Here is a 57,049-nt window from a genome sequence, read left to right on the forward strand (position 1 = left end):
TGGCGCTGGCCGCCGGAAAACTCATGCGGAAACCGCGAGGCGGCTTCCGGCGACAGGCCCACCTTGGCCATCAGTTCCAGCACCTGGGCGCGGCGGGTCTTGGCCGTGCCGATGCCGTGGACCTTTAGCGGCTCGTCGATGATCTGGCCCACCGTGCGGCGGGGATTGAGCGAGGAATAGGGATCCTGGAACACCATCTGCATGCGCTTGCGCAGCGGCCGCACCTTCGCATAGGGCAGGCCGGAAATCACCTGGCCATCCAGGCACACTTCGCCGTCGGTGAGCGGGGCAAGGCCCATGACGGCGCGGCCCAAAGTGGACTTGCCGCAGCCGGATTCGCCCACCAGGCCCACGGTCTCGCCGGCGCGGATCTGGAAGCTGACGCCATCCACGGCGCGCACGTCGCCGTGGTGCTTCACCAGGCCGCGCACTTCCAACAAGGGCGTGCCGCCGGCACTGCTGCTGGCACTGAGGGGGGCCGCGGCTGCTGGGCTTTCGGACCGGATCATGCCAGCGCCTCCTGGTCGGCCGTGGCGAGGAAGCAGGCCACCGTGCCGTTCCCCAGCGCCCGCAATGCGGGCCGGCTCTCGGTGCAGGCGGGCACCACCGCCGCGCAGCGCGGCGCGAAGGCGCAGCCCTTGGGCAGAGCGGACAGCGCCGGAACGATGCCGGGGATTTCCATCAAGGGCAGGCGCGGGCCGTCATCCTCCGCCTCCGGATTGGGCAGGGCGCGCAGCAGGCCGCGCGTATAGGGATGCCGGGGCGCCCGGAACAGCTCCGCCACCGGGGCTTCCTCCACTTTGCGGCCCGCATACATCACCAGCACCCGGTCGGCATTTTCCGCCACCACGCCCAGATTGTGGGTGATCAGCAGGATGGCGAGGCCAAGTTCCGCCTGCAAGGCCCGCAGCAGATCGAGGATCTGCGCCTGCACCGTGGCATCCAGCGCCGTGGTGGGCTCGTCGGCGATCAAAAGCTTGGGATCGCAGGCCAGCGCCATGGCGATCATCACCCTTTGGCGCATGCCGCCGGACAGGCGATGGGGCAGTTCGTCCAGCACCCGGTCGGGATCGGGAATGCGCACCAGCTTGAGCAGGTCGCGGGCCTTGTCCCGGCGCTCGGCGCGGGACAGCAGGGGGCGGTGTTCCTCGAACACTTCCTCCAGCTGGCGGCCGATGCGCATGACCGGATTGAGCGAGGTCATGGGCTCCTGGAAGATCATGGACATGTCGGCGCCCCGCAGGGTGCGCATGTCGCGCTCCGACAAGGCCAGCACGTCGCGGCCGTTGAAGCGCACGGTGCCGCCGGCATTGAAGGCCACCGCCTCGGGCAGGAGGCGCATGAGCGAGAGGGCGGTCATGGACTTGCCTGAGCCGCTCTCGCCCACCACCGCCAGGGTCTCCCCGGCAGTGACGGTGAAGTCGAGGCTGTCCACCACCGTCACCTCGCCGGCGCGGGTGCGCAGGCGGGTGGTGAGGCCGCTGACCGCCAGCACCGGGGCATCGGAAGGGAGGATCTGCGCGTGCTTGGCCATCAGCGCATCTTCAGCTTGGGGTTGAGGGCATCATTGAGCCCCTCGCCCACCAGGTTCAGCGACAGCACCACCAGGATGATGGCGAGACCCGGCTCGGCTACCAGGAACCAGGCGGAGCGCAGGCTCTCGCGGCCGGCGCCGATCATGGCGCCCCAGGTGACCACATTGGGATCGCCCAGGCCCAGGAAGGAGAGCCCCGCCTCGGTGAGGATGGCGGTGGCCACCATGATGGAGGCGGTGACGATGATGGGGGTGAGGCAATTGGGCAGGATCTGGCCGAAGATGATGGAGCGCTCGCTCATGCCGATCACATAGCAGGACTGCACGAACTCCCGCTCCCGCAGGCTCATCACCTCGGCCCGCACCAGGCGTGCCACCGGCGGCCACGATACCAGCGCCAGAGCGGTGATGATGGAGGACAGCGCCGGCCCGAAGATCGCCACCAGCACCACCGCCAGGATGAATTGCGGCATGGTCTGGAACATCTCGGTGATGCGCATCAGCAGGTCATTGACCCAGCCGCCGTAATAGCCGGACAGGGCGCCCACCGTGATGCCGATGGCCAGCGCCACCAAGGTGGAGATGCCGCCGATCATCAGCGCGCTGCGGGCGCCGTGGAAGATGCCGGCGGCGATGTCGCGGCCGAGCGGATCGGTGCCGAGCGGATAGGCCATGTCCTCGCCGGGCCACAGCAGGGGCGCGGCCACCATGTCGCCGGGATCCTCGGGATAGAGCACCGGCGCCAAGAGTGCCGCCGCCACGATCAGGGCGAACACCACCAGGCCGATCACCGCCGTGCGCTTGCGGCGGAACAGCCGCCAGAGATTGAGCGCGCCGCTCATCGGGCCACAATCCGCGGGTCGAGCCAGGAATAGGCGAGGTCTACCAGCATGTTGATGATGATCACCATGACCGAGCTCATGAGCAGGATGCCGATGAGCAGGGAATAGTCGCGCTGGAACACGGCGTCATAGGTGAGGCGCCCGAGGCCCGGCCAGTTGAACACCGTCTCCACCACCACGGCCCCGCCCAGCAGCGATGCGGTCTGCATGCCCAGCATGGTCACGATGGGCAGCAAGGCGTTGCGCACCACATGGCGCAGCGTGACCTTGGCGGCGCCCAGGCCCTTGGCGCGGGCGGTGCGGATATAGTCCAGGCCCATCACCTCCAGCATGGAGGCGCGCATCAGCCGGGTGTAGATGGCGAAATAGAACAGCGAGAGGGTCATCGCCGGCAGCACCAGATGCCAGAGCACGTCCATCACCCGTCCCAGCGGGCTGACATTCTGCCGCGCCACGTCGATGAAGCCGCCGGAGGGGAGGATGCCCAGAGTGACCGAGAACAGGATGATGAGCATCAGCCCGATCCAGAAGATCGGCATGGCATAGGCCAAGAGCGCCACCAGCGAGATCAAATCATCCAGCCAGCTGTTGCGCCGGATCGCCGCCAAGGCGCCGAACAGCACCCCCAGCGCCACCGAGACCACGATGCTCACACTCATCAGCATCATGGTGGGGCCCACGCGCTGGAGGATCAGATCGCGCACCGGCATGTTGTTGCGGATGGAATAGCCCAGATCCAGCTGGGCGATCTGCACGCCATAGCGCGCCAATTGGATATAGAGCGGCTGGTCGAGCCCGTATTTCTCGCGCAGCTGCGCCATATAAGCGGCGTCGCCCGTGCCCGCTTCCCCGGCCATCACGTCGATGGCATCGCCGGGAGCCATGTGCAGGATGACGAAGCTGAACAGCACGATGCCGATCAGCACCGGAATTGCTTGGACCAGTCGCCGGGCAAAGAAGGCGGCCAAGGAGCCGCCGGAACGCCCGGTCTTCGTTTTAGCCATGATGATCCGTCCGCTTCAGCAAGAGACGCAATCCAGACGAATTCCCTGAAACGGCACTTTTTCACGTCCGCGTCTATGCACGACTACGCGGCGTATATTGGCCGCGCCCAAGAACATGACTAAGGCGCGTGCATGCCCACGCTTTCAGCGCGGACGTATAAAAGGACAACACTTACCCAGCGATTGCAAGCAGGTTTTGCAAACAAGTGTTTGAATTTTTCGTCCGTGTGACACGGCGGCTGACGTCCGCCGCTTTCAGGGGGCGGTGCCGCCCCCCGCGGTGTCAGGCGTCGACGGTGAGGTCGAGCCCGGCCAGCAGGTCCTGGCGCAGGATCTTGCCATAATGAGAGCGGGGCAATTCCCCGCGCAGATGCACGCTCTTGGGGCGCTTGGCGCCGGACAGATTGGCGCGGCAGAACGCCAGGATGTCCTCGGCGCTCGCCTCGCCACCGTCTTTCAGCACCACGAAGGCCGTCACCGCCTCGCCCCACTCCAGGTCCGGCACGCCGATCACCGCCACGTCGCGGATGGCCGGATGGCGGGCGATGGCATCCTCCACCTCCTTGGTCACCACCGAGACGCTGCCGGTGCGGATCACGTCCTTGATCCGACCGACAATGGCCAGATCGCCCTTGTCGGTGAACTGGCCGATGTCGCCCGTATGCAGCCAGCCGTCCTTGAGGGCGGCGGCGGTGGCGGCGCGGTCGTTCCAATAGCCGGCCATGACGTTCGGCCCGCGGATCAGCACCTCGCCGGTGGCATCCCCCGGCGCGTCGACGTCGGTGCCGGCCAGGGCCACCTCATAGCCGAACAGCGGCTTGCCCACGCAGTCGCGGATCACGGCCCGCATGGCGCGACGGCAATCGAGCCGTTCGGGTTTCAAATAGCAGGTGACCGGGGCCTCGGTCAGTCCGTACAGGACACCGATGCGGGGCCCCATCACCTCCAGCGCCTGTTCAAACACCGGCGTGGGGATGCGCGAGCCGCCCACATGCACCGCTTCCAGGGCATTGAGGGCCACGTCATCGGGGGCCAGATGCTCCAGGGCGCGGCGCAACTGGGTCGGGACCAGGGAGGTCCGGGTGGCACCGCTGCGGGCCATCTGAAACGGGAAGCGCTCGGGATCGAACCCGCCGCCCAGCACGATGCGCGCCCCGCCCAGCAGATAGGCCAGCGACACCACCTGCGCCACCGGCCAGAGCGGGCGCACGTTCAGGAACACGCTCTCCGGCCGGATGTCGAAGCCGGCGATGAGGTGCTGGACCACGGCGAACAGATTGCTGTGCCGCAGCATGATGGCCTTGGGCCGCCCGGTGGTGCCGCCGCTGAAGTTCAGCGACGCCAGTTCGGTGTCGGCGCCCGCCGGCACAAAGCGGTCGGAGGCTTGGCTCAGCAGGGTTTCGTAGTCATGGGCGCCGGGCAGGGGGCCGCGGACCGCGACCACATGGTCGAGGGCCGCCACGTCCGCCCGCAGATCCTCTGCCACCGCGGCCAGACCGGCATCGGCCACCACCGCCCGCGCGCCCGCATGGCGCAACTGCGCCAGGAGATCGGCGCGGCTCGCCTTCGGGTCCATGGGCACCCGGACGAAGCCGGCGACCATGGCGCCATAGTCCGCCTCCAGATATTCGCGGATGTCCGGCATGAGCAGCGCGATGCGGTCGCCGCGGACGAGCCCGAGGCCCGCCATCGCCTGCCCAAACTGTGCGACCCGTGCCGAAAAGGCCTCGAAGGTCCACGGCCCTGCTTCATCAACCAGGGCAACACGATCACCGTGCCAGGCGCGAGCCCGGCGAAAAAGAAGGCCGAGGTGCATATCACCACCCCTTCAGAAGAATACGGCCGGTGGTGTGCCGGCTCTCCATCAGCCTGTGCCCTTCTGCGACGTCTGGAAAGGGCAAAACGCTGTGGACCACCGGTTGGATCGATCCAGTGGCCAAAAGATGTAAACCCATGCGAACATCCGCATAGGTTGCATTGCCCGAACCGCAGATGCGCAGGCGTCGGCCGATGATCAGGCCGGGGTCCAGTTGGATCGGACGGGCCTCCACATTGCCCAGCACCACCACCACCGCATGGGCGGCGCAGGCGCGCAGGCTCTCGCCGATGGTGCTGGAGACCACATTCTCCAGGACGATGTCCGCGCCGATCTTGCCGGTCAGCCGCCAGGCTTCCTTGCTGAAGGCGCCGTCCGGCGCCACGATCACCTCGTCGGCACCGGCGGCGCGGATGGCGGCTTCCTTGTCCGGCGAACTGGTCACCGCGATCACCCGCGTATGCAGGGTCTTGGCGATCTGGATCTGATGCAGCCCCAGGCCGCCGCCGGCGCCGGTGATCAGCACCGTGTCGCCGACCTTGGCCTCGGCGACCCCGACGAGCGCGCGGATGCTGGTGCCGATGGGGCACACCGCCAAAGCGGCGGCATCGAGGCTGACCGCATCGGGCACCGGGATCAGGTTGCGCACCGGCACGCAGCAATATTCCGCATAGCCGCCGCCGCCCTGTTCGCCCAGCACCCGGCTGTTGCGGCACAGGTCCTGCCGCCCGCCCAGGCAATGGGGGCAGATGCCGCAATAGAGCCGCTGGTAGATCACCACCCGCTCGCCCACGCGGCTGGCGGGAACGTTGGCGCCCACCTCGTCCACCACGCCGGAAATCTCATGGCCGAGGATCTGGCCCGGCTGGTCGCGCGGGATGCGACCGGCCCGGGAGAGGACGTCGTGATAGCAGATGCCCGCCGCATGGATGCGCACCAGCGCCTCGTCCGGCCCCGGATCCGGCCGGTCCACGCGCACCGCGCGGAACACGTCGGGAGGTCCGAAGGCGGGAAAGACGACGGCGTTCATCAGAGTCATGGGACAGTCCGGTGGTTCAACGCGACAGGGGAATGCGGCGGCGCGGGTCAGCGGCGGGTCTGGTGGGCGGCAGCGCCCTGGCGGAAGTCGTCCTTGGCTTCCACCGCGTCCCGCGCCGCGGCCGCTTCCACCCGCGCGGCCGCATAAGCGGCGCGGCGACTGAAGGTGGCGAGGCGCTTGGTGGTCTGCACGCCGATGGCTGGATAGCTTGCAATCCGCTCCGCCCATTGGGCGGCGGTCGCGTGCACGTCATCCACCACGGCATTGAGGAGGCCGAACCGGTAGGCTTCCATTGCGTCCACATTGCGGGCCATCAGCAACAATTCCATCGCATAGGCCTGGGGGATGACTTCGCCGAGCCGCATGGCGCTCATGGCCGAGATCATGCCGTGGCGCACCTCGGGATAGCCGATCACCGTGTTGTGCGCCGCCAACCGCAGGTCGCAATGCAGCGCCAGCGTCATGCCCATGCCGATGCAATAGCCGTGCAGGGCGCCGATCACCGGCTTGTCCAGGCGCACGCCGACACCGGGAATGGCGTCCAGCAGCACCTCGGTGGTGACCATCTGACCGGTGCGGTTGATTTCCTTGATGTCGGAGCCGGCACAGAAGGCGCGCTCCCCGGCGCCGGTGAGCACCACCACCCGCACCGCGTCATCGGCGGCGACCTCGCGCCAGATCTCGCCCAGCCGCTCCTTGGCGGGCACGTCCAGCGCATTCATCACCTCCGGCCGCCGGATGGTGACCGTGGCGATGCCAGCATGGGTTTCAAGCGTGATTGTCATTCCGACCCCTTCAGCTTGGCCTTCGCCAGCAGAAGGAATGCAGCACACCCGCTGACATAACCTCCAATGCTGATTTTTGGCCTGCTTATGCCGTGCATGCATAAGGGAAAGGATGGATTAGCGTTCGATGCGGGGATCCTGGGCCAGATGCCGGGCCAACAGCGCCACCAGCAGGGTGACAGGTTGGGAGGCGATGCGCCGCTCGGGAAGGGCGATGGCAAAGCGGAAATCGAGCCGGGGCAGGAACGGCCGGGCCGCCAATTGCCCGCCACCGAACTCCTCGGCGGTGAACGGGTCCACCACCGAGATGCCGGCCCCCGCCGCCACCAGGGCGCAGGCGGCAAGCGAGGTCAGGGCCTCGGCCCTGACGTTGAGGGCGAGGCCGGCGGCCTCCAGCCGGTGTCGCAGATCGCGGCCGACTTCGCTGTCCGGCGGCACGGCGATGAAGCCCTGCCCCGGCAGATCCTCCAGCCCCAATGCGGGGCGGCTCGCCAGCCTGTGGCCCGGGGGCAGCACCGCGCGGCAGGGCGCCTGGAAGCTGTGGGCGATGGTCAGGCCCGCGAAGCGCTCCGGTGCCTGCGTCACCCCCACGTCAAACAGGCCATTGGCCACGGCATCGCGGATGCGGGCGGAGGCATGGACCTCGAAGGTGACGTTGATATCCGGGTAGAGGCGCATGAATTCGGCCAGCGCCCGCGGCACCGGCCCGAAGCAAAGCGCGGGAATGGCCGCGAACCGCACATGGCCGCGCCGCACCTCGCGGATCTCCCCCGCCACCTTGGTCATGCGCTCCAGGCCCGCATAGCTGACCATCAGCTCGTCATGGAACGCGGCGCCCTCGGGGGTGATGATGAGGCGCTTGCCGTCCCGCAGGAACAGGGCGAAGCCCACCGACCGCTCCAGCTCCGCCAACCGCCGGCTCACCGCCGGCTGCGAGAGATTGAGGTGCCGGCTGGCGGCGGTCACGCTGCCGGTGGCGACCACGGCGCTGAAGACATCGAGCTGGCCGGGATGCAGTCGCGCGGATGCCGGTGCCCGGTCCTTCGCCGGACCGTCCGCCCTGGCGGCGACCGGCGGCTCAGGCGCTCCGTCCGGTTCGTCGCGCCGCCTGCCCATGCTGTCCCATCCCTGCGCTGCGGCGGCAGTATCGCAGGAAACCGGTGGCCGCGCATCGCCCCGAGGGTGCGGCGATGCGCGACGTCAGAGGCACTCAGTCAGGGGCACTCAGAACGTGCCGGGATACTGCCCGCCGTCCACCAGCAGGTTCTGGCCGGTGACGAACCCGGCCTTGGCCGAGCACAGGAAGGCGGCATAGGCGCCGATTTCCGCCGGCTCGCCATAGCGTCCCGCCGGGTTCTGCGCCGCGCGTTCCGCCCAGATCTCTTCGAACGACCGGCCGGTCATGGCCACCAGGCCCTGCACATGGTCGCGTTGGGCGTCGGAGGCGATGATGCCGGGCAGGATGTTGTTGATGGTCACGTTGCGAGACACGGTGGTGCGGGCCAGCCCGGCCACGAAGCCCACCAGGCCCGAGCGGGCGCCATTGGACAGGGCCAGCTCGATCTGCGGCGTCTTCACGCTGCGCGAGACGATGTTGACCACCCGGCCGAAGCCGCGGTCCATCATGCCGTCCACGGTCAGGCGCATCATCTCGATGGGCGCCAGCATCATGCGGTCCAGCGCCCGGATCCAGTCGGCGCGGGTATGGGTGCGATAGTCGCCGGGAGGCTCGCCGTCGCCGTTATTGATCAGGATGCCCGGATCGGGGCAGGCGGCGAGCGCCGCCAGGCGCCCGGCATCGGTGGTCATGTCGGCGGCGATGAAGCCCACCTTGATGCCCGCAGCGGCGGAAATCTCCGCCGCCGCCTGCTCAAGCGTGGCCTTGGTGCGGGCCGCGATGGTCACATGCACGCCCTCGCGGGCGAGCGCTTCGGCGCAGGCGCGCCCCATGCCCCGGCTGCCGCCGGTCACGAGGGCGCGGCGGCCGGCAATGCCGAGATCCATGGGGCTCAGGCCGCCACGGCGGAGAGCGGAGCCAGGGTCCAGCCGTACTTCTTGTCCAGCTCCAGCTCCTTCACGATGCGCAGGCCCTTGGCCAGCGCCTCGCCTTCCAGGCCACGCAGCGGCTTGCGCAGCTCGCCCACCGGCAGGCCGACCGCCTTCATCAGCGACTTCACCGCCACCGGATTGATGGCCGAATAGGTGTAGTGGAGCATGGGCAGCAGGCCGAGATAGGCATCCTTGAACGCCTCAGCACCGGCATTGGCGCTCCATGGACGGGAGATGGTGGCCAGTTCCGCCGGGGCGAGGTTGCCGGTCATGTTGGCGGTGCCGTGGCCGCCCAGGCTCATGGTGGGCACCACCAGGCCGAGATTGGGGCTGTCGCAGCACATCACCGAGACGTCGGGACGCGCCGCCAGCACCTGCGCCACCTGGCCGACGCGGGTGGTGGACTCCTTGTGGATCACATAGTTCGGGTGCTTGAAGATGCGCAGCAGATGGTCCCAGTGCAGGTCGCTCTTCACCCGCGGCGGGTTGTTATAGATGCCCAGCGGCAGATCGGTGGCGTCCGCCACTTCCAGGAAGAAGCCCTCGATGTCCGCTTCCGGGGCGCAGATATAGGCCGGGGCGGCGAGAATCGCGCCGTCGGCGCCATTGGCCTTGGCGAAGCGGACGTTCTCGATGGTGCTTTCGGTGTTGTTGCCGGTGCAGCCGTAGAAGATCGGCATGGCCGCGGTCTTCATCTTGGCGGTCTCGACGATGACCTGCTTCTTCTCCTCGGCGGAGAGCATGGAGGTCTCGCCCGTGGAGCCCATGATCAGGATGGCACTGGTGCCGTTGTCCGCCTGGAACTTCAGCAGGTCGCGGAAGGCGGCGAAATCCACCGAGCCGTCCTTGTTGAACGGCGTCACGATGGCGACGAAGGAACCGGTGATCTTTTCCATGGATGGCCTCTGCCTGATGCGGAGCGATACCCGCCCGCGGGTGGCTGCTGCTAAAGGATAAGGGCGCCGGAAAACCGGCCGGAAATCAAGGCTGCCGCGGCGCTCCCGGAGATGCGGCGCACTGCGCGGGAGGCTCCGTTTCAAATAATTGTTTGAAATCTGACGCGCACCCGTCACCCTGTCAATAGCGGGTTGCCGGCAACGCACCTGCGCAAGCCTTCCAGCCAGTGCCGCCGCGGCGGACCGAGAGACAGACCATGGCGATCCAGCGCATGCCCCATCTGGCCCATTGGGGCGCCTTCACCGCAGTGGTGGAGGATGGCCGGCTGATCGGCTGCGAGCCGTTCCCCGGCGATCCGGCGCCTTCGCCGATGCTGGAGAGCATCGTGCCGTCGGTCTATTCTCCCCACCGCATTGAGCGCCCCGCGGTGCGCGAGAGCTTCCTGGCCCATGGCTATCGGGCGGGCGGGGCCGGGCGCGGCAGCGAGCGCATGATCGAGGTGAGCTGGGATCTGGCGCTGGAGCTGGTGGCCGGCGAGATCACCCGCGTCGAGGCCGAGCACGGCCGCAGCGCCTTGTTCGGCGGCTCCTATGGCTGGTCGTCCGCCGGGCGCTTCCACCATGCCCGCTCGCTGGTGCGGCGGTTCTATTTCAGCGGCGGCGGCGCCGTGGATCAGGTGGGCAATTACAGCTGGGGCACGGCGCAATTCCTGCTGCCGCATGTGATCGGCACCTATCAGCCGCTCACCGGCCGGGTCACCGCCTGGCCGAGCATCCTCGCCCATGCGCAGATCTTCATTGCCTTCGGCGGGCTGGCGCTGAAGAACGGCCAGGTGGCGTCCGGGGGCGCGGCCCAGCACACCCAGGAAAAATGGCTGCGCCGGCTGGCGGCGTCCGGCATTCCGGTGGTCAATGTCTCGCCCACGCGGGGGGATTGCCCGGATTTCCTCAATGCCGAATGGCTGCCGATCCGGCCCAATACCGACACCGCCTTCATGCTGGCGCTGGCGTTCGAGATCCTGCGCCTGGATGGCGCGGACCATGCCTTTCTCGCCACCCATACGGTGGGGGCCGATGCGCTGCTGGCCTATGTGCGCGGCGAGAGCGACGGCATCCCCAAGACCCCGGACTGGGCGGCCGCCATCTGCGGCCTGCCGGCGGAACAGATCGCCGCGCTGGCGGCGCGCCTCGTGGGGGTGCGCAGCTTCCTCACCTGCTCCTATGCGGTGCAGCGGGCCGAGCATGGCGAGCAGCCTTATTGGATGGCCATCGCCTTGGCGGCGCTGCTGGGGCAGGTGGGCCTGCCGGGTGGCGGCTTCGGCTTCGGCCACGGCTCCATGAACGGGGTGGGCAATCCCCGCCGCCCGACGGCGGGGCCGGAGATGGCGGTGGGGGCCAACCCCATTCGCCGCGCCATTCCCGCCGCCCGCATCACCGAGATGCTGGAAGCGCCCGGCAGCACCTATGACTTCAACGGCCGCACCGAGACCTATCCCGATGTGCGGCTGATCCACTGGGCGGGCGGCAATCCGTTCCACCACCATCAGCAGCTCAACCGCTTCGCCCGCGCCTGGGAGAAGCCGGACACCATCATCGTCAACGAGATCTGGTGGACCCCCACCGCCAAGCGCGCCGACATCGTGCTGCCGGTGACCACCACCCTGGAGCGCAACGACATCGGCGGCTCGTCCCGCGACCGTTTCGTATTGGCCATGCACCAGGCCATCGCCCCGCTGCATGAGGCGCGTTCGGACTTCGCCATCTTCGCCGATCTGGCGGCGCGCCTGGGCCATGAGGCCGCCTTCACCGAAGGGCGCGACGAGATGGGCTGGATCCGCGCCATCTATGCCCAATGCGCCGCCGCCAATGGCGCGGCGGGCATCCCCTTCCCGGATTTCGAGACCTTCTGGGCGCAGGGCGCGGTGGAATTGCCGGAGCCGGACGAGGACTTCGTGCTGTTCGCCGATTTCCGCGCCGATCCCAAGGCCCATCCGCTGAAGACCCCCAGCGGGCGGATCGAACTCTACAGCGCCGCCATCGCCGGCTTCGGCCTGAAGGACTGCCCGCCCCATCCCACCTGGATGACGCCGCAGGAATGGGGCGGCGCGCCTTTGGCGACCCATTTCCCGCTGCATCTGCTCACCGTCCAGCCCGCCGACCGCCTGCACAGCCAGATGGATTTCGCCCCCCTGGCGCAGAGCGGCAAGGTGGCGGGCCGCGAGGCCATCACCTTGCATCCCGATGATGCCGCCGCCCGCGGCTGCGCGGCGGGGGATACGGTGCGGGTGTTCAACGGCCGCGGCGCTTTGCTGGCCGGCCTGCAACTGGACGCCGGGGTGCGCCCAGGGGTGGTGGTGATGGCCACCGGCGCCTGGTTCGATCCCGATCCGCTGGCCGGCGCCCCGGAGCGGGCCGGCACCGCCAATGTGCTCACACGCGACGTGGGCACCTCCGGCCTCTCCCAGGGGCCGAACGCCATGAGCTGCCTGGTGGAGGTGGCGCGCGCCTGAGGGCGCGCCACCCGCATCGTCGGGCCGGAAGCCGGCGCGGCTCAGAACATGGTGTTGGGATTGGCGGCCTTTTCCGGCACCGGCTGGATCACGTCCCAATGCTCGACGATCTTGCCGTTCGACACCCGGAAGATGTCGACGATGGCATTGCCGCGATCCTGCGGATTGAGGGTGGAGTGCACATGCACCGCCACCAGATCGCCGTCGGCGATCACCCGCACCATCTTGTTGGTGGCCTGCGGGTTGTTCTCGAACCGCCCGCTGAGGAATTTGATGGTGGCCTCCGGGCCGTCCGGCACGTTGGGATTGTGCTGGGTGTAGGGCAAAGCGACATAGGTATCGAAGCCCTCCTGCACCTTATGCTGCTCGAACACCATCCGGTAGAATTCGGTGACGATCTGCTTGGGCGTCTTGTCCGCCGCATGGGCGGCGGGCGCGATGGCGCCGAGGGACATGACGACGGCGCAGGCCGCCAGCGCCCGGTTCAAAGTCAGCACGCGCATGGGATCTCCTTGACCGTTCGGGCGTGTCCCCGGTGCGGATCACCTGACGCCCCAAGGGTCAGCCGATACGGGAACGCGCCGGAATTGCCAATGCGCAGCGATGGAAACGCGGTGGTGAGCGCGAACACGTTTGCGTTTCTGATCGGAGTGCGGGGGAGTGGGCGGGCACCGCCAGCGGGTAGGCCAATCCCTGGGCGTCTTCGAGCGGACTCAGGGCCGAACGCCGTGCGCCGCCTTGCGCCAGGAGCGGAAGTTCGCCGCGGTGGCGACCAACGTCTGCTTTGGGGTGGTTTCCAGACGGTTCGCTATCGGTCAAGATCCTGCGAAAGCGAACTCAGTGAATGTCCGACCTGGGTGAGTTACGTGGCTTCCATGCGAAGCTCATGGCAACCTTTAGCGGCTCGAACTGGTTAATCTCGAGCGGCCCAGGGAACTGAGGCCAATTCGGTCACGTAGATGATCTAATTTTGTTGATGAGCTCCCTCCCTCCTAAATCGTGAAACTCGCGGACTATCCCAGCTACGGCGGTCATGATCCGAGCAACAGTGTTACAAAATTCCCGATCAAACCCGAACCGGGCGGGTTGCATCAGATGTCTATTCGTAATTCTAGAAATCCTCTCAGAGGTCGGAGGATGGGTGCGCACTGCCTCCTTGGTTGGCGCGAGCGCATCCTCTGCGTCGATGGACCTAAGAATGTCGTTCGCTATAAGTACGAGCACAGCTCCGGCGCCTGTCGCGATGTAAGGATTGTCGATCTGAAGGGGTTCGGAACGTAGGTGCTCAGCCAAGCTCATCGCGAAGCGGTCGGCATCGTGCTCTTGTTTGATCGGGTCGTCGCCAATGTTCCGGTGGACGAGTGCATGATGTCCGTATTCATGCGCGAAGGCAAAGTATTCCATGGACCAGGCAACCTGCTCGAATAACATGAGCTCCATCTGGGTTGCGGGCTGGTAGGGGACTAGGGCATGCGTACCCGTCGAGGCGAACGAGACGAAGATGCGATTCCAATAAATGGTAAGTTCAACATTCCGCAGTAAGAGAAATCGATCTTCATCCGCTGAAAGTTTAGATGAACTCCAGTAACTCGGATTGAGCATAAGCGTTCGTGTGTAGGCTCTCGCGATCAAACCGCACCAGCGAAAAAAGAACGATGTGACCGTGAGGATCGCTTCGTCAGTCATGATAACGTTCGTTAGTCCGGCCTCTACCCCGGTCCGCGGATCAATACCAATTAGAACAGGTGTGTGTGCCAAGCCCTTAGCTGTAATTGCTGCCGAGACACGATCAGCGATGATCTGCGCATGGGCTTCTAGATTCGGCGCCACCCCTGGACTTGAAGGCTGCAAGGGCTGCTCAAGCTGCGCATATGCTTCATGCCCAGCGTTTATTTCCTCTTCACTCCATCCGGCAGCGCGTAATGCTTTGCGGAAGCATCGCGCCTGATAACCCTCATTCTCCGGTCTATAAATCGCGGCGTCTGGTAACTCCACGGCTCGACTGAAAATTTGACCCCAAAGGTCCCTTGCCGCGTCAATCATCTGATGCCCCAAGTCGTCATGAACGAACGGCTGCCTTCCAATTCGGGGGGCGTAACTGACCGTCAACTTTCGACTTATTGCAACAGAAAACCGATTGAAAGTGAATGACTGCTTTCGGAGGGATCCAAAGTCTCGTGGAACGGCGATGATGGGCTCGAGATTCGCCGTCGGCGCCCGGCCGGCTCTCCGATATTCAGGTTGCCACCGCCGGCAATGATCGGCCCCGGTCATGGTCGCGCGCAAGGGAAGAGCGCCCGGTCGCGGATGCGCCGCGCCGGGACGATCCACCAAGTCGCCAAGGGCGTTCAGGCTCTGCGAACAAGCGCTCCCCCACGCCCGCACAACCGTGCGAATACGCCATCCTGCGTGCGTCCGTCAGGGCATCCCGTTCGTGGCCCTGCTAAGGTTGCGGCAGATCAATTCATTTCAGTCTTTTCTGAAATAGCTGTTGTGGCCGAAAGCCATGATGAAACTCTCTCCCCAAATCCAATCCTTCGTGCTGCACTTCGGCGAGATGGGCAGCCGCTGGGGCATCAGCCGCACCGTGGGCCAGATCTATGCCCTGCTGTTCGTCTCTGCCCGGCCGCTCTGCGCCGAGGAGATGGCGGCTGCGCTCGGCATCTCGCGCTCCAACGTTTCCATGAGCCTGCGCGAACTGCAGGCCTGGAACCTGGTGCTGCTGAAGCATCTGCCGGATGACCGGCGTGATTTCTTCACCACCCCCGACGACGTCTGGCAGATCCTGCGCACCCTGGCGGAGGAGCGCAAGAAGCGCGAGGTGGACCCCACTTTGGCGGTGCTGACCGACATCCTCTCCCGCCCGCCCGGCGATGCGGACGAGCGCTTTGCCCAGGCCCGCATGACGCAGATGCATGGCCTGATCGGCCAGCTCTCCGGCTGGTATGACGATGTGAAAGGGCTGGATAACGCCCGCCTCACCGGCCTGCTGGCGCTGGGGGCCAAAGTCACACGGCTGCTGGATGCGGCGGAGAAAATTCTGCCCCGGCGCCGGGCCCGGCCCGCGGATGTGGTGGGGGAGAGCCAGTCATGACCCGTATCCCAATGCCCAGCGCCCCGCGGCGGTCCGGGATGAACGCCCGCGTCTTGGGCGACATGGCGGTGCCGGCCGACACGGTGCCGGAGCGGGCGTCCCCGCGCCCCGCTTCGCCTGTGTTGCGCGGCCCGCTCTCCCTGCCTGCGTCCGGCCCGCGCATCGGTGCCGCCAAGGCGGCGCGTCTTCCGGCAGCGGCGCCGGAGCTGGCGCCCCGCCGCGATACCGGCATGTGGACCGATCCCGGCGCGCTGCTGCAGGTGGCCGCAGCCCTGATCTATATCGCCCAGGCGGCGGTGATCGCCCGCGCCATCGATGCCATCGGCACCGGCGGCGGCCTCGCGCCCATGCTGGGGCCGGCGCTGCTGGTGCTGAGCCTGGGAGTGGTGCGCGCCGCCATGGACGCGCTGGGTTCGCGCATGTGCTATGCCAGCGCCCGCCTCGCTTTGTCCCATCTGCGCCAGACCGTGAGCCGGGCGCTGGCCGGACGCTCGCCGCTGGATGCGGGCCGGCTGTCGGCGGGACTGGCCGCCAGCGCCATGGCCGAGCAGGCCGAGGCGGTGGTGCCCTATCTGTGGCGCTTCCGCCCCGCCCGGCTGCGGGCCACCGTGGTGCCGCTGGTGATCTTCGCCGCGGTGCTGACCTTTTCCTGGGCGGCGGCCCTGGTGCTGATGGTGGCGCTGCCCCTGATCCCGGTGTTCATGGCCCTCATCGGCTGGCGCGCCCAGGCGGCCAGCGAAGCGCAATTGGTGGAAGTGGGCGGCATGAACGGCTTCCTGCTGGACCGGCTGCGGGGCCTCGCCACCATCCGCGCGCTGGGCGCGGTGGACGCGACCGCCACCCGGCTGCGGGCCAGCGCCGAAGCGCTGCGGGCGCGCACCATGGCGGTGCTGCGCATCGCTTTCCTGTCCTCCGCGGTGCTGGAACTGTTCTCCGCGCTCGGCGTCGCCCTGGTGGCGGTCTATGTGGGCTTCCACCTGCTGGGCACGCTGGATTTCGGCACCTGGGGCGGCCGCCTCACCCTCGGGGAGGGGCTGTTCATCCTGATGCTGGCGCCGGCCTTCTTCGAGCCCATGCGCGATCTCTCCGCGGTGTGGCATGACAAGGCCGCCGGCACCGCGGCGCTGGCCACCCTGGAGCGGCTGTGCGTCGCCGGCCTGCCGCTGCCCGGCGCCCGCGGCACCGTGTGCGAGCCCGCCTCCGCCGGGCCGGCCCCGGAGGTGCGGCTGGAGGGCGTCAGCTTCCGCCATCCCGGCGGCGGCGCGGTGCTGGCGGATCTCGACCTGACCGTGCATGCCGGCGAGCGGGTGGCCTTGCTGGGGCCGAGCGGCGTGGGCAAGTCGACGCTGCTGGCCCTGCTGGCGGGCCTCGCCCCGGCGAGCGCCGGGCGGGTGCGCATCGACGGCACGGTGATGAGCGAAGCCACCACCGCGGACCTGCGCGCCGGCATGGCGTGGATCGGGCAGCGGCCGCATTTCTTTGCCGCCTCGCTGCGCGCCAACATCGCTTTGGGCCGGCCCTGGATCGCCATGGAGGCGGCCGACGAGGCGCTGAATTTCGCGGTGCTGGAGCATGTCTCCGGCGCCCTGCGCGGTGCGGCCATCGGCGAGGGCGGCGCCGGCCTGTCGGGGGGCGAGGCGCTGCGGCTGGCGGTGGCGCGGGCGGCGGTGGATCCGCGCGCCACCCTGATCCTGGCGGACGAGCCCACCGCCCATCTCGATGCCACCACTGCCGCCGAGATCACCGAGGCGCTGCTGACCCTGGCCATTGGTCGCACGCTCATTGTCGCCACCCACGATCCGGTCCTGGCGAGCCGGATGGACCGGGTCATCCGCCTGGAGGGACTGCCCCATGCGTGATCTCAGGACCGTCCTGGCCGTGTTCTTCGCCGAACGGGGCGCCATGCTGATCGGCGGCGCCCTGCTGTCCGCCTTGACCGTGCTGGCGGGGATCGCCCTGCTGGGCGTCTCCGGCTGGTTCATCGCCGCCACCGCGCTGGTGGGCCTGTCCGCCGCGGCGGCGGTGTCGTTCGATGTGTTCACCCCGTCTGCTGTGATCCGCTTCCTGGCCCTGGCCCGCACCGGCGGGCGCTATGGCGAGCGCCTCGCCACCCATGAGGCGACCTTGGGCGTGCTGGCGGGCCTGCGCGAGCGGCTGTTCCGCGGCTGGGCGACGCCGGGGGCGGCCCGTGCCCTGCTGGCGCGCCCCGCCCGCCTCCTGTTCCGGCTGACCGAGGACATCGATGCCCTGGGCCAGCTCTATCTGCGGGTGCTGGTGCCGGTGGGCGCGGCCCTGGCCGCCACCCTCGCCGCCGGCATCGGCCTCGGCATCCTGGTGTCGCCGCTGGCGGGGCTCGCGCTGACCGCCGGCCTGCTGGGGCTGGGGCTGGGCCTGCCGCTGCTGGCGGCGCGCCGGGCCTATCCCGCCGTGCGCCGCCGCGCCCATGCCATGGAGGCGCTGCGGGCGCGCACCATCGACCTGGTGGCCGGGCAGACCGAATTGGCTATGGCCGGGCGCCTGGAGGCCCAGCGCAGCTCGATCCTGGCCGCCGACCACAAGATGGTGGCGGCGGACGACGTGCTGAACCGCATCGACACCACCTTGGGCATGGGCCTCAACATCAGCGGTGCACTGCTGCTGGCCGGGGCGCTGCTATTGGCGGGGGGGCTGAGCCAGGCGGGCCTGATCAGCGCGCCGACGGCCGCCGCTCTGGTGCTGGTGGCGCTGGCGGCCATGGAGCCGTTCGCGGCGCTGCGCCGGGGCGCGCTGGAACTGGGCCGTACGCGCCTGGCCGCCCGCCGGCTGGCGCCGCGCCTCGCCCCGCAGCCGGAGCCCGCGGTGCCGCCGGCCCCGCCTGCGCCTCTGGCGGTGTGTCTGGCGGGGGTGAATCTGCGCCATGCGGGCGCCAATCGCGACATTCTGCACGACATCTCCTTCAGCCTGGCGCAGGGCGATCGGGTGGCGCTGGTGGGGGCGAGCGGGGCGGGCAAGTCCAGCCTGCTGGCGCTGGTGGCCGGCGAGGCTTGGGCCGATGGCGGCCGGGTGGCGGCGGTGGCCGGCACCCTGCTGACCCAGCGCACCGAGCTGTTCCAGGACAGCGTGCGCGACAATCTGCGGCTCGCGGCGCCCGATGCGGACGATGCGGCTTTGTGGGCGGTGCTGGCGGCGGTGGGGCTGGAGGACGACATCCGGGCGCTGCCGGAGGCCCTGTCCGCGCGGCTGGGGGAGGGCGGCCTCGGCCTGTCCGGCGGGCAGGCCCGCCGGCTGGCGCTGGCCCGCCTGCTGCTGCGCGACACCCCCTTATGGCTGCTGGACGAGCCCACCGAAGGGCTCGATGGGCAAACGGCCGCAGGGGTGCTGGGCCACATCGTTGACTTGGCGCAAGGCCGCACCTTGCTGATCGCCACACACATCCGCCGTGAGGCGGAACTGGCGGACCATCTGCTGGTGATGGCGCGCGGCCGGATCATCGCGCGACCCCGCCGCGGCGAACCGGGCTTTGACGCCGCCCTGGCGGCATTACGCCCCGATTGAACCCCACGGGCGCGCCGGTGCCCGCATTGACCGCCGGCAGGCCGACTCGGGGCCGAGAACCTGACCATCACCCGACGGCGGGGCCGCCGGGCAGACATCACCGGGGCAGCCCGAGGAGAAGATCAGATGGAATTCGATATCGTCTCGCTGTCGCGCTTCCAGTTCGCGATGACGGCGCTCTACCACTTCCTGTTCGTGCCGCTGACGCTGGGCCTGTCCATCATCGTCGCCATCATGGAGACGGTCTATGTGATGACCGGCCGGCCGATCTGGCGACAGATGACCAAGTTCTGGGGCCTGCTGTTCGGCATCAATTTCGTGCTGGGGGTGGCCACCGGACTGGTGATGGAATTCCAGTTCGGCATGAACTGGAGCTATTACAGCCATTATGTGGGCGACATCTTCGGTGCGCCTTTGGCCATCGAAGGCATGATGGCCTTCTTCCTGGAAGCCACCTTCGTCGGCCTGTTCTTCTTCGGCTGGGACAAGCTGTCCAAGGTGGGCCATCTGGTCACCGCCTGGATGGTGGCCATCGGCTCCAATTTTTCCGCGCTGTGGATCCTGATCGCCAACGGCTGGATGCAGAATCCGGTGGGTTCGGCCTTCAATCCCCAGACCATGCGCATGGAGGTCACGGACTTCTATGCGGTGCTGTTCAATCCGGTGGCGCAGGCCAAGTTCGTGCACACCGTCTCCGCCGGCTATGTCACCGCCTCGGTGTTCGTGCTGGGCGTGTCCGCCTGGTATTTGCTGAAGGGCCGGCATGTGGAACTGGCCAAGCGCTCATTGACGGTGGCCGCGTCCTTCGGGCTGGCGGCTTCCCTCTCGGTGGTGGTGCTGGGCGATGAGAGCGGCTACCTCACCACCGAGCATCAGAAGATGAAGCTCGCCGCCATGGAGGCGGTGTGGCACACCGAGACCACGCCGGCACCGTTCACCGTGGTGGGCTTGCCCGACCAGAAGGCGCGGGAAACCCATTATGCGGTGGAGATCCCCTGGGTCGGCGGCCTCATCGACACCCGCTCGCTGACCACGCCGGTGGAAGGCATCGAGGAATTGGTGGAGCGGGCCAAGGGCAACATCGCCCGCGGCGTGATCGCCTTCGACGCCCTGCAGACCATTCGCGCCGCCGCCGGCAAGCCGGTGGCCCCGGAGGTACAGAAGGCGTTCGAGGATAACGGCAATCTGCTCGGCTACGGCCTGCTGCTGAAGCGCTATGTGGATGATCCGCGCACCGCGACCCCCGCGCAGATCGAGAAGGCGGCCTGGGACACGGTGCCGGAAGTGGCGCCGCTGTTCTGGACCTTCCGCATCATGGTCGGCATCGGCTTCTTCATGATCCTTTTGACCGGCACCTTCTTCGTGCTGTCGGCCCGCCGGGCGCTGGACCGCTATCCGATCCTGCTGCGCATCGCGGTGCTGTCCATTCCGCTGCCGTGGATCGCGGCGGAGAGCGGCTGGTTCGTGGCCGAGTTCGGCCGTCAGCCCTGGATCATCGAAGGCATCCTGCCCACCGCCGCCGGTGTTTCCAGCAATGGGGCCATGTCCGTGCTGCTGACCATCATCGGCTTCGCGGTCATCTACTCCACTTTGTTCGTGATCGAGATGGGGCTGATGCTCCATTCCATCCGCAAGGGGCCGGCCCCGGATAATGACCCGGAAGCCATCCTGATCCCCGCCAGCATCGTTCCCGCGGAGTAATCCCGATGATCCTGCATGATTTGATCGACTATCAGACCTTGCGCCTGATCTGGTGGCTGCTCCTGGGCGTCCTCCTCATCGGCTTCGCCGTCACCGACGGCTTCGACCTGGGGGTGGGCACCTTGCTGCCCTTCGTGGCCCGCACCGATCTGGAACGCCGGGTGGTGATCAACACCATCGGCCCGGTGTGGGAGGGCAACCAGGTGTGGTTGATCCTCGGCGGCGGCGCCATCTTCGCCGCCTGGCCGGCACTCTATGCGGTGTCCTTCTCCGGCTTCTATCTGGCCATGTTCGCCATTCTGGCGGCATTGATCCTGCGGCCGGTGGGCTTCAAGTATCGCTCCAAGCGCGAGAGCCCGGCCTGGCGCGCCGGCTGGGACTGGGCGCTGTTCGTGGGCGGCTTCGTGCCGGCGCTGATCTTCGGCGTGGCGGTGGGCAATACCCTTCAGGGGGTGCCGTTCCGCCTCGATATGGACCTGCGCATCTTCTATGAGGGCACCTTCTTCGGCCTGCTCAATCCGTTCGCGCTGCTGTGCGGGCTGGTGTCGGTGGCCATGCTGGTGATGCACGGCTCAACCTGGCTGGTGCTGAAGGCCGAGGGGCCGGTGGCGGAGCGGGCGCGGGCGATCGGCAGCATCGCCGCGCTGCTGACCATCGCTCTGTTCGCCCTCGGGGGGATCGCGCTGTATCTGTTCGTGGCCGGCTATCAGATCACCAGCCCGATCGTCACCGACGGCCCGTCCAATCCGCTGCTGAAGACCGCGATCACGGCGCGGGGGGCCTGGTTCAGCAACTATGCCACCTACAACTGGCTGCTGGCGGTGCCGGCGGTGGGGCTGCTCGGCACGGCTTTGGCGGGCCTGGCGCTGCGGGCGCGATGGGAAGTGGCGGCTTTGCTGTTCAGTGCGCTGGGCATCGCCGCCATCATCGCCACCGTGGGGGTGAGCATGTTCCCCTTCATCCTGCCCTCGTCGCTGGATCCGCGTTCCAGCCTGACGGTGTGGGACACCTCGTCCAGCCATCTGACCTTGTTCATCATGCTGGTGTGCGTGGTGATCTTCCTGCCGCTGATCCTGGCCTACACCTCCTGGGTCTACAAGGTGCTGTGGGGCAAGGTGGACGAAAAGGCCATCCGCGACGGCGAGGGCCATGCCTACTGAGGCCTGGCTCACTATCCCGCATCAATGGCCGGCCGGCGCCTTTGCCCGGCCGGCTCCGGCTCTCACGGACAAGGAACATCTCATGTGGTACTTCGCCTGGATGCTCGGCCTGCCGCTGGCGGCGGCCTTCGCCATCCTTAACGCCATGTGGTTCGAACTGATGGAAGACGAAGCGGAGAAGAAGAAGGCGCGCGGGTAGGGCCGGGCTGGCGCGGGCCGGGGGGGCTGCGCGACCCTGTGATGGGCGTGCTGCGGCATGGGCGGTCAGCCGGGGCTGTTCTCCCTTTGCCCCGCCGTTTCACCCCCCTCCCCAACCCTCCCCCGCACGGGGGGAGGGGGCGCGGATCGAGGGGTGAGGACGTTTCGCGCCGCGGCAGCGCCGGTCATGGGGGCTGGTCATGGGAGCCGGTCATTGTCGCCGCTTATTGTATTGGTACGCGCGTTCCACCGGCGCACCGGAACCCCCTCCCCCCTTGCGGGGGAGGGAGGGGAGGGGGGTGAAACGGCCGGGGCCGTGCGCACCGCTCCGAGCGGCGTGCCCGCGCCCAACACGATGCTCAGGCGTCCGTCGCCCCCTCATCCAGATCATCGACACGGACGTCCCGCACCTGGCCCCGGCGCGCCGCAGGAGCGAGAGGGGCGTGCTGACAGGCATAAGCGCGGGGCTCCGATCCACCAGGTGTGGAGACGTCAGGCGCAGGTGGGTGCGAAGTGCAAGCGGGTATGAGGGCGCTTGCCCGCGGCCATCACCTCGGTCGCGCGGCGCGCGGCTGCCGGGGCTGCGCGCGCGCGAGCCCCGCGGCGCCGGCGCTCAGGCCTTCTTGAGAAATTCGGTGCGCAGAACCAGGCCCTTGACCTGCTTGGTGTTGCACTCCACTTCGGCCGGATCGCCGGTGAGGCGGATGTTCTTGACCAAGGTGCCGCGCTTCAGGGTCTCCGAGGTGCCCTTGACCTTGAGGTCCTTGATGAGGGTGACGGAATCGCCATCCGCCAGCTTGGCCCCGTTGCTGTCCTTCACGATGATTTCGTCGCTCACGTCGGTCCCCTTGTTCCCCCGCCCCCATGGGCGGGTGGTGCTGTTATAGGGGCACGACGCCGCGACGCCACCGTACGCGGCGTCGCATTCGGGGAATTGTGGGGCATTCCATGGAAACTGACACGGAATGCGTGGGGAATTGCGGAGCGAAACGCCGTTATGCGGTGCGCCGGCTCACCGCCGCCCACACCATCAGCACGATGATGGCGCCCACCACCGCCCCGATCAGACCCGCCCCTTCGCCGGCCTGATACCAGCCGACGGCCTGGCCCAGATAGCTGGCCACGCAGGCGCCGACGATGCCTAAAACCGTTGTCAGAATAAAGCCTTGTGGCTCATTGGGTCCGGGGTGGATCCACTTGGCGATCAGCCCCGCGACGAACCCGATGATGATCATCCACAAAATGCCCATTGATCTCTCCAGCCACTGCCATCCCCTGTGGGAATGCGAGGACAACCTTGGCCGGATCATTCGGTTCCGTGGTGCGATAACACGTTGGAAAGTCTGAAGAAGATCTGTCGTACCTCAGCGCGGCGGCCGCGCCTGCGCCCGCTCGGCGGTCTCGAGCGCGGCGCTGGGATCGTGGCTGAGGTCGGCGGCGATGAAGGCGGCGGTCTCGGGGATGGCCATGCGGAAGTCATCGATCCGCTCCAGCGCCAGTTCGATATTTTCCCCAGCGCAATCAAGCACATGCCCACCGAAGCGCTGGTCGTCGCTCAAAAAGTGCAGGTGCCAGCCCGGCACGCCGATGCCCTTCACATAAGCGGGCGTCCAGAAGCCGATCATGGTGCCGGCCACGTCCGGCGTTTCGAATTCCGCTTGTTTCGCAGTCGCTTGCAGCAGTGTCTCGTGGGGATGGGCCTTGCAGGCGATGCGATTGTGCACCCGCGCGAACCGCCCCCGCAGCCGCACCGCGAAGAACAGATTGTCGGTTTCCCGTCGCGAATCCAATTGGTTACAGAGTTCACCGATATCTGCGAACGGCGCCAGGGTCGCGGTCTCCTGCGGGGCGAAATGGGTGACGATGGCAAACGGCACCTGCTCGTCCTCCCGCGCCGCCCGGATGCTGCCGTCGCTGCGCATATGGTGGAAGGCGCCGTCGAAGGCGATCATCTCCCCATCCAGATCCACGAAGGTGCCGAGGCCAAAATTCCCATGCTCGCGCAAGGTGTTGATGGACACCACGCCGTCGAACACCCCTTCCACCAGCGCCCCGGAGGTGGAGACCTGGAACAGGGTTCCATGGTCCACCTGAAGCGTGTCGGCCAGCGCGCGGGAGACCAAGTGCGCCACGCTCTCCCCGCTCTCGCGGGCGGCGGCATGGAGGGCGTCCCACAGGGACTGGGAGATGTCGCAGGACAGGCGGGGCATGGGATCCTTCAAGGGCAGGAGACGACTGGACGGCCATGGCCGCGTGCGTACCTCAGTCTATCCCAACGGAGGCCCCGTGCGCATAAGTCGGACGCATCCCGGGGGCCGGGATGCGTCCGAGGTCTCACTTCTTGATGTAGGGGCAGGTGCTCTGGCTCAGAGGACGAAAGGCTTCATCGCCGGGCAAGGTGGCGACCAGGTCGTACAGGTCCCACTCGCCCTTGGAGTCCGCAGGCTTCTTGACCTCGAACACATAGAAATCATGCACCATGCGTCCGTCTTCCCGCAGCTTTGCATTGCGGACCACATCATCCTTGATGGGCAGTTCCCGCATCTTGGCCACCACGGTCTTGGCATCGTCGGATTTCGACGCTGCCACTGCTTTGAGATAATGCAGGACCGAGGAGTAGACGCCCGCATGGATGGCGGACGGCATGGTGCCGTTTTCCTTCTTGAAACGCTCGGAGAAGGCGCGGGTACCGTCATCCAGGTTCCAGTAGAAGCCCTCGGTGAGCATGGTCCCCTGGGCGGTGGGCAGGCCCACGCTCTTCACGTCCATGGCGGTGAGGAAGAAGGCCACCAGCTTCTGCTTGCTGCCGGAAATGCCGAATTCCTTGGCGGTCTTGATGCCGGCGATGGTGTCGCCGCCGGCATTGGCCAGCGCGATGATATCGGCGCCGGAGCCCTGCGCGGCCAGGAGGGGCGACGACAGATCCACGGCGGGGAAGGGATGGCGGGTGGAGCCGAGGAACTTGCCGCCCTTGGCGGTGACGATGGTCTTGGCGTCCAATTCCAGTTGATGGCCAAGGGCATAGTCCGCCGTGACCAGATACCAGGAGGTGCCGGGCTTGGTGAGGCGATTGGCGATGCCGGCCACCTGCACATAGGTGTCCCACATCCATTGCACCACATGGTCCGGCTGGCAGGCATCGCCGGTGAGGCGGGCGGTGCCGCCGGGGAACAAGGCGACGCGGTTCTTTTCCTTCACCAGCGGGGCAATGGCCAGCTGGATCGAGGCGTTGGACATGTCGGCCAGGACATCCACGCCGTCCTGGTCGATCCATTTACGGGCGATGGACGAAGCCAGGTCCGCCTTGTTCTGGTGGTCGGCGGACACCGTCTCGATCTGCATGCCGGCGCATTCCGCCTTCAGGCAGTCATCAATGGCCATCTTTGCGGCCAGCAGCGAGCCCTTGCCGGTGATGTCGGAATAGACGCCCGACATGTCGGTGAGCACGCCGATCTTCACCTTGCCGTCGGACATGTCCGCCAGTGCCGGTGTCAGTCCGGCGACGATCGCAAGGGTTGCGACGGCCGCCATCAAGGTCTTCTTCATAGGATCCTCCCGTTTCAAGGTCCGTCTGCGTTCTTGGACGACGCAATCCGGGTGATTATGTCCAATGGGCCATGGGCAACCCCGCCACCGGGGCGCGGAAGGCGGGAATGCGGGTGCCGCGCAGGCTGCCGATATGGGCCGTGCGCAGATCCGGCCCGCCGAAGGTCAGGCTGGCGAACCAGGGGGCGATGGTGCCGCCGCAGGCCAGCATCAACTCCGGTGTGGCCTCTCCGCGGTCGAAGGCGGCCATGAGGGCGCGGCCGGCGGCGCTGTCGCGGTCGTCGTCCAGCAGGATGCGCAGGTCGCCCTCGGGCGTGATCGCGAAGATGCGGTCGGTCATCACATGGGTGCCCCACAGATTGCCGTACGCATCGAAGGCGATGCCGTCGATGAACGCGCCATGGTCGGCCGGGCCGAAGGTTTCGCGGTGGCTCAAGCTGCCGTCGTCGGCCACCCGCAGCCGGGTGATGCGGCGACCGCAGGTTTCCACCACATAGAGCCAGTCTTCCGCCGCATCAAGGCGGACCTCGTTGGTGAAGGCGAAGCCGTCCGCCACCACCCGCAGGCGCCCCTGATCATAAAGCGCCACATAGCCGTCGCGGACGTGCGGGCTCATGGCCGTCATCCAATTGGTGATGCGGGTGGAAATGGTCAGCCAGATGCGGTCGCGGCTGTCGCGCAGCACGAAATTGACCTTGCCGATGGGCGCGCCGTCGATGCTGTCCACCAGCGCCCGCAGGGCGCCGTCGCGGGTCATGATCTCCAGCCGGTCGGTTCCGAAATTGGAAATCAGGATATCGCCATTGCGGGCGAAGGCGAGGCCGTTGGGGAGCGTGCCGGTGACGAAGCGGCTTTCTTCGTCGCCGGCCTCGGCGAAGGTGCGGGCCACCTGCTGGGTGATGAGGCGCTGCGCCCCGTCCGGGGTGATGTGCACCACACCGCCGCGCGCATCGGCGGTCCAGAGCGAGCCGTCCGGCTCCGCCAGAATGCACTCGGGCCGCTGCAGCCCCTCGCCGATGAAGGTGAGGGTGGCCGGATCGACTTCGAAGCCGTCGATGGGGTTGGCCGCGGGCATGAAGGCCTCCGCCTAGAAGTTCACGCGATCGGCGCCCTTGAGGCCGAGGGTTGCCCGCGCCTCCGCCGGCGTCGCGATCTCATGGCCCAATTCCTCGATGATGCGGCGGATCTTGGTCACCTGCTCGGCATTGCTCAGCGCCAGCTTGCCCTTGCCGATGAACAGGCTGTCCTCCAGTCCGACGCGCACGTTGCCGCCCATCATGGCCGCCTGGGTGGCGAACGGCATCTGGTGGCGGCCGGCGGCGAGCACCGACCATTGATAGTCGGCGCCGAACAATTTGTCGGCGGTGCGCTTCATGAACATCAGGTTTTCCAGGTCGGGACCGATGCCGCCCAGAATGCCGAAGATGAGCTGGAGGAAGACCGGGGGGCGGAACCAGCCCTGATCCAGGCAATGGGCGAGGTTATAGAGATGGCCCACGTCGTAGCATTCGTGCTCGAACTTGGTGCCATGGCCCTCGCCCAGCAGTTTGTAGATGCGCTCGATGTCACCGAAGGTGTTGCGGAAGATGAAGTCCTTGGTGCCGGTGAGGTAGGGCTCCTCCCACGGGTGCTTCCAATTGCTGTAGCGCTTGGCCAAAGGATGCAGCGCGAAATTCATGGAGCCCATGTTGAGCGAGCACATTTCCGGCGCCGCTTGCAGGGGGGCGGCGAGGCGCTCCTCCACGCTCATGTTGAGGCCGCCGCCGGTGGTGATGTTGATCACCGCATCGCAGCTCTGCTTGATGCGCGGCAGGAATTCCATGAACACCGCCGGATCCGGCGTGGGACGTCCGTCCTTGGGGTCGCGGGCGTGCAGGTGCAGGATTGCCGCGCCGGCTTGCGCCGCCGCGATCGCCTGGTCGGCAATCTCGGTCGGGGTGATGGGCAGGGCGTCGGACATGGTGGGCGTATGGATGCCGCCGGTGACCGCGCAGGTGATGATGACCTTGCTCAACGTCTTGCACTCCCTTGAATTTTTATGGTTCAGCAGTTGGGCGGCGGAGATCAGTCCGGCAGGATGGCGACGGCGCGGGTCCAGCCGGCGGAGGCGGCGCGGATCTTCACCGGGAAGCAGGAAATGGTGAAGCCGGTGGCGGGAAGAACTTCCAGATTGTGCAGCTTCTCGATCTGGCAATAGCCGGCCTCGCGGCCCGCCTTGTGGCCCTCCCAGATGATCGAGGCATCGCCGGTTTCCGCGAACCGCCTAGCGGTGTAGCTGAAAGGCGCGTCCCAGCTCCAGCCGTCGGTTCCCACCACGCGGATGCCCAGTTTGACCAGATGCAGCGTGGCGTCGCGTCCGAAGCCGCAGCCGCTGTCCACATAGTCCGATTGGCCGTAGCGCAGACCGGCGCGGGTGTTGGCCACCACAATATCGAGCGGGGCGAGGCGATGGCCGATGCGGGCCAGTTCCGCATCGATTTCCGCCGGGGTCACCACATGGCCGTCGGGCAGATGGCGGAAGTCCAGCTTCACGCCGGGGCGAAAGCACCAGTCGAGCGGCACTTCATCGATGGTGATGGCGCGGGCGCCGCCATCCATGGTGGGGTGATAGTGCCAGGGGGCGTCCACATGGGTGCCGTTATGGGTGGAGATGGCCACGTTCTCCACCGCCCAGCCCTGGCCATCGGGCAATTGCTCCGGCGACAGGCCGGGAAAGCTGGCGGCGAGATCGCCCGCCGTTTCCCCATGGGCCTTGTAGTCGATCCGCACCTTCTGAAACGGTGGATCGGCGGGGACGTCATTCTCCAGGGGGATGGAGATGTCGATGAAGCGGGGCATGGCACTCCCTCCCAGGAGGCGCCTCCCTTTCCGGGAGATCGCAATTTATACAGTCGTACATAATATTGTATGATCGTTCAATGGCGTTCGTGCGGGTCCCGGCGTGCGTGGCGCGGCGGCCCAGCGCAGTGTATGAAACCATATGGATCAAAGTGAAGACCCATCCGGCGGCAGCCGTACCCTGGCCCGGCCCAAGGCCGCCCGGCGCTCGGCGGTGGATCCCCAGGAGCCGCAGCGTCCGGACCGCCGCAGCGCCATTCTCCTCAGTGCCGAGGCGCTGTTCGCCGAGCGCGGCTATGCGGCCGTGTCGGTGCGGGACATCGCCACCCGCGCCGGTGTCCCCATCGCGCTGGTGGGCTACTATTTCGGCCGCAAGCAAGAACTGTTCGGCACTATTTTCGCCCATCGGCAGGTCTATATCACCGAGCGCATCGCGCGCATCGAGGAGGTGGACTGCGGGCCTTCGAACCCCAACGCCGTAGCGGATCTGGTGCGCGCCTGGGCGGAGCCGGTGATCACCCTGCGGGGCAGCGAGGCGGGTGATGTGTTTTCGCTGCTGGTGGCGCGCACCGCCTGGGATCCGGGGCCGGAGGCCACCGCCATCATCGAGCGCTTTTATGATCCCCTGGCCCGCGCGTTCGTCGCCGCCATGGGGCGGGCGCTGCCGGACGTGGCCGGAGACCGCATCGTCTGGGCCTATGAATATGCGGTGGGCGCGCTGCTCATGTATGTGGGCGACAAGCGTATCGAGCGCCTGACCCACGGCCGGGCAATCTCGGCGGATCCCGCGCTGTGCGCGGATTTCATCCGCTTCATCAGCGCCGGATTTAACACTTTGCGTCAGGGCGATCCGCCGGCCTAGAGGGCATGGCCGGGACGTAAGACAGCGGTTGCCGCATTCATCCGGCTGCGGCCGTCGACCAATGCGGGCCGACACACTGGGCGGCCCGCAAAAGGGGCCGGAAAAGATGAAGCCGGCGCTGCCGCCGACTTCATGAGATCTGCCGTCAACGGCCTTGGTCTCTGCCCCTTGCCTCGGCCCGGCCTGCGTTCAGGCAGGACCAAGGCTCGCGCAGCGTGAGGGCCGGATCAGAGCGCGCCCAGCACCAACCCAAGGCCGGCGACGCTCACTGCGGCACCCGCCCGACGCACCCAAGCCTGACCATAGACATCGCCCAGGCGCCCGATGGCCGCGCCCAGGGCGAGGCCCGAGAGGTGCAGCGTGGCGGTCGCCAGCATGAAGCCCGCGCCATAGGCAAGGCCGCTCGCGGTCTCCGGCATTTCGGCGCCGTGGGCATGGCCGTGGAAGATGGCGAACACGCCCACCAGCCCCATGGCTGCCGCCAGCGGCAGTTGCACGCCAAAGGCGACCGCCGCTCCCAGCACCACAACCGACAGGGCAACCCCGATTTCCACGTATGGCAGGGTAAAGCCGCCCATTCCCAGGGCGCCACCCGCCGCCATCAGCAGCACGAAGGTCGTCGGCACCAACCACACCGCGCGCCCGCCCAACTGCCATGCGAAGATGCCGACCGTAACCATGGCCAAGACATGATCGAGGCCGGTTACAGGGTGCATGAAGCCGTGCACGAAGCCATGGGCATCGCCCACGCCCACATGGGCAAAGGCGAGCGAGGGGGCCAGCGCCAGGGCGCCGGCGATACCGAGGGTACGAAGCAGGGGGCGGGTCATGGGAAATACTCTCCTCAAGGCATCGGATCGATGGACATGGAACAAAGCTAACGCAAATTCCGACAGAAAACTGAGACAGACGTCAGCGCAGACGGGTCTTCAACAGGCAGGTGCGGTCAACAGATACGGGGCAGTTGATCCCCCACCATCATGTCGACGATGCGCTCGCCGCCAAAGCGGGTTTCCATGATGACGCGCCCTGGCCGGCCGGCCACCACCGTGCCGATGGCCACCGCCTGCCGGCCGAGGGGATGGGCGCGCCAAGCGGCCAGCGCGGCGTCTGCTTCCGCGGGTGGCACCACCACGACGAGCTTGCCCTCATTGGCCAGATAGAGCGGATCGAGCCCCAATATTTCGCAGAAGCCGTTGACCTCGGGGCGGATCGGCACATCCAGTTCGCGGATGCGAACGCCCACCGCGCTGGCTTCCGCCAGTTCGTTCAGCACCGCGGCGACGCCGCCGCGGGTGGCATCGCGCATCATCCGCACGCCGGGCGCGGCTGCGATCAGCGCCGCCACCAGATCGTGCAGCGGCGCGCAGTCGCTCTCGATTGTGGTCTCCAGCGCCAGGTCGCCGCGGGCGTTGAGGATGGCGGCGCCATGGTCGCCCAGCAGGCCGTTCACCAGCACCACGTCGCCGGGCCGGGCGCGATCGATGCCCACCTGGAGCCCGGCGCGCACCACGCCGATGCCGCTGGTGGTCACGAACAGCTTGTCGCAGGCCCCGCGCGCCACCACCTTGGTGTCGCCGGTGACGATGGACACGCCCGCCAGCGCCGCCGCGCGGGCCATGGACGCGGCCACCCGGCGGAGCGTCTCCACTGGCAGGCCCTCCTCGATGATCACCGCGCAGGACAGCGCCACCGGCCGCGCGCCGCCCACCGCCAGGTCGTTGACGGTGCCGCACACCGCCAGCGTACCGATGTCGCCGCCGGGGAAGAACAAAGGGTCTACCACGAACGAATCCGTGGTGAAGGCCAGCCGGTCGCCCTGCGCCAGCAGCGCCTGGAGATCGAAGCGGGCCTGATCCTCCGGCGGGGCGTGTCCGGCCCCGGCGAAAGTCTCCAGGAACACGTCCTCGATCAGGTCGCGCATGGCGGTGCCGCCGCCGCCATGGGCGAGGGTGATGGTGGGTTGAGTCACCTTGCGCGCTTGGCGCACAGGCCGATCAAAAGGAAGGGTCATGCCGCCCCCCGCATGCCGCCATATTGATAATAGGCCGCGCAGGCCCCTTCCGAAGACACCATCAGCGCCCCCAGCGGCATCTCCGGCGTGCATCCGGTGCCGAACACCGGGCAGGCCCACGGTTTCACCGCGCCGGTCAGCACCTCGCCGCAGCGGCAGGCGTCCGGGTCGGCCACCTTCACGTCCGGCACCGAAAACCGCTTCTCGGCGTCGAACGCCGCATAGGCCTCGCGCAGCCGCACGCCGGAGCCGGCGATGGAGCCGAGGCCACGCCATTCGAACGTCGCCCGCGGCTCATAGACCTGGGCCACCGCTGCTAGCGCCGCCGGATTGCCGGCCTCCGGCACCACGCGGGCATATTGATTCTCGATCCTGGCTTCGCCCAAAGCCATCTGGCGCAGCACCATCAGCAGCGATTGCAACAGGTCGATGGGCTCGAACCCGGCCACCACCAGCGGGCGGCCGAACTCCTCGGCGATGAAGCGATAGGGCGCGGTGCCGATCACCATGGAGACGTGGCCCGGCCCGATGAAGCCGTCGATGCCGAAGTCCGGCTGCTCCAGCAGCGCCCGCAAGGTGGGGATGATGGTGATGTGGTTGCAGAATAGAGAAAAGTTGGTCACCGCCTCCCGCGCCGCGCGCAGCACGGTCAGCGCGGTGGAGGGCATGGTGGTCTCGAACCCGAGGCCGAAGAACACCACGTGCCGGTCTGGGTTTCGCCGCGCCAGTTCCAGCGCATCCAGAGGCGAATAGACCATGCGCACGTCGGCGCCATCCGCCTTGGCCTGGAGCAGGCTCTTGCGCGAGCCGGGCACCCGCATGGCATCGCCGAAGGTGGCGAAGATCACTTCGGGGCGCTCGGCGATGGCGACGCAATCATCCACCCGCCCCATGGGCAGCACGCACACCGGGCAGCCGGGGCCGTGGACGAACTCGATGATATCCGGCAGCAGGCCTTCCAGCCCATAGCGGAAGATGGCGTGGGTATGCCCGCCGCACACTTCCATCACCGCCACCGGATGCTCGCGCCCGCGCTCCAGCCGGGCGGCGAGAACGCCGATCTCCCGCACCAGGCCGGCGGCGAGGGCGGGGTCGCGGAATTCATCGACGAAACGCATGGATGCCTCCCTCAATTGGCCTGGGACACAGGAAGCGAAGGCAGCGCTTCCACGCTGCCGGTGCGGATGGCATCCATTTCCCCATCCAGTTCGCCGATTTCCGCCAATACTTTCAATGTGGCGGCGGCTTCGGCCTCGTCGATGCGGCTCATGGCGAAGCCCACATGCACCAGCACCCAGACGCCGATCAGCGCCTCCAAGGGTTCGCCGGGCTCGGCCACGCACACCACGTCCACCGAGCGGCGGACGCCGGAGACGTCCACCATTGCCAGCATTTTGTCGGCATCAGTGATGGCGACGATCCGGCCGGGAATGCCGAGACACATGGGTGTTCTCCTCAGTGGCTGGCGAAGGTTCGGCCGCGGGCGATGCCGTAGCGGTCGAGTTTGGCCCGCAGGCCGACGCGGGAGAGGCCCAGTTCCTCGGCCGCGCGGCTCTTGTTCCAGCGGCAGCGCACCAGGGTTTCCATCAGGATGGACGCCTCCAGGCGCTCGATCCGATCCTTCAGCAACCCATTGTCCGGTATGGAGATTTCGCAGGACAGGTTGGCATCGGGATCGGGCGAGGCGGCGGCGCGGACCACGTGGGGGGAGAGCAGATCGGCGCCCAGGTTCCCGTCGGTGGCCAGCACCAGCATGCGCAGGATTTCGTTCTGCATTTCCCGCACATTGCCCGGCCAGTCATAGGCGGCGATGCAGGCCAGGGCCTCGTCGGTGAAGCCCTTCACCGCCTTGCCGTGCTGATGGCTCAGGCTGTCCAGAATGGCGCAGGCTAAGGCTTTCAGGTCGCCGCGGCGGGTGCGCAGCGGGGGCAAGGTGAGGGTCATGGCGGTAAGGCGGTAGTAGAGGTCTTCGCGGAAGGTGCCGGCGGTGATCTGGCGGGAGAGGTCGCGATGGGTGGCGGCCAGTACCCGCACGTTCACCCGCTTGGATTCGTTGGAGCCGACCGGGCGGATCTCGCCTTCCTGCAGGAATCGCAACAGCTTGACCTGGAAGGCGGGGGAAACGTCGCCGATTTCGTCCAGCAAGATGGTCCCGCCGTCCGCCTGGTCCAGCAGGCCGATGCGGGTGGTGTGGGCGCCGGTGAAGGCGCCCTTCTTGTGCCCGAACAGTTCGGATTCCAAGAGTTCGTCCGGTATCGCCCCACAATTCACTGCATGAAACGCCCTGTCCGATCGCAGGCTGGAATAATGGATGGCGCGGGCCAGCAATTCCTTCCCCGTGCCGGTTTCCCCTTGAATCAGCACGGGAATATCGAACACCGCCACTTGCGCGGCGCGGCGGCAGGTCTCGTTCAGCGGGCTGTCGGGGGCGCGGATGAGTGTATCGAAATGGAAGTTCCGCGCCACCCGTTCGCGTTGCATCACCACATGCGCCTGCGCGGCGGGCGCGGCCAGCTTCAGCTCCAGGGAGAGCCGGTGGTGGTCGCGCTGGAGGGCGAACAATTGGGCGGCGTTGCGCGCCACCAGCAGCAGCTGGTCCGGATGCCAGGGTTTGGTGATGTACTGATAGATGCCGGCGGCGTTGATGGCGCCGATCATGTCCTCCGGCTCGGTATAGCCGGTGACGATGACCCGGACGATCTCCGGCCAGCGCTCGCGCACTTCGGTGAGGAAGGCGACGCCGGAGACATCGGGCATGCGCTGGTCGCAGAAGATGGCCTGCACCCACTCGTTTTCCAGGATCGTCCGCGCCTGGGCGGCCCCCAAGGCGGTGAAGACCTCGAACTCCTCCCCGAGCACGCGCGCCATCACCTCCACCGAGCGGGGCTCGTCGTCCACCAGCAGCAGGGCCGGGCGGGTGCTCATGGCTATTCCGCCGCCAGAGTGAGGGCGCCGCGCAGGGCCTGGGCACGGGCATCCGCCGCCGCCGCCAGCGTCTCCAGCCGGGTGCGGCGGGCGGCCTCCAGCCAGCCGAGCCAGGCCGCCATGCCGGCGCCGGAGCGGGAGGAGACGGTGAGGATGGTGGCGGTGGGATTGATCCGCCGCACATTGGCGATGATGGCGTCCACATCCACGTCCAGATGCGGCAAGAGGTCGGCCTTGGTCAGCAGCACCACATGGGCGCCCTGGAAGATATCGGGATATTTCAGCGGCTTGTCCTCGCCCTCGGTGACCGAGAGCAAGGTGACGCGCTGGTCCTCGCCCAGATCGAAGGCGGCGGGGCAGACCAGATTGCCCACATTCTCGATAAACAGAATGCCCCCCGGCGGCAGCGGCAGCCGGTCCAAAGCGTGGCCGACCATATGGGCGTCCAGATGACAGCCCTTGCCGGTGTTGATCTGCACCGCCGGCACGCCGACAGCGCGGATGCGGTCGGCATCATTCGAGGTCTGCTGGTCGCCCTCGATGACGGCGGCGGGGATACGCCCATTCAGCGCCTTCAAGGTCTCCACCAGCAAGGTGGTCTTGCCGGCGCCGGGGCCGGCCAGGAGGTTCAGAGCGAACAGGCCGCCGCGCGCCAGATGGGCGCGGTTTTCCGTGGCGAGGCCGTCATTCTTGGCCAGGATGTTCTGCTCCAGCTCCACCATGCGCTTGGCATCGAGGCCGGGGGCATGGGAGCGCTCGGGCACAGGCGCGGCGGCGTGCTGATGACCATGGTCGTGATCGTGGCTGTGGGCGTGGTCATGCCCGTGCCCCGCCCCATGGGCGTGATCGTGGTCGTGCCCATGGTCATGGCCGTGCGGATGATCGTGGTCGTGGGGATGGGCGTGCCCATGCTCATGGGTGTGGCCATGATCGTGACCATGCGCGTGCCCGTGCTCAGGACCGCCGAGGGTCGTGCGCGCGTCGCCCGCGCCGGGGCCGGAGACTGTCACGGCATCGCTGCCGCAGCCGCAGGTGACACACATCACATGACCTCCAGGTCTTTGATCTTCATGTCCGTGCCGCTGTTGGGCAGCAGCCGTTCGCCGCCGCACACCGGGCAGGGATCGAGCCGCCGGGCCAAAGGCACCGTGTCGTTGCAGTCGAAGCACCAGGCGGTGCCGCTCTCTTCCAGCACCACCAGATCGGCGCCCTCGGCCAGGGAGCCGCGCATCACCACGTCGAAGCCGAACCGCAGCGCCTCCACCTCGACGCCGGCGAAGGCGCCGATGGCCAGGCGCACGCGGGTGACGCGGGAAAAATTCTGCGCCTTGGCGGCGTCTTCCATGGCATCGCGCAGGCTTTCGCAGATCGCCATCTCGTGCATGTCAGGCCCCCGCACCAAAGCTGAAGGTTACCGGGACGCAGGGATTGACGGCGCACGCGGCAAGCTGCGCCAGCATCGGCGTCTCGCGCCGCGACGGCAAGGCCGCCAGCATGCGGGCGAGCAATCCGTCCGGCGCCAGATTCCAGGCGCTGGGGGAGAGGACGCGATAAAAGCGGATGCGCTCTCCCTCCACCTGCGCCCCATGCACCAGCAGGCCGCGCGCCGCCTGGGCAAAACCGGCGCCCTGACGGGTGAGGCCGCTGAGCGGCAGGGCAGAGTGATCTGAGGCCGCCCACAGCAGATCCACCACCCGCGCCATCAGCCGGGTGAACAGGCTCGGCCCCTCATGGGCCAGCAAAGCGGTCATCAGCGGGGCGGTGCGCACCCGCTCCAGCGCGGTGGTCTCCCGCTGGGCGGGGGCGCCGGGCGCCGCCAAGGCCGCATCCAGATCCGTCAGTTGCAACGGCGGCAGAGCGGCCCGGCCCCAGGCGGGGTCGATCCGATCGCGGATCTGCCGCAGCACCCGGGCGGAGCCGGTGGTGCCCGCCTCCAGCCATAGGTCGAGATCGGCCAATGAAAAGGCCGGGAGGTCGTCCGTATCCAGGCGGGCGGCCAAGGCGGCGGCATCGGGCGCCGCCAGCAGCTTGAGGGCGCCGCGGTCCGGCTCCAGGCCCAGCAGGGTCGGCCAGGTGTGGAACAGCGCCACGCCCTGGTCGCGCACGGTCTCCAGCTGCATGGCCGCCTCGTCCGGCGCAGCGGGAAGGCCGAGGGCGCCGAGGCAGGCGGCGTGATGGGCGGCGGCGCACAGATTGAACACGCGGGGCAGCACCTGCGCCCCCTCCGTGGGCGTGCGCCCCACCATCCAGCGGCCCGCATCCTCGCCCGGCGCGGCGGCAAAGCCCAGGGGGCCGGCCACGGCGGGCGAGGGGAGCGCGGGCGCCGGGGCGAGGGTCATGACGCGGCCGGCTCGGAGCGGGCGGGCGCGGCACTGGTGCGGAAGATCAGTTCCCGGCGCGAGGGCACCGGCGACAGCGGCGGCAGGACGGGCGCGGTGTCCGCTGCGACCGGGGCCTCGGCGGGGACGGGCGCACCGGGCACGGCTTCCGCGCCCTCAGCCGCTGCCTCAGCCGCCTCGATCGCCGCCAGTTCCGCCTCGCGGCGGCGGCGGATCTCGCCGGTGGGGGCGCCGGGCTCGCGGTTCGCGGGATCGAACAACGCCACCAGGGCCGCCTGGGCGGTGTCGGTGGCTTGCAGCATGTTGGGGAAATCGAACATGGGCGAGAATAGCGAGCAGGCTTTGTACGGCCCCACATCCGCCCGGTTGGCGCCGAGGAATTCGTACACACCGGAGGGGAAGGCGATCAGCTCCTTGGCGCCGGTGACGAGGCGCGACCAATCCTCATCCGGCCCCGGCAGCAGCACCAGATTCATGAACCAGGGGGTGATAAGCATGCCCAGCACCCGGCCCTCATGCACCCGAAACCCCAGCGCCTTCACCGCCAAGACTTCGTTGAGAATGGGCACGCCGCGCATCTGGCCCACATGGATCTCGCGGAACGCGGCCTCCAGCCGGCCGGGGGCGGTCTTGACGATTTCCAGCAGGCGGGGGTCGAGCGCGGGGGCTTCCGGCTCCGGGCTCGGCGCCGTGCCGCCGTCCAGCACCATGAACTGATCGCGGGCGCCGTCGCACACCGGGCAGCGCCAATGGTCCGGCAGGTGGGTGAACGGGGTGCCGGCGGGCACCTGCCACACGTCGCAGCCCTCCGCCGGATCATAGACGTGCCAGCACACCTTGCATTCCAGCCGGGTGGCGGGAGGAAGCGTGCCCGCGCTGCCGCGGAACGAGCCTTCAAAGCGCAAAGCGGCGGTCACCGCATCGCCTCCAGCACTTCGGTGAGGCGCTCGGCGCTGTCGGCGATATCCTCGGGGGCGGCGCAGGCCACTTCCGGCAGGTCGGTGATTTCCAGCGTGTCGAGGATCAGCGCATCGGTGGAATTATAAAACCGCACCCGCCAGACATCGCGCCGCGCCGCCGCCTCGATGCGGCAATTGCCATAGCCGCGCGACAGGATGGTGAGCCCGCCCTGCCCGAGGGTCTCGTCGATCAGCGCCAGATCCTCGGGCGTGTGCGGCAGCAAGGAAAAATTGATCACATGGGCCGGGGTGCCCGGCAGCCGCGCCGTGGTGCGGTGGGCGATCTCGGCCAGGATCGGCGGGGCATTGACCACGCCGGGGCGGGGCAGGGAAATGTTCGTGCGATCAATATCCCAATGGGACGGAAACGCCCGCAGCAGCGCCCCGCGCGGGAAGGCCCCCACTTCGATACGATCCACCCCATCGGCGCCGCGCACCCGCCACACGCCGGCGAAGGTGGCCTCTTGAATCTCCAGCGGACTGCCGCCGCCGGTGACCCGCACCGCCACTTCGCCTTCGCCCAGGGCCTCATCCACCAGGGCCCGATTGGCGGCGTCGAAACCGCTGATGGACACGCTGTCGTGGCTGCCGGGCACCCAGCGGTTCAGGGCATCCAGCACCCGCTCCAGAGCGGTGAAGGCGGGGGCGAGGCGCTCCTTGTCCTCCACCTCCGGCAGATGCGGCTCATAGGTGCGCATGCCGGACGGCATGGGCAGATAGCTCAAGCCATCCTCACTGTCGGCGGGCTGGCTGCCGGGGCCGAAGCCGACCGGGGGAAAGGCGATGGAGAGCGGCGGCATGGCACGATCCTCAGTGGCTGGCGGCAGGAGCGGCGAGCAGCGCGCCGAGCCGGGCGAGATATTCATCCCAATCGCGCATGCGGGCGATGGAGCCCACGGCCACGCCGTCGCGCAGCACCACGATGGCGGGCAAAGCCAGTTGCAGCGATTGACGCAGGGCCGCTTCGGTGGCGGGGGCAGCGACGGCGCCGGACAGGGTGCCGCGCCCGGCATCGAGCGCCTTCACCAGTTCCGGCAGCACCACCGCGATGTCGGGGGTTTCCAGATGCGCCTTGCCATAAGCCGGGAGGAACAGCAGCAGGTCGCGGGGCGTGGCCGGAGCTGCGTTCAGCGCTTCCACATAGGCATAGCCATTGGCGTCGATGAGCCGTTGCACAAGAGGATGCAAGGCGGGTGCGGCGGGCGCGGACGCGGTGATTTCGGGGGCAAGTGTGTCTGGGGGCAAAGTCTGGGTCATCAGGCCTCCGTGCGGCCGGCCGCCAGGGCCGCTGCCAGATGAGGGGGGAGCTGGGGCGGGCGATCGAGATCGGCGAAGGCGGCGTCCAAAGCCCCGGCGTCCGCCGTGCCGGACATGACCGCGGACACGGCGGCCAGGGCCTTGGTAATGAGCGCGGCTTCTTCCGCCTCCAGCAGGCTGCGCGCGGCACCGAGGAAGACCAGCACATGGTCGCCGGCCTGGGCCTGCGGCACCAGGGCCAGATCCACGCGCACCACGCCATCCGCGCCCAGGCACTCAGCCCAGTCGCCGGAGCGGCTCTCGATGCGCATGGGGATGCCGACGCACATGGCTCAGATCCCCTCGGTGCCGCGCGCCAGCACCCGCGCATCACCGATGCGGCACGCCTCCGCCGCGCTGGGGCGCCCGGCCTCATAGGCCGCGCGGGTGACGGCGGGGGCGAGCGCCTGCGGCTCGCTGCCGGTGCGGGGGGCAAGGGTGGTGGCAAATTCCTCCCGCAGCAGCCGCACCACATGGGCGACCGCCGGCTCCACCTGGGCGGCCACCAGAGGGGTGAGGCCGCCGCCGTAATCATCCAGCGTATGCGGCTGCACCCCCACCAGGCGCAGGGCGCGGGGCATGTAGCCGCGCAATTGCATCAGGCCGAGCACTTCCTGGAAGCCGGTCTGGTGCAAAGAGAGCTTGCGGGTGGCGAGGATGGCCGGCACGTCGGCATCATTGACCAGATGCAGGGTGCCGGGGGGCAGGCCGTAATCCACCGCATCCAGCAGCACCACCACGTCGGCATCTTCCAGCAGCGGCAGCAGATAGAGCCCCTGGGTGCCGCCGTCGCGCAGCGTCACATGGTCGGGCATGAGATAGGCGCGGTCGAGGGCCTCGACCACGCGCACGCCGAACCCTTCATCCGCCCACAGGATGTTGCCGATGCCGAGCACGAGGATGCGATCGTCGGTCATGCGACGCCTGTCTCCTTGGAGGGCTCCCGAGGCGGTCTGGTGCCGCGCTTTTTCGAACCTCTCCAATTCAAAAGCCGTGCCAGCTTGGCCGTGCGGCGCCGATTGTGCGCTGGCAATGGATTTGTGCCGGCGCTGTCCAGGACGCGCCAGACAGAGCGGAAGGCAAGCTTACATCTTGTGGCAATTTTGGAAGGGTTCCTTCCAAAAGAAAAGGCGCGGCCGAAGCCGCGCCTGGATCGTCGGACCGCGAGGGCCGTTCACTCCGGATCGTCGTCCCGGAACGAGCGCGATCCGTTGGTCATGGCGGAGATCATGGACTGGCGGGACATGATGTCCTCGCGGATCACCGAATAGACATGGATGATCACGAACAGGATGAACACCCACATGCCGATGTGATGCAGCGTATGCACCTGCATGCTCCCGCCCAACAGCGGGATGATCCAGCCGAACAGTCTGTCCTGCCAGCTGCCCAGCCCCTCGCCCTCGGAATAGAGCGCAAAGCCGGTGGCGATCATGAACACCCCGCCCACCACCATCACCCAGAACATGAACAACTGGGCGAGCGGATTGTGGCCGATGAATTTCAGCGGCCGGGGTTTCAGGAACGCGTACCACTTCACCTCGATGATCAGCCCGCGCCAGAAGCTGGCGCGCCAGAACGGGAAGGTGAACAGTTCGCGGGAGTATTTATTCCCCATGAACGCCCACGCGATCCGCCCCAGGAAGCCCACGGCGAAGATATAGGCGGCCGAGAAGTGCAAGAACCGGATGATCCCCATCTGGTAATGGGCGCTGGCCTCCCCCGACAGGGTCGGGAGCGGCGAGGCGATGAGATAGCCGGTGATGCACAGCACCACGATGGACAGCGCATTGACCCAGTGCCACAGCCGCACCGGGGCTTCATAGACATAGACCGTGGTCAGCTTCTGCCAGCCGCGCACCGGCGGGGGATCGCCCGCCGGAGGGACGCGGGGCGCCGCGGTGGGGCCGAGGGAGGCATCCGAAGAGGTGTTAGCCATGGCGCCCCCCTATCGCACGGTGACGCGGGCGAGTTCCTCGCCGCCCGGCGCCATCACATGGGTGGAACAGGCCAGGCACGGGTCGAACGAGTGCAGGGTGCGCAGGATCTCCACCGGCTCGTCCGGGCGCTCCATGGGCGTGTTCATGAGGGACGCCTCGAACGCGCCGATATTGCCCTTGGGATCGCGCGGCCCGCCGTTCCAGGTGGTGGGCACCACGCACTGGTAATTCTCGATCCGCCCGTCCTTGATCTTGATCCAGTGACCAAGACCGCCGCGGGGCGCGGCCACCGTGCCCACGCCCTTGGCTTCCTTCGGCCAGGTGGAAGGGTCCCATTTGGCCACATTGGCGGTGGTGCTGTCGCCGGCCTTGATGTTGGCGATCAGATTGTCGAAATCGGTCAGCATCATCTCGGCGCAATAATGCGCCTCCAGCGCCCGGGCCAGCGTCCGTCCGATGGTGGTGGGCAGCGCCTGCTTGGGGGTGAAATTGGTGCCGGCCAGGGTGTTGAACCGCCCCAGCGCCTCGTCCACCTGCCCCTTCACATAAGGCACGCCCTTGGCATAGGCCAGCACATAGCGGGCGAGCGGGCCCACCTCCACCGCATTGCCGCGCCAGCGCGGGGCCTTGATCCAGCTGTATTTGGCGGCCTCGTCCACCGCCTCGATATTGGTCTTGGTGCCCTTGGCGGCCGGTCCGAGCTGATAGTTCGGCTCGGTGATGCCGTCCCAGGGATGCAGGCCCTTGTCATTGTTGCCGGCGCCGTAGCTGTACCAGGAGTGGGTGACGAACTCCTGCACCTGCTCGGGATCGCGCGGATCGATGGGCAGAACCTCGTCCCAATTGCCATTGAGGATCACCCCGCCCGGCAGCCGGTCGGTGGATTTCTGGCCCTGGATGGCTTCGTAATCGCCATAGTCCATCACATTGGTGGCGGACAGCCCGCCGCCATAGAGCCAGCCCTTGTAATAGCTGGCGATGGCGATCACGTCCGGCACATAGACATTCTTGGAGAATTCATAGGCCTCTTGCAGCTTCAGCTTGACGAAGTTGAGCCGCTCCATGTTCAGCGGCGCGCCCGCCGACATGTCGCCTTCCATATTGATGGCGCACGGCACCCCGCCCACCATATAATTGGGATGCGGGTTCTTGCCGCCGAAGATGGTGTGGACCTTGACGATCTCGCGCTGGAAATCCAGCGCTTCCAGATAATGGGTCACCGCCAGCAGATCCGCCTCAGGCGGCAATTTATAGGCGGGATTGTCCCAGTATCCGTTCTTGAAGATGCCCAGCTGGCCGCTTTCCACGAACTTCTTCAGCCGGTTCTGCACATCGCGAAAGTAGCCGGGCGACGACTTGGAATGGTCGGAAATGGCCTGCTGCAAGGCCGAGGTTGCCTTGGGATCGGCTTTCAGCGCATTGACCGGGTTGACCCAGTCCAGCGCGTGCAGATGGTAGAAATGGACCACATGGTCGTGCCACTGCAGCACCTTGGCCATGATCTCGCGGATCAGGAAGGCATTGTTGGGGATCTTGATATTGAGTGCATCCTCAACGGCCCGCACCGAGGTGAGCGCGTGGCAGCCGGTGCACACGCCGCAGATGCGCTCCACGAACGCCCAGGCGTCGCGCGGGTCGCGGCCCTTGAGGATCACCTCCAGCCCGCGCCACATGGTGCCGGTGGAGACGGCGTTGCGGATCACATTGTTGGCGTCCACATTCACTTCGCAGCGCATGTGGCCTTCGATGCGGGTGACCGGATCGACGACGATGCGGCGCCCGGCGGTGTCCAGCGAAAAGCCGTTGGGGGTCAGAATGGTCACTGGTCGCCTCCCGTGCCGGTGCCATTGGAGGCACCATTGTCACCCTTGTGCTGGGCGCGCTTGAGCGCGCTCACCGCCGCATGCACCGCCACGGCGCCGCCCACGGCGGCGGCAGCGGCGAGGCCGATCTGGTCCGCATTGGCCTCGATGCCGAAGCCCTGGCCCTTGATGTCCGAGAGGCGGGCATACCAGGAGCCCTTGTCCCAGAAGCCGTCCTCCGAGCAGCCGATGCAGCCGTGGCCGGCCTGGATCGGGAACGAGACGCCGTCGTTCCAGCGCACGGTGGAACAGGCGTTGTAAGTGGTGGGGCCTTTGCAGCCCATCTTGTAGAGGCAATAGCCCTTGCGGGCGCCCTCGTCGTCGAACGCTTCCACATATTGGCCGGCATCGAAATGCGGGCGGCGATAGCATTTGTCGTGGATGCGCTGGGAATAGAACATCTTCGGCCGGCCCTGGCGGTCCAGCTCGGGAATGCGGTCGAAGGTGAGCATGTAGGTGATGACGCCGGTCATCACCTCGGCGATGGGCGGGCAGCCCGGCACCTTGATGATCGGCTTGTCGAAGATCACCTCATGCACCGGCGTGGCGCGGGTGGGGTTCGGCCGCGCCGCCTGCACGCAGCCATAGGAGGCGCAGGAGCCCCAGGAGATGATGGCCTTGGCGTCCTTGGCCACCTTCTTCAACTGGTCCACGAACGGCTTGCCGCCGATGATGCAATACATGCCGTCTTCATTGAGCGGCGGATTGCCTTCCACGGCGAGAATGTAATTGCCCTTATATTTGGTCATCACCTCATCGAGGATGGCTTCCGCCTGATGCCCGGCCGAAGCCATGAGGGTGTCGTCATAATCCAGCGAGATCATGGACAGCACCACATCCTTCACCAAGGGATGGGCGGAGCGGATGAAGCTTTCCGAGCAGCAGGTGCATTCCAGCCCGTGCAGCCACAGCACCGGCAGGCGGGGCTTGGTCTCCATGGCATAAGCGATCTGCGGCGCCATCTCCGGGCCGAGGCCGAGCGCCGCGGCGGTGAGTGAGCAGTATTTCAGGAACGAGCGGCGGGTGATGCCCTGCCGGCGCATGACGTCATAAAATGTTTCCAGGCCGGCCATGCGGCATCCTCCCGGTGGTGTGCCCTCGCGCCCGCGTCGAGGCGATGCGCTCAAGCTTCCTCAGCAACGGGCGTGCCAGAGACTGGAACCGTTCCAGGGTCAGGGTTTGCGCGGGGAGGGGTGATGCTGGGAGCGGAAAGTGGGAGGCCGGTTTCCAGCGGGGGCGGAAAGCGTGTGACCGGGAGGCGGGGGAAGCGATGGCTCACCCCTGGGTTCATCGTCGCCGGGCTGACAAGGGGCGTGCAGCGCCGCAGGCTTGAGCGCCATCACATCCACGGATCGCCTTTGACCATGGGGAATCGCGGCGGACAGGGCGCGCAGAGGGACATGTGGGATGACCCTGCTTGTGGCTCGAAGGGGATTTTGCTAGTCTTTCCCTTAGGTTAATTGCATTTCAAGCCATCTAGTTTTTGCAGTCCCTCGGGCCGACATGAGGTTGGCCTCCCGTTTGGGCCTATGCGCACATGAGGTGCGGCGCGGCTCCTCCTCTCAGGAGGGACTTATGGTCGCGAGCGTTGGGCCGTCCTACACTGTGCTGTCGCTGTTCCAGAAGCCAAGCGGCAGCGCCGCCACGGCGGACACCACCGCCGTCGATGCCATCATCGACCAGATCCATCAGATGAAAGCCGACGCCAGTTCCGCGCGCCTCCAAGGGGCCAGTGCGGCGACGCAGGCGTGGATCGAGAGTTCGGAGGCCTCTGAGGTTGACGTGGCCGAATCGTCTAAGACGTCCGGTGATATTGCAAAGGTCGCGGAAGGTGCGTCCGCCAGCAGTGGAGCATCTGGCTCGATCATGACCGTTTCCAGTATAGCCGGAATGCCCTTGAGTCTTTCCGTATACAACCATTTTATTACGACAAAGGACGGAGTCGTCGAGCAAATGAATGAACGACGCGCTCTGATTGAAACGACGAAAGATCCTGTCGAGAAGGCGCGGCTGTCTAAAATTGTGAAGCAGACACAGGATTATCTGGACAGGCAAGGGGCATATCAGGCGATGGTTGGCCGAGATCTCGGTACGTTGCAGTCTAGAATGGAAGAAGATGGGTTTAATATTTCTGGAAATATACTATCTAAGCAGAATGATGGAACTTATCAGCTTGGTCAGTTTACGATTTCAAATAAGGAGGGGAAGGTGTATTGGGATCATGATGGAAGCGGAATCGCGAAAGTTTACAATAATGCTGGTCAGCTTGCCGAATTGGTTAGCTTTATATCTTCTGTTAAAACGGAATATTTGGCGGATATGTGATGGGCGATAGCGCGAGTCGTTTGGGTTCATAAGGTGAGCCATGCGGCGCCCTTGGCTCCGGCCGTTTCACCCCCCTCACCAACCCTCCCCCGCACGGGGGGAGGGGCGCCGACCGCGGGGTGGCACTGGTTCGCGTGATGACAGGCGTCAATATCAAGCGCATTGCCGCCGCGTGTGAGGTGGGCGCTGTCGGTGCCGCCCGCGCCCGATAACCCCCTCCCCCCTTGCGGGGGAGGGAGGGGAGGGGGGTGAAACGGCCAGAAGCCGGGAGCAACGCCCCGGTGCGGGCGCTGGCGCGATGCCGATCATCCTTGCGGCGGTGGAAGTGGCTCACATCCCATTTCAGCGGCGTGCAGCAGCCGTGCCGCCGCCACCGCCGCCTGACCGAAGGCGAGGCCGCCGTCATTGGCGGGGACCTGCGCGGGTGTCAGCACCGCGAGGCCGGCGGCCCGCAGGCGCTGGCTTACCCCGTCCAGCAAGCGGGCGTTCTGGAACACGCCGCCGGACAGGGCGACGGTGGAAAGCCCCGCCGCCTGCGCTATCTGCGCCGCCGCGTCCGTGAACGCCTGCGCTACCCCCGCATGGAAGCGGGCGGCGCAGAGCGGGGCGGCAACCCCCGCCGCCCGATCCGCCAGCGCCGCGCGCCAGAGCGGGGCGGGGTCCAAGTCCAGCAGGTCGCCGGCCTGGGACAAAGCGAAGGGATAGGCCTGCGCGCGGCCGTCCTTCGCGCCTGCATCGGCGCAGGCTTCCAGCGCCAGGGCCGCTTCGCCCTCGAAGCTGAGCACGTCCGGCGCCAGGCTCAGTAGCGCCGCCATGGCATCGAACAGCCGCCCGGCGGAACTGGCCAGAGGCGCGTTCAGCCCCTTGGCGATCATCGCCCGCACCGTGGCCAGCGGCTTGTCCGCGAACACGCCCGGGGGCAGGTCCGCGGGTGACCAGCCCTGCGGCCCCAGTGCCGCGTCCAGATGCGCCAGCAGCACCCGCCAGGGCTCCCGGCTGGCCGCATCGCCGCCGGCCAGGGGGATGGGCTTCAGCCGCGCCATGCGGCGGCTGGCGACATAGTCGCAGATGAGGATTTCGGCGCCCCACAGCGTGCCGTCATCGCCCAGGCCCAGGCCGTCCAGGGCGATGCCCACCACCGGCCCGGCCTCGCGTCGCCAGCCCGCTTCCGCCAGCGTGGCGGCGATATGGGCATGGTGGTGCTGCACCTCGATCAGCGTCAGGCCGTGCGCCTCCGCAAACGCGGTGCCAAAGGCGGTGGCGCGATAGCCGGGGTGCAGATCCACGGCCACGGCGGCGGGGGTGTGGGCGAACAAAGCGGCATAATCGGCCAGCGTGGCGGAAAACTCCTCCTCCACCGCCGGGGTGTCGAGATCGCCCAGATGGTGGGTGAGCAGCGCCTTGCTTCCATGGCTGAGGCAGAAGGCGCTCTTCAGATCACCGCCCAGCGCCAGCACCGGCGGGGCGGCGGCGAAATCCACCGGCCAATCCAGCGGGCGCGGCGCCTGCCCGCGTCCGCGCCGCAGCACGCGGGGACGGCCGTCGCTCACTTGCACCACCGCATCCTCCAGCCGGCGGGCGATGGGCCGATTGTGGCCGAGGAGCGCATCGACGATGCCCTCCAGGCCGGGGCGGGCGTCGGCATCGCGAAAGATCTGCGGGGCGCTCGCGCGGTTGGCGGAGGTCATCACCAGCGGGCCGGGGATCTGCGCCAGCAGCAGATGATGCAGCGGCGCATAGGCCAGCATGATGCCGATGCGGCTCTGGCCCGGCGCCACGGCGGGGGCCAGCGGGCCATCGGCGCGGCGGCGCAACAGCACGATGGGGGCGGACGGGTCGGTGAGCGCCTCCGCCTCATCGGGCGAGACCTGGCACAAAGCCTGCGCGGCGGAAAGGTCCGCCACCATCAGCGCCAAAGGCTTGGTGGGGCGGTGCTTGCGACGACGCAGTTCGGATACCGTCGGCTCGCTGGTGGCGTCGCAGGCGATGTGAAAGCCGCCGATGCCCTTGATCGCCACGATCCGGCCCCCCGTCAGCCACTCTGCGGCCAAGGCGATGCAGGCCGCATCATCGGCGGGTGTTACTGAGTCAGCGATCAGCGATGTCCAGGTCAGATGCGGGCCGCACGCCGGGCAGGCGATGGGCTGGGCGTGGAAGCGGCGGTCGGTGGGGTCGTCATAGTCGCGCTGGCAGGCCGGGCAGAGCGGGAAGGCGGCCATGGTGGTGCGGGGCCGGTCATAGGGCAGGCCGGTGACAATGGAAAAGCGTGGGCCGCAATCGGTGCAATTGGTGAAGGCATAGCCGAACCGCCGCGCGGCGGGATCGGCGATCTCGGCCCGGCAGGCGGGGCAGGTGGCCATGTCCGGCACGATGCCCACCGACACCGCCCCCGCCGCGCTGGCTGCGATGACGAACGGCCCCGCCGCGGGCAGGGGCGCCGGCTGGCGAACGATGTCCTCCACCCGCGCCAGCACCGGCGCCTCCGCGCGCAAGGCTGTAATGAAGGCGTCGAGCGCATCGGGCGGGCCGCCCGCATGGATGCGCACGGCGTCGCCCACATTGCCGACGCTGCCGCGCAAGGCGAAGCGCTGGGCGAGGCGCCAGACGAAGGGGCGGAAGCCCACCCCCTGGACGATGCCGCGCACCATGATCTCGACCCCGTCCATGGGCGTTCTCATGGCGCGCTCAATGCACCGTGCAGACCATGCAGGGATCGAACGAGCGCACGATATGCTGCACGCTGAGCGGCGTCGTTTCGCCGGGCCGGACCACCGCGCCCACCAGCGCAGCTTCCAGCGGGCCGGGCAGGCCCGCCGCATCGCGCGGGGAAAAATTCCAGGTGGTGGGGGCGATGATCTGGTAGCGGGCGATCTTGCCGCCTTCCACCTGCAGCCAATGGCCCAGTGCCCCGCGCGCCGCCTCGGTGAGGCCGGCGGCTTGGCCCTGCGCCGGCATCTGCCCTTGCGCGCACCAGGGGCCGTCCGGCTGCAGCGCCCGCACCCAGCCTTCCATGGCGATCAGGGTGCAAGCGGTCTCCACCAGCCGGGCGATGACGCGGGAGAAGACGTTGCCGCCGCCACGCGCCACCAGATCGCACAGCAAAGGCTGGCCGGAGATCACCTGCCGCGCCAGGGCGCCGGTCTCGAACGGCCGGCCCTCCAGGCGCGGCGCCTTGCACCAAGTGTAGCCGGTCTCGTCCAGGCCGTCGGGAATGGTGGTGCCGGCGAACGGATGGTGCGGGCGCGCCCGGTCTTCCATGCGGGCGAAGGTGTGGTCTTCGGTGATGAGCATGGGATCAACGGGGCGCAGGCTGCCCGCCTCGAACCGCCCGGCGGCATAGAGCGGGCCGTCGGGGGAGGGGTAGGCGCCATAGCTGAGAAAAGCGTCATAGGCCCGGCCCATGCGCTCGAGGCCGAGATCGGCGGCGATCTCCAGGAACAGGCGGAAATCGCCGTCCGGGCCGTGGGCGCGCCAGGCTTCCAGCTCGCTGCGCTCGGCCAAGGCGGCCACCCGCTCCAAAGGCGCGCCGAACAGGCGCTCCTCCAGCGCCGCGCGCACGGCGCCCAGCGTCGCCAGCAGGCGCATGGTGTCGCGCGCCTCCGCCCGCCGGGTCACGCCGCCGGGCTGGAGGGCCAGCGTGTGCGGCCAGCGCCCGGCTAAGAGGCCGAGGATGTGCATCAAGGTGGCGCGCGCCTCCATCATGCGGCGGGCGCTGGTGCCTTGGCCGGCCTTGAAGCGGGCCTCCGCCTGGGGGAACCAGGGCCGGTCCGCATAGGCGGCGCGAGCAAAGTCGGGCATGAAGAACAGATGGAAATGGGTGAGGTGGTCGGCCACATTCTCGGTGGCGACCATGAGGTTGGTGGCCCATTGGCCATTGGGCGTCGGCACCAGCCCTTGCACGCCCGCCAGCGCCAGCGCCGCCGCCTGGGATTGCGACACCGAGCAGATGCCGCAGATGCGCGGGGCGATCACCAGCGCATCGAACGGGTCGCGCCCCTCCAGGATGCGCTCGAAGCCGCGGAACAAGGGCGAGGAGACATAGGCCGCCGCCACCGCGCCATTGGCCACTTCCAGGCGCACTTCCAGGTCGCCTTCCACGCGGTTGAACGGGCCGACGATGAGGCGGGTGGTGGTCTCCGCGCCCGGGCTTTCAGGGCGGGTCATCGGCGCTTGATGTCCCGCACCGTGGGCGGCAGCACCACATGGTCGCTCACCGCATTGCGCCGCAGCCGCTCCGGGGTGGCGGCCTTGGCCAGCGACGACAGAGCGATGAACCAGGCCTTGGGCATGTCGGTGGGCAGGCCCACGGGAATGCCGGCCACCTTCGGGGTTTCCATGAACGGATGGCCCGGCTCCTCGAATTCGGGGGCGGTGCAATTGATGCAGGCATAGCCGCCGCGGGTGCAGGAGCCCTCGCCATTCCAGGCGCGGGTATTGCAGTCGGCGTGCGCCTGGGTGCCGAGGCAGCCCAGATGCTCCATCATGCAGCCGAGATCCGAGAGCTTCTCGGCGCTGGCCTTGTACTCATAATATTCGTTGCGCGAGCAGCCGTGGTGGACCAGATGGTCGGCATAGAAGCGCGGCCGGCGATAGACATCCAGATCCTTCTCGCCCAGCAGGCCGGCGCTGAGCAGCATCAGGGTCTCGGTGATCCAGTCCGGATGGGTAGGGCAGCCGGCGATATTGATCACTGGCATACCGGCCCGGCTGCGGAAGCCCGCGCCCAAGGCCCCGCCGGGGCGGCGGCCGTCATATTGCAGCCCGCAGGCATCGGCGGGGTTGCTGCCGGCGGCGGTGATGCCGCCGAATGCGGCGCAGGTGCCCACTGCCACCACATGCTCGGCCAGTTCCGCCAGTTCGCGCACCCACTCGATGGTGGGGCGGCCGGTGCCGGCCAGCACATGGAACCGCCCGGTGCCGTTCGGCCCGCGCAGCAGGGAGCCCTCCACGCACAAGGCATCGAGCCGCACCGCGCCGGAGCGCACCTGCGCGAAGATCGCCAGCGCCTCGGCGCCGCTCTCTTCCGAGAGGCTGGGGTGCCAGAGCATCTGAATGCCAGCGCTGGCGAAGGTGGTGATGAGGTCGGGGGCTTCAGCGCACAGGAGCGACATGGTGCAGCCGCCGCAGCCGCCCGATTGCAGCCAGAGGATGTTGAACGGGCGACTCATGATCTTATGCTCAGTAAGGCCGGCCGCGCGGAACGGCGGCACGCCTGTGCATCCGGAAGGCGGTGGGCGCTCATGGCCGTTCTCCCCAGGCGGCGGGCAGGCTCAAGGTGAGGATGGCGCCGCCATCGGGATGGTTGCTCGCCTCCAGCGTGCCGTCATGCTCCTGGACGATGCGGTAGCTGATGGAGAGCCCAAGCCCGGTGCCCTTGCCCACCGGCTTGGTGGTGAAGAAGGGGTCGAAGATGCGCGAGGCGATCTCGGGCGGAATGCCGGGGCCGGTGTCGCGCACCGCCACCACTACCCGCCCGGCGCGGATGTGGCCGGTGATCTCCAGCCGGCGCACGGGGCGCCCGTCCATGGCGTCCACCGCGTTCTGAATGAGGTTCATCATCACCTGGTGCAGATGGCCGGGATGGCCGATCACGTCCAGCTCATCGGCGAGGGTGAGGCTGGTCTCCACCTCCGGCGCACGGGCCTTGGCCACCCAATCCAGGGCGGAGCGCACCAGGGCGCCCAGGTCCACCGGCTCGCAGGCTTCCTTGCGGTCGGAGGAGAAGCGGCGCAGATCGGCGACGATGTCGCGCACCCGCTCGGCGCCTTCCAGCATGCCGGCGATGGTGGGGGCGAGATCCGCCACGGTGCGGTCGATCTTCAGCTCGGTGCGCAGCGCGGCCACAGCACCGGGCGCGGGGGCATCGTGCAAAGCGTCGAGATAAGTGATCAGCCGCTCGCCATAGCGCTGCATGGCATGGGCATTGCCATAGACGAAGGAGATGGGATTGTTCAGCTCATGGGCGACCCCGGCCACCAGCCGGCCGAGCGAGGCCATCTTCTCCGCCTGGATCAATTGCTGCTGGGTCTGCTTCAGGCGCTCATGGGCGGCGGCCAGATCGCTATAGGCCTTGCGCAATTCGCCCATGGGCCGGCCGGTGAGCACCAGCCCCACGGCGCGCCCGCGGGAATCGAACCGGATGGCGCCATTGACCGAGACCGGCAAGGCGCCCTCGGGGGTGAGGAAGGCAAAGTCGCGATCGACGATGCGCTGGCGCTTGGCGACGGTGGCCAGGATGTCGGCAAAGCCGGTGGGGCTGTCCGGGGCCAAAAGGTCCGCCAGCTTCAGGTCCAGCAGGGCGCTGGCGGCGCGGCCAAACAGGCGCTCGGCGGCCATGTTCACCTGCTCGATCTGCCCGGTGAGGTCGCAGGCGATCAGCACGTCGGTCATGGAGGCCATGACGCCGGCGATGAAGGCCTGGGCCTCCTCCAGCGCGTCATTCTTGGTTTCCAGCTCCACCTGCTGGGCCACCAGTTCCGCATAGGTCTCGTCCATCTTGCGGATGACGGCGATCCAGGCCTGTTCGGCTTCCGCGCCGGCCGGGCCGGCGCCGTCCAGCAGCAGCGCTGCCGCATGGGGCGGCGGTGCAAGGTCCTTCTGGCTGCGTGCGGACATGACGGCGCTGCACCGGGGCTGCGGATGGGGTGCCGATGTTAAGCCCTGCGGCGGCGCAACGCCAACTGCTCATCGGAGCGGGCGGCGGTGCGGTTGCGGCGGTGGGGATCAGTGCGGCGGTTGCGGCCCGCCTGTGGATTGCGGCGCCGGGTCGGCCCGGTAGGCATTGAGGAACACGGCGATGCCGCCTTCGATCAGCGCCTCCACCTCCTCTTGCGGGCGCGGCGCCACCAGCAGCATGGCATCGAGGGCCAGATCGCCGCGGATCAGGGACATGAACTGCTCCGCCGCCAGGGTCGGGTTGGGGATTTTCAGCCGACCGCGCTGGTGGGCCAGTCGCAGGAATTCAGCGAAATTCTCCCGGCCGGAGAGCGGACCTTCCGCATAGAACACCTCGCCCAGGCGCGGGAAGCGCGGCGCCACCGGCACCAGGATGCGGTAGACCGCCAGCCCATCGCCGCCCGCGAACAAGGCGGTGACGTTGCGGGCCATCTTGCGCAACTCCCCGGCCAGATCCTCGCTATTGGCGTCTGGCTGGTAGATGCCGTCGGCAATGCCCTGGCATTCCTGCCGGATCATGGCTTCGAACAGGTCTTCCTTGTTGGTGAAGTGGGCATAGACGGTGGCTTTGGAGACACCGGCCCGCTTGGCGATGACCTCCATGCTGGAGGCGTCATAGCCGAATTCCAGGAACACCGTCCGCGCGGCGTCGAAGATCTGCTGCACCTTCCGCAGCGTGGAGGGGCGGGCCGGCGCGGTCCCATCCCCCACGGCGCTGCCGGGCAGCACCTGTTGCGCGTGTTCAGTCATGTGTGGTCCCCACCATCCGTCCGAATTATACCGAACCGTTCAGTTTTGTCTTGACTCAATGTGGGGCGGTTTTTATCAGTCTGCAATCGAACTATACGGTTCGGTCTAAATTCTGGAGCGTCCCTTGTCCGGACATCGTTTTGCGCAGCCCCGTTCCCGCAACGTCATGGCGCGCCTGCGGTTGCTGTCGGTGACAGCCTCCATGCTGGTGCTGCACGGCTGCATGGTCGGGCCGGATTTTGCCGCGCCGCCCTCTCCGGCCGTGACCGGTTATCTGCCCGAAGGCGCGCCGGCGGCCACCACCGCCTCCGATGTCCATGCCGGAACGGCGCAGAAATTCTCCCCCGGCCGCGATCTGCCGGGCGAATGGTGGCGGGTGTTCCGCAACAAGCAGATCGATGCCTTCGTGCAGGAAGCGATCCGCAACCATCCCGACATCGCCTCCGCCCAGGCCGCGCTGCGCGCGGCGCGGGAGAATGTGCTGGCGGAGGAGGGGGCGCTGTTTCCCCAGGTCTCCGCCGGTGGCTCCTCCACCCGCCAACAGTCGGCGCCGGCCACCTCGGGCCTGCCCAGCAGCACCTCCGGCTATAACCCCTACACGCTGTATAATTCCCAGGTCAGCGTGTCCTACGCTTTGGACGTGTGGGGCGGCACCCGCCGGCAGGTGGAGTCGTTGCAGGCGCAGGCCGACTACCAGCAGTATCAGCTGGAGGCGACCTATCTCAGCCTCACCGCCAATGTGGTGACCGCGGCCATCACCGATGCCTCGCTGCGCGCCCAGATCGACGCCACCAACGACATCATCAAGTCCGAGCAGGAACAGCTCACCCTGATCCAGAAGCAGTTCGAGCTGGGCGCCGTGGCCCAGTCGGACGTGCTGTCGCAGCAATCGAACCTGGCCCAGACCCAGGCCACCTTGCCCCCGTTGCAGAAGCAGCTCGCCCAGCAGCGCAATCAGCTCATGGCCTATCTCGGCCGCCTGCCTAGCGAGGATCGCGGCGAGCATGTGACGCTCGCCAGCCTGACCTTGCCGAAGGACCTGCCGGTGAGCGTGCCCTCGGCCCTGGTGCGCCAGCGCCCGGACATCGGCGCCTCCGAGGCCAGCCTGCACAAGGCCACCGCCAATGTCGGCGTCAACGTCGCCAACATGCTGCCGCAGGTGTCGCTGAGCGGCAGCTACGCCCGCAACAGCCTGACGGCGGGCAGCCTGTTCTCGCCCGGCAATGCCGCCTGGAGCGCGGCCGCCAGCGTGAGCCAGACGGTGCTGGACGGCGGCACGCTGTTCCACACCAAGGAAGCCGCCATCGCCAGCCAGGAGCAGGCCTGGTCCAACTACAAGAGCACCGTGCTCACCGCCTTCAAGGACGTGGCCGATGCGCTGCGGGCGATCCAGGCGGATGCCCAGACCCTCAAGGCGCAGCTGGCCTATGAGCAGGCCGCCCAGAACAGCGTGAAGATCTCGCGCACCCAATATCTGGCGGGCGCGGTGACCTATCCCTCGGTGCTGACCTCCGAGCAGAATTATCAGCAGGCGGTGATCGCCCGCGTGAAGGCGCAGGCCTCCCGCTACACCTCCACCGCCTCGCTGTTCCAGGCGCTGGGCGGGGGCTGGTGGAACCGGGTGGACCAGACCGCCCAGGCCTTCCCGCGCACCGACGCCGGCTATTTCTCCGACCGCTGACCGGATGGCCGGCGCGCCGCGCGCCGGCCGGTTTCGTGGTCCCTATCCGCAGACATGACCGGCTCCCCGCGGGGCGCCAGGAGAGACGTGCATGAAAAAGCGCATGGTATTGATGCTGATCGCGGTCGGCGTCGTGTTCGGGGCCCTTTACGGCTTCCAGGTGTTCAAGGGCACCATGATCAAGCAGGCGCTCGCCTCGCTGAAGGATCCGCCGCAGACGGTGGCCACCATGGATGCGGTGACCCTGCCCTGGCAGACCGCCATCAAGGCGGTGGGCACGGTGCGCGCCGAGCGCGGCGCCGATCTGGCGCTGGAGGCTTCCGGCATCGTCTCGGACCTCAATTTCAAGTCCGGCGACGAGGCCAAGGAAGGCCAGGTGCTGCTGCAGCTGCGCGCGGATTCCGACATCGCCAATCTGGAGGCGCTGAAGGCGACGGCGGACATCAGTGCCATCACCCTGAAGCGCGACCAGGAGCAATTGAAGATCCACGCGGTCAGCCAGGCCACCGTGGACAGCGACACCGCCAACCTCAAGAAGGCGCTGGCCCAGGTGGCTGAGCAGCAGGCGGTGGTGGACAAGAAGACCCTGAAGGCCCCCTTCGCCGGGCGCCTGGGCATCCGCTCGGTGGATCTGGGCCAGTATCTCAGCGCCGGCACCACCATCGTGACGCTGCAGTCGCTCGACCCGATCTTCATCGACTTCTTCCTGCCGCAGCAGGCTCTGGCCGACATCAAGGTGGGCCAGAAGGTCACCGCCGGCGTCGATACCTTCCCCGGCGAGGCGCTGGAAGGCACCATCTCCGCCATCAACCCCAAGGTGGACACCGCCTCCCGCAATGTGCAGGTGCGGGCCGCCTTCGATAATTCCAAGCGCCGGCTGACGCCGGGCATGTTCGCCACCGTGAACGTGGCGGTGGGCGCGCCCGCCGATCTGGTGACGCTGCCGCAGACCGCCATCACCGCCAATCCCTATGGCGACATCGTCTTCCTGGTGGAGAAGAAAGAGGGCGGCGCCACCGGGCTCGCGGTCAAGCAGGTGTTCGTGAAGACCGGCGAGACCCGCGGCGACCAGATCGCCGTGACCTCCGGCATCAAGGCCGGCGACACCGTGGTGGTGGCCGGCCAGATGAAGCTGCACAACGGCTCCGCCGTCACCGTGAACAACAAGACGCTGCCGACCAACGATGCCGCTCCCGTCATTGTCGATCGCTGAGCGGAGGCTCTCATGTCGTTCACCGATATCTTCATCCGCCGGCCGGTCCTGGCCATCGTCGTCAGCCTGATGATCCTGGTGCTGGGCCTGCGGGCAATGAGCTCCCTGCCGATCCTGCAATATCCGCGCACCCAGAACGCCATCGTCACCGTGACCACCACCTATCCCGGCGCCGATCCGGACGTGGTGGCGGGCTTCATCACCACGCCGCTGGAAAATGCCATCGCCCAGGCGAACGGCATCGACTACATGACCTCCACCAGCGCCACCAGCTCCAGCACCATCACCATCAACCTTCGCCTGAACTATGATTCCGGCAAGGCGCTCACCGAGATCAACACCAAGGTCAATTCGGTGCTCAACCAGCTGCCCTCCGGCGCGCAGCAGCCGGTGCTGACGGTGAAGATCGGCCAGACCATCGATGCCATGTACATCGGCTTTCTCAGCGAGGTGCTGGATGGCAACCAGATCACCGATTATCTGATCCGCGTGGTGCAGCCCAAGCTGCAGGCGGTGGAAGGGGTGCAGACGGCTGAGCTGCTGGGCAGCAAGACGTTCGCCATGCGCGCCTGGCTCGATCCCATCCGCCTCGCCGCCTATGGGGTGACCGCCTCGGAGGTCTCCACCGCGCTGGCCAATAACGATTATATCGCCAGCCTCGGCAACACCAAGGGGCAGATGGTGCAGGTCAATCTGACCGCCTCCACCAGCCTGCACAATGTGAAGGAGTTCGAGGACCTGGTGGTCAAGCAGTCGGGCGATGCCATCGTGCGGCTCAAAGACGTGGCCAATGTCACGCTCGGCTCGGACGACTACGACAGCGCCACCAGCTTCAACGGCAAGCAGTCGGTCTATATCGGCATCCAGATCGCCCCGTCCGCCAATCTGCTGGACGTGATCAAGGGCGTGCGGGCGGCGCTGCCGGGCATCGAGAAGCAATTGCCCAATGGCCTGACCATGGGCATCATCTACGACAGCTCCGACTTCGTGAACAGCTCCATCGAGGAGGTGGAACACACCCTGGTGGAAGCCCTGCTGATCGTCACCGTGGTGGTGTTCGCCTTCCTGGGCTCGTGGCGCTCGGTGCTGATCCCGGTGATCGCCATTCCTTTGTCGCTCATCGGCACCTTCCTGATGATGCTGGCGTTCGGCTTCTCCATCAATCTTCTGACCCTGCTGGCGCTGGTGCTGGCCATCGGCCTGGTGGTGGACGACGCCATCATCGTGGTGGAGAGCGTCAATCGCCACATGGAGGAGGGCAAGACCCCGCTGGAGGCGGCCTATCTCTCCGCCCGGCAACTGGCCGGGCCGATCATCGCCATGACCATCGTGCTGATCGCGGTCTATGTGCCCATCGGCTTCCAGGGCGGGCTCACCGGCGCGCTGTTCACCGAGTTCGCCTTCACCCTGGTGGGCGCGGTGACCATCTCGGCGGTGATCGCGCTGACCCTCACCCCGATGATGAGCGCCCATATGCTCAAGCCATTGGACCATGCGGGCGGCAATCTGGAATCGCGCATGGTGCTGGCGGTGGACGGGGTGATGAACCGCATCACCAAGGCCTATGCCCGCTCGCTTTCGGGGGCGCTCGATACCCTGCCGGTGGTGACGGTGTTCGCGCTGCTGGTCCTGTGCTCAATCGGTTGGCTCTATACCTCCGCC

General features: G+C 67.5%; 52 protein-coding genes (1 of these 52 cut by a window edge). 12 read left to right on the forward strand and 40 right to left on the reverse strand.

All coding sequences use genetic code 11. The features are described 5' to 3' along the window. The 10 genes from AAG816_RS19775 to AAG816_RS19820 all read right to left on the reverse strand — a co-directional run. On the reverse strand, positions 1-509 hold a 509-nt coding region (locus AAG816_RS19775), incomplete at its 3' end, for a dipeptide/oligopeptide/nickel ABC transporter ATP-binding protein (protein ID WP_341991395.1). Continuing rightward, entirely contained in the window at positions 506-1,534 is a 1,029-nt protein-coding gene (locus tag AAG816_RS19780; RefSeq protein ID WP_341991396.1) for an ABC transporter ATP-binding protein, read from the reverse strand. The genes AAG816_RS19775 and AAG816_RS19780, both read right to left, overlap by 4 nt. Next, complete coding sequence (locus tag AAG816_RS19785) at positions 1,534-2,376, reverse strand: ABC transporter permease (protein ID WP_341991397.1); 843 nt, start codon at positions 2,374-2,376, stop codon at positions 1,534-1,536. The genes AAG816_RS19780 and AAG816_RS19785 overlap by 1 nt, the downstream gene beginning before the upstream one ends. Further along, positions 2,373-3,380: an ABC transporter permease gene (locus AAG816_RS19790; RefSeq protein WP_341991398.1), complete on the reverse strand. Its 1,008-nt coding sequence runs from the start codon at positions 3,378-3,380 to the stop codon at positions 2,373-2,375. The genes AAG816_RS19785 and AAG816_RS19790 overlap by 4 nt, the downstream gene beginning before the upstream one ends. Before the next feature lie 283 nt (positions 3,381-3,663). After that, on the reverse strand, positions 3,664-5,196 hold the full coding sequence (locus AAG816_RS19795) for an AMP-binding protein (RefSeq protein ID WP_341991399.1): 1,533 nt from the start codon (positions 5,194-5,196) through the stop codon (positions 3,664-3,666). Position 5,197: 1 nt separating this feature from the next. Continuing rightward, positions 5,198-6,235, reverse strand: a complete 1,038-nt coding sequence (locus AAG816_RS19800; protein WP_341991400.1) for an alcohol dehydrogenase catalytic domain-containing protein — start codon at positions 6,233-6,235, stop codon at positions 5,198-5,200. Between the two features lie 47 nt (positions 6,236-6,282). Continuing rightward, complete coding sequence (locus AAG816_RS19805; protein ID WP_341991401.1) at positions 6,283-7,020, reverse strand: enoyl-CoA hydratase/isomerase family protein; 738 nt, start codon at positions 7,018-7,020, stop codon at positions 6,283-6,285. A gap of 117 nt (positions 7,021-7,137) precedes the next feature. Further along, complete coding sequence (locus AAG816_RS19810; protein ID WP_341991402.1) at positions 7,138-8,136, reverse strand: LysR family transcriptional regulator; 999 nt, start codon at positions 8,134-8,136, stop codon at positions 7,138-7,140. Between the two features lie 108 nt (positions 8,137-8,244). Then, positions 8,245-9,024, reverse strand: coding sequence for an SDR family oxidoreductase (locus tag AAG816_RS19815; RefSeq protein ID WP_341991403.1), 780 nt, complete (start codon positions 9,022-9,024; stop codon positions 8,245-8,247). 5 nt (positions 9,025-9,029) lie between these two features. After that, a complete protein-coding gene (locus tag AAG816_RS19820; protein WP_341991404.1) occupies positions 9,030-9,965 on the reverse strand; it encodes a 4-hydroxy-tetrahydrodipicolinate synthase in 936 nt (311 codons plus the stop codon). Between the two features lie 257 nt (positions 9,966-10,222). Here AAG816_RS19820 and AAG816_RS19825 point away from each other — a divergent pair, with 257 nt between their 5' ends. Continuing rightward, entirely contained in the window at positions 10,223-12,475 is a 2,253-nt protein-coding gene (locus AAG816_RS19825; protein ID WP_341991405.1) for a molybdopterin-dependent oxidoreductase, read from the forward strand. A 41-nt stretch (positions 12,476-12,516) separates the two neighbouring features. On the opposite strand, the gene AAG816_RS19830 is transcribed toward AAG816_RS19825, so the two are convergent. Together AAG816_RS19830 and AAG816_RS19835 are read right to left on the reverse strand one after the other, a co-directional pair. Beyond that, a complete protein-coding gene (locus tag AAG816_RS19830) occupies positions 12,517-12,978 on the reverse strand; it encodes a nuclear transport factor 2 family protein (RefSeq protein ID WP_341991407.1) in 462 nt (153 codons plus the stop codon). Positions 12,979-13,426: 448 nt separating this feature from the next. Then, positions 13,427-14,518 carry a hypothetical protein gene (locus tag AAG816_RS19835; RefSeq protein WP_341991408.1) on the reverse strand — a complete coding sequence of 364 codons (1,092 nt, stop codon included), beginning with the start codon at positions 14,516-14,518 and terminating at the stop codon, positions 13,427-13,429. 466 nt (positions 14,519-14,984) lie between these two features. Here AAG816_RS19835 and AAG816_RS19840 point away from each other — a divergent pair, with 466 nt between their 5' ends. From AAG816_RS19840 to cydX, 6 genes are all read left to right on the forward strand, one after another. Next, positions 14,985-15,569: a GbsR/MarR family transcriptional regulator gene (locus tag AAG816_RS19840; RefSeq protein ID WP_341991444.1), complete on the forward strand. Its 585-nt coding sequence runs from the start codon at positions 14,985-14,987 to the stop codon at positions 15,567-15,569. Continuing rightward, positions 15,566-17,428 carry a thiol reductant ABC exporter subunit CydD gene (cydD, locus tag AAG816_RS19845; protein ID WP_341991409.1) on the forward strand — a complete coding sequence of 621 codons (1,863 nt, stop codon included), beginning with the start codon at positions 15,566-15,568 and terminating at the stop codon, positions 17,426-17,428. The genes AAG816_RS19840 and cydD overlap by 4 nt, the downstream gene beginning before the upstream one ends. Then, positions 17,421-19,103, forward strand: a complete 1,683-nt coding sequence (locus AAG816_RS19850) for an ATP-binding cassette domain-containing protein (RefSeq protein ID WP_341991410.1) — start codon at positions 17,421-17,423, stop codon at positions 19,101-19,103. Before cydD ends, AAG816_RS19850 begins: the two co-directional genes overlap by 8 nt. Before the next feature lie 126 nt (positions 19,104-19,229). Continuing rightward, positions 19,230-20,804 (forward strand): cytochrome ubiquinol oxidase subunit I, encoded by a 1,575-nt coding sequence (locus AAG816_RS19855; protein WP_341991411.1) that lies wholly within the window; start codon positions 19,230-19,232, stop codon positions 20,802-20,804. Between the two features lie 5 nt (positions 20,805-20,809). Next, on the forward strand, positions 20,810-21,964 hold the full coding sequence (cydB, locus tag AAG816_RS19860) for a cytochrome d ubiquinol oxidase subunit II (RefSeq protein ID WP_341991412.1): 1,155 nt from the start codon (positions 20,810-20,812) through the stop codon (positions 21,962-21,964). A gap of 82 nt (positions 21,965-22,046) precedes the next feature. Next, complete coding sequence (gene cydX / locus AAG816_RS19865) at positions 22,047-22,163, forward strand: cytochrome bd-I oxidase subunit CydX (protein ID WP_341991445.1); 117 nt, start codon at positions 22,047-22,049, stop codon at positions 22,161-22,163. Between the two features lie 612 nt (positions 22,164-22,775). On the opposite strand, the gene AAG816_RS19870 is transcribed toward cydX, so the two are convergent. The 7 genes from AAG816_RS19870 to AAG816_RS19900 all read right to left on the reverse strand — a co-directional run bounded on the left by AAG816_RS19870 (position 22,776) and on the right by AAG816_RS19900 (position 28,546). Beyond that, positions 22,776-23,129: a zinc ribbon domain-containing protein YjdM gene (locus tag AAG816_RS19870; protein WP_341991446.1), complete on the reverse strand. Its 354-nt coding sequence runs from the start codon at positions 23,127-23,129 to the stop codon at positions 22,776-22,778. Between the two features lie 28 nt (positions 23,130-23,157). Further along, positions 23,158-23,412, reverse strand: a complete 255-nt coding sequence (locus AAG816_RS19875; RefSeq protein WP_341991413.1) for a GlsB/YeaQ/YmgE family stress response membrane protein — start codon at positions 23,410-23,412, stop codon at positions 23,158-23,160. A gap of 114 nt (positions 23,413-23,526) precedes the next feature. Continuing rightward, positions 23,527-24,372, reverse strand: coding sequence for an acetolactate decarboxylase (gene budA, locus AAG816_RS19880; RefSeq protein ID WP_341991414.1), 846 nt, complete (start codon positions 24,370-24,372; stop codon positions 23,527-23,529). Between the two features lie 124 nt (positions 24,373-24,496). Further along, positions 24,497-25,708: an ABC transporter substrate-binding protein gene (locus AAG816_RS19885; protein ID WP_341991415.1), complete on the reverse strand. Its 1,212-nt coding sequence runs from the start codon at positions 25,706-25,708 to the stop codon at positions 24,497-24,499. A 55-nt stretch (positions 25,709-25,763) separates the two neighbouring features. Continuing rightward, positions 25,764-26,783 (reverse strand): SMP-30/gluconolactonase/LRE family protein, encoded by a 1,020-nt coding sequence (locus AAG816_RS19890; protein WP_341991416.1) that lies wholly within the window; start codon positions 26,781-26,783, stop codon positions 25,764-25,766. Between the two features lie 12 nt (positions 26,784-26,795). Beyond that, positions 26,796-27,722, reverse strand: coding sequence for a 3-keto-5-aminohexanoate cleavage protein (locus AAG816_RS19895; protein WP_341991417.1), 927 nt, complete (start codon positions 27,720-27,722; stop codon positions 26,796-26,798). 50 nt (positions 27,723-27,772) lie between these two features. Further along, positions 27,773-28,546, reverse strand: coding sequence for a cyclase family protein (locus AAG816_RS19900; RefSeq protein WP_341991418.1), 774 nt, complete (start codon positions 28,544-28,546; stop codon positions 27,773-27,775). A gap of 142 nt (positions 28,547-28,688) precedes the next feature. On the opposite strand from AAG816_RS19900, the gene AAG816_RS19905 reads away from it, so the two are divergent. Next, positions 28,689-29,408 carry a TetR/AcrR family transcriptional regulator gene (locus tag AAG816_RS19905; protein ID WP_341991419.1) on the forward strand — a complete coding sequence of 240 codons (720 nt, stop codon included), beginning with the start codon at positions 28,689-28,691 and terminating at the stop codon, positions 29,406-29,408. Positions 29,409-29,635: 227 nt separating this feature from the next. Here the strand turns inward: AAG816_RS19905 and AAG816_RS19910 are convergent, their stop codons facing one another. From AAG816_RS19910 to AAG816_RS19985, 16 genes are all read right to left on the reverse strand, one after another. Continuing rightward, positions 29,636-30,238 carry a HupE/UreJ family protein gene (locus AAG816_RS19910; RefSeq protein ID WP_341991420.1) on the reverse strand — a complete coding sequence of 201 codons (603 nt, stop codon included), beginning with the start codon at positions 30,236-30,238 and terminating at the stop codon, positions 29,636-29,638. A gap of 116 nt (positions 30,239-30,354) precedes the next feature. Then, positions 30,355-31,422 carry a hydrogenase expression/formation protein HypE gene (gene hypE, locus AAG816_RS19915; RefSeq protein WP_341991421.1) on the reverse strand — a complete coding sequence of 356 codons (1,068 nt, stop codon included), beginning with the start codon at positions 31,420-31,422 and terminating at the stop codon, positions 30,355-30,357. Next, entirely contained in the window at positions 31,419-32,540 is a 1,122-nt protein-coding gene (gene hypD, locus AAG816_RS19920; protein WP_341991422.1) for a hydrogenase formation protein HypD, read from the reverse strand. The genes hypE and hypD overlap by 4 nt, the downstream gene beginning before the upstream one ends. A gap of 11 nt (positions 32,541-32,551) precedes the next feature. Further along, the gene (hypC, locus tag AAG816_RS19925) at positions 32,552-32,866 is read right to left on the reverse strand and encodes a HypC/HybG/HupF family hydrogenase formation chaperone (RefSeq protein ID WP_341991423.1); all 315 of its coding nucleotides are present in this window, start codon (positions 32,864-32,866) and stop codon (positions 32,552-32,554) included. 11 nt (positions 32,867-32,877) lie between these two features. Next, entirely contained in the window at positions 32,878-34,347 is a 1,470-nt protein-coding gene (locus AAG816_RS19930; protein WP_341991424.1) for a sigma-54 dependent transcriptional regulator, read from the reverse strand. Positions 34,348-34,349: 2 nt separating this feature from the next. After that, entirely contained in the window at positions 34,350-35,390 is a 1,041-nt protein-coding gene (gene hypB / locus AAG816_RS19935; protein ID WP_341991425.1) for a hydrogenase nickel incorporation protein HypB, read from the reverse strand. Then, positions 35,390-35,731 (reverse strand): hydrogenase maturation nickel metallochaperone HypA, encoded by a 342-nt coding sequence (gene hypA / locus AAG816_RS19940; RefSeq protein ID WP_341991426.1) that lies wholly within the window; start codon positions 35,729-35,731, stop codon positions 35,390-35,392. The genes hypB and hypA overlap by 1 nt, the downstream gene beginning before the upstream one ends. A gap of 1 nt (position 35,732) precedes the next feature. Continuing rightward, a complete protein-coding gene (locus AAG816_RS19945) occupies positions 35,733-36,686 on the reverse strand; it encodes a nickel-dependent hydrogenase large subunit (RefSeq protein ID WP_341991427.1) in 954 nt (317 codons plus the stop codon). Then, positions 36,683-37,603, reverse strand: coding sequence for a [NiFe]-hydrogenase assembly chaperone HybE (hybE, locus tag AAG816_RS19950; protein ID WP_341991428.1), 921 nt, complete (start codon positions 37,601-37,603; stop codon positions 36,683-36,685). The genes AAG816_RS19945 and hybE overlap by 4 nt, the downstream gene beginning before the upstream one ends. Next, positions 37,600-38,445 (reverse strand): hydrogenase expression/formation protein, encoded by an 846-nt coding sequence (locus AAG816_RS19955; protein WP_341991429.1) that lies wholly within the window; start codon positions 38,443-38,445, stop codon positions 37,600-37,602. Before AAG816_RS19955 ends, hybE begins: the two co-directional genes overlap by 4 nt. 10 nt (positions 38,446-38,455) lie before the next feature. Then, on the reverse strand, positions 38,456-38,902 hold the full coding sequence (locus AAG816_RS19960; RefSeq protein ID WP_341991430.1) for a hydrogenase: 447 nt from the start codon (positions 38,900-38,902) through the stop codon (positions 38,456-38,458). Beyond that, complete coding sequence (locus tag AAG816_RS19965) at positions 38,902-39,231, reverse strand: HypC/HybG/HupF family hydrogenase formation chaperone (RefSeq protein WP_341991431.1); 330 nt, start codon at positions 39,229-39,231, stop codon at positions 38,902-38,904. The genes AAG816_RS19960 and AAG816_RS19965 overlap by 1 nt, the downstream gene beginning before the upstream one ends. A 3-nt stretch (positions 39,232-39,234) precedes the next feature. Next, entirely contained in the window at positions 39,235-39,858 is a 624-nt protein-coding gene (locus AAG816_RS19970; RefSeq protein ID WP_341991432.1) for a HyaD/HybD family hydrogenase maturation endopeptidase, read from the reverse strand. Positions 39,859-40,115: 257 nt separating this feature from the next. Next, a complete protein-coding gene (gene cybH, locus AAG816_RS19975) occupies positions 40,116-40,880 on the reverse strand; it encodes a Ni/Fe-hydrogenase, b-type cytochrome subunit (RefSeq protein ID WP_341991433.1) in 765 nt (254 codons plus the stop codon). A gap of 9 nt (positions 40,881-40,889) precedes the next feature. Continuing rightward, a complete protein-coding gene (locus AAG816_RS19980) occupies positions 40,890-42,704 on the reverse strand; it encodes a nickel-dependent hydrogenase large subunit (RefSeq protein ID WP_341991434.1) in 1,815 nt (604 codons plus the stop codon). Then, a complete protein-coding gene (locus AAG816_RS19985) occupies positions 42,701-43,816 on the reverse strand; it encodes a hydrogenase small subunit (RefSeq protein WP_341991435.1) in 1,116 nt (371 codons plus the stop codon). The genes AAG816_RS19980 and AAG816_RS19985 overlap by 4 nt, the downstream gene beginning before the upstream one ends. A gap of 502 nt (positions 43,817-44,318) precedes the next feature. Here AAG816_RS19985 and AAG816_RS19990 point away from each other — a divergent pair. Further along, positions 44,319-45,068: a hypothetical protein gene (locus AAG816_RS19990; protein WP_341991436.1), complete on the forward strand. Its 750-nt coding sequence runs from the start codon at positions 44,319-44,321 to the stop codon at positions 45,066-45,068. 305 nt (positions 45,069-45,373) lie between these two features. Here AAG816_RS19990 and hypF read toward each other — a convergent pair whose 3' ends face one another. The 5 genes from hypF to AAG816_RS20015 all read right to left on the reverse strand — a co-directional run bounded on the left by hypF (position 45,374) and on the right by AAG816_RS20015 (position 52,493). Then, a complete protein-coding gene (gene hypF / locus AAG816_RS19995) occupies positions 45,374-47,746 on the reverse strand; it encodes a carbamoyltransferase HypF (protein WP_341991437.1) in 2,373 nt (790 codons plus the stop codon). Between the two features lie 7 nt (positions 47,747-47,753). Further along, complete coding sequence (locus AAG816_RS20000; protein WP_341991438.1) at positions 47,754-49,232, reverse strand: nickel-dependent hydrogenase large subunit; 1,479 nt, start codon at positions 49,230-49,232, stop codon at positions 47,754-47,756. Further along, positions 49,229-50,236, reverse strand: a complete 1,008-nt coding sequence (locus AAG816_RS20005; protein WP_341991439.1) for a HupU protein — start codon at positions 50,234-50,236, stop codon at positions 49,229-49,231. Before AAG816_RS20005 ends, AAG816_RS20000 begins: the two co-directional genes overlap by 4 nt. Before the next feature lie 70 nt (positions 50,237-50,306). Beyond that, a complete protein-coding gene (locus tag AAG816_RS20010; RefSeq protein ID WP_341991440.1) occupies positions 50,307-51,683 on the reverse strand; it encodes an ATP-binding protein in 1,377 nt (458 codons plus the stop codon). 108 nt (positions 51,684-51,791) lie between these two features. Further along, positions 51,792-52,493 (reverse strand): TetR/AcrR family transcriptional regulator, encoded by a 702-nt coding sequence (locus tag AAG816_RS20015; protein ID WP_341991441.1) that lies wholly within the window; start codon positions 52,491-52,493, stop codon positions 51,792-51,794. Between the two features lie 166 nt (positions 52,494-52,659). Between AAG816_RS20015 and AAG816_RS20020 the strand changes: the two genes are divergently transcribed. From AAG816_RS20020 to AAG816_RS20030, 3 genes are all read left to right on the forward strand, one after another. Then, a complete protein-coding gene (locus tag AAG816_RS20020) occupies positions 52,660-54,174 on the forward strand; it encodes an efflux transporter outer membrane subunit (RefSeq protein ID WP_341991447.1) in 1,515 nt (504 codons plus the stop codon). 91 nt (positions 54,175-54,265) lie between these two features. Continuing rightward, positions 54,266-55,387, forward strand: a complete 1,122-nt coding sequence (locus AAG816_RS20025; protein WP_341991442.1) for an efflux RND transporter periplasmic adaptor subunit — start codon at positions 54,266-54,268, stop codon at positions 55,385-55,387. Positions 55,388-55,399: 12 nt separating this feature from the next. Then, positions 55,400-57,049, forward strand: partial view of an efflux RND transporter permease subunit gene (locus AAG816_RS20030; protein ID WP_341991443.1) — the 5' portion only. Its footprint extends 1,428 nt past the window's final position; 1,650 of the gene's 3,078 nt are visible here — the first part of the coding sequence; the start codon lies at positions 55,400-55,402; its stop codon lies off the right edge, out of view.

The organism is Azorhizobium sp. AG788, from assembly GCF_943371865.1.
Taxonomy (GTDB): domain Bacteria; phylum Pseudomonadota; class Alphaproteobacteria; order Rhizobiales; family Xanthobacteraceae; genus Azorhizobium.

Excerpts from the sequence above, each read along its gene's own strand:
- AAG816_RS19815 (WP_341991403.1), bottom strand. The coding sequence starts at position 9,024 with ATGGATCTCGGCATTGCCGGCCGCCGCGCCCTCGTGACCGGCGGCAGC.
- AAG816_RS19960 (WP_341991430.1), bottom strand. The coding sequence starts at position 38,902 with ATGACCCAGACTTTGCCCCCAGACACACTTGCCCCCGAAATCACCGCG.
- AAG816_RS19900 (WP_341991418.1), bottom strand. The coding sequence starts at position 28,546 with ATGCCCCGCTTCATCGACATCTCCATCCCCCTGGAGAATGACGTCCCC.
- AAG816_RS19885 (WP_341991415.1), bottom strand. The coding sequence starts at position 25,708 with ATGAAGAAGACCTTGATGGCGGCCGTCGCAACCCTTGCGATCGTCGCC.
- AAG816_RS20005 (WP_341991439.1), bottom strand. The coding sequence starts at position 50,236 with ATGAGTCGCCCGTTCAACATCCTCTGGCTGCAATCGGGCGGCTGCGGC.
- hypC (WP_341991423.1), bottom strand. The coding sequence starts at position 32,866 with ATGTGTCTCGGCATTCCCGGCCGGATCGTCGCCATCACTGATGCCGAC.
- AAG816_RS19930 (WP_341991424.1), bottom strand. The coding sequence starts at position 34,347 with ATGAGCACCCGCCCGGCCCTGCTGCTGGTGGACGACGAGCCCCGCTCG.
- AAG816_RS19800 (WP_341991400.1), bottom strand. The coding sequence starts at position 6,235 with ATGACTCTGATGAACGCCGTCGTCTTTCCCGCCTTCGGACCTCCCGAC.
- AAG816_RS19945 (WP_341991427.1), bottom strand. The coding sequence starts at position 36,686 with ATGACCCTCGCCCCGGCGCCCGCGCTCCCCTCGCCCGCCGTGGCCGGC.
- AAG816_RS19790 (WP_341991398.1), bottom strand. The coding sequence starts at position 3,380 with ATGGCTAAAACGAAGACCGGGCGTTCCGGCGGCTCCTTGGCCGCCTTC.
- AAG816_RS20015 (WP_341991441.1), bottom strand. The coding sequence starts at position 52,493 with ATGACTGAACACGCGCAACAGGTGCTGCCCGGCAGCGCCGTGGGGGAT.
- AAG816_RS19905 (WP_341991419.1), top strand. The coding sequence starts at position 28,689 with ATGGATCAAAGTGAAGACCCATCCGGCGGCAGCCGTACCCTGGCCCGG.
- AAG816_RS19830 (WP_341991407.1), bottom strand. The coding sequence starts at position 12,978 with ATGCGCGTGCTGACTTTGAACCGGGCGCTGGCGGCCTGCGCCGTCGTC.
- AAG816_RS19955 (WP_341991429.1), bottom strand. The coding sequence starts at position 38,445 with ATGCCGCCGCTCTCCATCGCCTTTCCCCCGGTCGGCTTCGGCCCCGGC.
- hypF (WP_341991437.1), bottom strand. The coding sequence starts at position 47,746 with ATGAGAACGCCCATGGACGGGGTCGAGATCATGGTGCGCGGCATCGTC.
- AAG816_RS19820 (WP_341991404.1), bottom strand. The coding sequence starts at position 9,965 with ATGGAAAAGATCACCGGTTCCTTCGTCGCCATCGTGACGCCGTTCAAC.
- budA (WP_341991414.1), bottom strand. The coding sequence starts at position 24,372 with ATGCCCCGCCTGTCCTGCGACATCTCCCAGTCCCTGTGGGACGCCCTC.
- AAG816_RS19805 (WP_341991401.1), bottom strand. The coding sequence starts at position 7,020 with ATGACAATCACGCTTGAAACCCATGCTGGCATCGCCACGGTCACCATC.
- AAG816_RS19810 (WP_341991402.1), bottom strand. The coding sequence starts at position 8,136 with ATGGGCAGGCGGCGCGACGAACCGGACGGAGCGCCTGAGCCGCCGGTC.
- AAG816_RS19970 (WP_341991432.1), bottom strand. The coding sequence starts at position 39,858 with ATGACCGACGATCGCATCCTCGTGCTCGGCATCGGCAACATCCTGTGG.
- AAG816_RS19840 (WP_341991444.1), top strand. The coding sequence starts at position 14,985 with ATGAAACTCTCTCCCCAAATCCAATCCTTCGTGCTGCACTTCGGCGAG.
- AAG816_RS20020 (WP_341991447.1), top strand. The coding sequence starts at position 52,660 with ATGGCGCGCCTGCGGTTGCTGTCGGTGACAGCCTCCATGCTGGTGCTG.
- AAG816_RS19985 (WP_341991435.1), bottom strand. The coding sequence starts at position 43,816 with ATGGCCGGCCTGGAAACATTTTATGACGTCATGCGCCGGCAGGGCATC.
- AAG816_RS20025 (WP_341991442.1), top strand. The coding sequence starts at position 54,266 with ATGAAAAAGCGCATGGTATTGATGCTGATCGCGGTCGGCGTCGTGTTC.
- cydB (WP_341991412.1), top strand. The coding sequence starts at position 20,810 with ATGATCCTGCATGATTTGATCGACTATCAGACCTTGCGCCTGATCTGG.
- AAG816_RS19890 (WP_341991416.1), bottom strand. The coding sequence starts at position 26,783 with ATGCCCGCGGCCAACCCCATCGACGGCTTCGAAGTCGATCCGGCCACC.
- AAG816_RS19910 (WP_341991420.1), bottom strand. The coding sequence starts at position 30,238 with ATGACCCGCCCCCTGCTTCGTACCCTCGGTATCGCCGGCGCCCTGGCG.
- AAG816_RS19835 (WP_341991408.1), bottom strand. The coding sequence starts at position 14,518 with ATGATTGACGCGGCAAGGGACCTTTGGGGTCAAATTTTCAGTCGAGCC.
- AAG816_RS19855 (WP_341991411.1), top strand. The coding sequence starts at position 19,230 with ATGGAATTCGATATCGTCTCGCTGTCGCGCTTCCAGTTCGCGATGACG.
- AAG816_RS20010 (WP_341991440.1), bottom strand. The coding sequence starts at position 51,683 with ATGTCCGCACGCAGCCAGAAGGACCTTGCACCGCCGCCCCATGCGGCA.
- AAG816_RS19965 (WP_341991431.1), bottom strand. The coding sequence starts at position 39,231 with ATGTGCGTCGGCATCCCCATGCGCATCGAGAGCCGCTCCGGCGACTGG.
- hypD (WP_341991422.1), bottom strand. The coding sequence starts at position 32,540 with ATGCGTTTCGTCGATGAATTCCGCGACCCCGCCCTCGCCGCCGGCCTG.
- hypE (WP_341991421.1), bottom strand. The coding sequence starts at position 31,422 with ATGACCCTTCCTTTTGATCGGCCTGTGCGCCAAGCGCGCAAGGTGACT.
- AAG816_RS19850 (WP_341991410.1), top strand. The coding sequence starts at position 17,421 with ATGCGTGATCTCAGGACCGTCCTGGCCGTGTTCTTCGCCGAACGGGGC.
- cydD (WP_341991409.1), top strand. The coding sequence starts at position 15,566 with ATGACCCGTATCCCAATGCCCAGCGCCCCGCGGCGGTCCGGGATGAAC.
- AAG816_RS19795 (WP_341991399.1), bottom strand. The coding sequence starts at position 5,196 with ATGCACCTCGGCCTTCTTTTTCGCCGGGCTCGCGCCTGGCACGGTGAT.
- hypA (WP_341991426.1), bottom strand. The coding sequence starts at position 35,731 with ATGCACGAGATGGCGATCTGCGAAAGCCTGCGCGATGCCATGGAAGAC.
- AAG816_RS19825 (WP_341991405.1), top strand. The coding sequence starts at position 10,223 with ATGGCGATCCAGCGCATGCCCCATCTGGCCCATTGGGGCGCCTTCACC.
- AAG816_RS19990 (WP_341991436.1), top strand. The coding sequence starts at position 44,319 with ATGGTCGCGAGCGTTGGGCCGTCCTACACTGTGCTGTCGCTGTTCCAG.
- AAG816_RS19780 (WP_341991396.1), bottom strand. The coding sequence starts at position 1,534 with ATGGCCAAGCACGCGCAGATCCTCCCTTCCGATGCCCCGGTGCTGGCG.
- AAG816_RS20000 (WP_341991438.1), bottom strand. The coding sequence starts at position 49,232 with ATGACCCGCCCTGAAAGCCCGGGCGCGGAGACCACCACCCGCCTCATC.
- cybH (WP_341991433.1), bottom strand. The coding sequence starts at position 40,880 with ATGGCTAACACCTCTTCGGATGCCTCCCTCGGCCCCACCGCGGCGCCC.
- AAG816_RS19785 (WP_341991397.1), bottom strand. The coding sequence starts at position 2,376 with ATGAGCGGCGCGCTCAATCTCTGGCGGCTGTTCCGCCGCAAGCGCACG.
- AAG816_RS19875 (WP_341991413.1), bottom strand. The coding sequence starts at position 23,412 with ATGGGCATTTTGTGGATGATCATCATCGGGTTCGTCGCGGGGCTGATC.
- cydX (WP_341991445.1), top strand. The coding sequence starts at position 22,047 with ATGTGGTACTTCGCCTGGATGCTCGGCCTGCCGCTGGCGGCGGCCTTC.
- hypB (WP_341991425.1), bottom strand. The coding sequence starts at position 35,390 with ATGTGTGTCACCTGCGGCTGCGGCAGCGATGCCGTGACAGTCTCCGGC.